Source organism: Bradyrhizobium viridifuturi (genome assembly GCF_001238275.1).
In the GTDB taxonomy this organism is placed as follows: Bacteria; Pseudomonadota; Alphaproteobacteria; order Rhizobiales; family Xanthobacteraceae; genus Bradyrhizobium; species Bradyrhizobium viridifuturi.
Genome location: NZ_LGTB01000059.1, coordinates 1 through 49,126 on the forward strand (window position 1 = coordinate 1; position 49,126 = coordinate 49,126).

Sequence of the window (49,126 nt, forward strand, 5' to 3'; positions counted from 1 at the left end):
GGTGGCGGCGGCTTGGCGCCGGCGGTACCGTCTTCGTTCAGGAAGGCGGCTCGCTGACCATCAAGGGCGGCTCGCTCTCCGACGATTCCGGCTTCAACGCCGTTGCCGGTGGCACCAATGGCAGCGGCCAGGCCAGCGGCTCGGGCTTCGGCTCCGGCATCTTCATCCAGGGCAACAACAATCTCAACTTCACGCCGGCCAGCGGCCAGACGCTGACGGTCGGCAACGACATCGCGGACCAGAGCGGCAATGGCGGCACTGGCGCCAATGCGGGCGTCGGTGGGCTCGCGATCAGCGGCGGCGGCACCGTCATCCTCGGCGGCAACAACAGCTACACTGGCAACACCACGCTCAGCGGCGCCGGCACACGGGTCTCGATCTCCGCCAACGTCAATCTCGGCGCTGTCACCAATGTGCTGAAGCTCGGCGACGGCACCGGCATCAGCTTCACCGATGGCTTCACCCAAACCCGCAACATCACCGTCGCCGGCGATCCGGTGTTCAATGTTGCGGCCGGCGAGACCGTCACCCAGAGCGGCGTCATCTCCGACGGCGCGACGCCGGGCGATGTCGAGGTCACCGGCGGCGGCCGGCTCATCCTGTCCGCGCACAACACCTATTCGGGCGGCACCGTCATCATTGGCTCCATCCTCGAGCTGGCCGCGAACGGCGCGGCGGGCAGCGGTGCGATCGCCTTCACCGACGGCTCTACCGAGAAGCTCGTGCTCGATGCCGCGGCATTCTCCGGGACCTCGTTCGGCACGGCGATCACCGGCTTTGCCGGCGGCGATACCATCGACTTCGGCAACATCGCCTATGACGCAACGGCGACGCTGTCCTATGCGAATGGCGTGTTGCTGGTGAAGAGCAGCGGCGGCACGACGCTCGCATCGCTGACCCTGAGCTTCGGATCAGGCGCCTCGCTCGGCTCGCTGATGCTGGCGTCCGACGGCTCGGCCTCGCCGCATCTCGAGCTCAGGTCGCAGGCGAGCATCGCCTCGGTCACGGCCGACACCACCGGCCACCTCACGACGCTGAACGCCGGCAAGGTCGTCACGATATCAGTCGATTTCAGCAACGTCGTGAGCGTGACCGGTGCACCGCAGCTGCTGCTCAACGACGGCAAGGCCGCGATCTATGTCAGCGGCAGCGGCTCGCATACGCTGGTGTTCAGTTACACCGTGCAGGACGGCGACAGCACGTCCGACCTGCAAGTGCAGAGCCTTGCGCTCAATGGCGGCACGATCAAGGATCCCGGCGGCCAGGACGCCGACGTGACCCATGCGGCGACCGATCTGCATCTGGTGATCGATGCGATCGCGCCGACCGTGTCGGTGACCGCAACCCCGGCCTCGCTGCTGGCCGGGCAAACCTCCACCGTCACCTTCACCTTCTCCGAGGCAGTCACCGGCTTCGCGCTTGCTGATACGACCGTGAGCGGCGGTGTGCTGAGCAACCTTGTCCATGTCGGCGTCAACGCCGCGCACCAGGACATCTACACCGCGACGTTCACGCCTGACGTGACCAACTCCGAGGCGGGCTCAGTACAGGTCAACGCATCCAGTTATACCGACGTTGCCGGCAATGCTGGCGCGGGGAGCAGCGCAATCACCTTCACTGGCGACACCAAGGCACCGACGGTGTCGGTCTCGGCCGATCACACCGCGCTGACCGCCGGCGATAGCGCGCTCGTCACCTTCACCTTCTCGGAGGCCGTCACCGGCTTTGGGCTCGGCGATGTCACGGTCCACGGCGGGACGCTGGGCAACCTGACCCATGTCGGCGTCGATGGCTCCGGCCGTGACGTCTACACGGCAACCTTCACGCCCGATGTGACCAACACTGAAGCGGGCTCGGTGCAGGTCAACACGTCGAGCTATACCGACGTCGCGGGCAATTCCGGCTCGTCAAGCAACACGATCAACTTCACCGGCGACACCAGGGCGCCGACGGTGACGGTTTCGGCTGACCACGGCACGCTGCTCGCCGGTCAGACCGCGGTGGTGACCTTCACCTTCTCCGAGGCCGTCGCCGGCTTCGCCCTCGACGGCGTCGACGTCAGTGGCGGCACCCTGGGCAGCCTCGTCCATGTCGGCGTCGATGGCTCCGGCCAGGATATCTACACCGCGACCTTCACCCCCGACGTGACCAACACCGAGGCCGGCTCGGTCCAGGTCAACGCATCCGGCTACAGCGATACGGCCGGCAATGCCGGCGCGGTCAGCAACACGATCAACTTCACCGGCGACACCCGGGCGCGACGGTGTCGGTCACGCTCAACCCGGACACGGTGTTGGCCGGCGACGTCTCAGTCGCGACCTTCACCTTCTCGGAGGCCGTTTCGGGCTTCAGCCTTGCCGGCACCACCGTCCATGGCGGCGTCTTGAGCAATCTCGTGCATGTCGGGCTCAACGGCTCCGGCCACGACGTCTACACCGCGACCTTCCAGCCCGATGTCAGTGACACCGAGACTGGCTCGGTGAAGGTCAATGCGTCGAGCTTCACGGACGTGTCCGGAAATGCCGGCGCTGCGAGCAATATCGCCACGATCGGCGGCGATACGCTGGCGCCGACGGTGTCGATCGCGGCGGATCGCTCTGCACTGCTGGCGGGGCAGACTGCGCTGGTCACGTTCACCTTCTCCGAACAGATTGCGAGCTTCGCGCTCGGCGACGTCACCGTGCATGGCGGCGCGCTGGGCAATCTGGTCCATGTCGGCGTCAACGCATCGGGCCAGGACGTCTACACCGCAACCTTCACGCCGGACGAGAGCAATGCCGAGGCAGGCTCGGTGCAGGTCACGGCGTGGAGCTACACCGACGTCGCCGGTAACGCCGGTGCGGCAAGCAACAGCATCAGTTTCACCGGCGATACCAAGGCTCCGACGGTGTCGGTCGCGGCGAGCCCGAGCACGCTGCTTTCGGGCCAGAGTTCGGTCGTCACCTTCACCTTCTCCGAGCACGTCGCAGGCTTCACGCTCGGCGATACCGTCGTCGCCGGTGGCGTGCTGAGCAATCTGGTCCATGTCGGGCTCAACGGCGCGGGCCAGGACGTCTACACCGCGGCCTTCGCGCCCGACATCAACGATGTGCTGGCGGGCTCGATCCGGGTCACGGCCTCGAGCTACACCGACGACGCCGGCAATGCCGGCGCGGCAGGCAACACCGCCATGATCGGCGGCGACACGCGCTCGCCGACGGTCTCCGTGATCGCCGATCATACGGTTCTGCACGCGGGCGACACGGCGCTGATGACGTTCACCTTCTCCGAGGAGGTCGCGGGCTTCGGGCTCGGCGACATTGCCGTCCATGGCGGCTTGCTCGGCAGTCTCGTCCATGTCGGCGTCAACGGCGCCGGCCATGATATCTACACCGCGGTGTTCACGGCCGACGTCACCGACCATCTCTCCGCCAACCTGTCCGCGACCGCGTCCGGCTACACCGACATCGCCGGCAATGCGGGTGCTGCGAGCAACACGGTCAATTTCACCGGCGACACCAAGCCGCCGTCGGCGCCGCTGCTGGCGCTGCACCAGGACACCGGCTTCTCGGGTGCCGACCACATCACCAGCAATGCGCTGATCGACTACACCAGGTCGGATCCGGCCGATACGTTGCGCTTCAAGGCCGACGGCGCATCGAGTTTCTCGACGTTGGCGCCGGTGTTCACCACGGACGGCGTGCACACCGTGACGGTGCAGGAGGTCGATGCCGCCGGCAATGTCAGCGCGTCGTCGAGCCTGACCTTTACCCTCGATACCACTGCGCCCCATCTCACCGGCATCACGGCGACGCCTTCCGGCGGCGTCGCCGCGACCGGCTCGCTGGTGCAACTGACCGTCGGCTTCAACGAGGCGGTTCGCGTCAGTGGCGGCACACCGGTCCTGACGCTCAACGATGGCGGCAAGGCAATTTACGATGCGGCCGCGACGGCGCTGCTCGGCGATCCCTCGAAGCTGGTGTTCGATCACATCGTGTCGTCGACCGACCGCGCAGGCTCGCTGGCCGTGACCGGCTTCGTCGCGAATGGCGCTGGTGTCGCCGACCTGGCCGGCAATGCGGCGTCGCTGTCGGCCGTCTCCGCCGCCTTCGATGCGCTGCACATCAACGAGACCGTCGTGCCGGCCTACACGATCGGGCCGATCACCCGGCCGGAGCTGCATCTGGATCTGGGCGGTCACGTCATCATGGATACCGTGGCGTCGGCGTTCGCCGGACAATATGGCCTGCAGTATTTGTTCCTCGGCCTGCCGGCGGGAACGCCCTATCAGACCGTTTCCGACTTTCATCTCTGATCGCATCGCGGTTGCGGGCGATCGGCTGGCGCGTCGCGTCATTCCGCTCAACGGAAAACAGATTGCTGCCACTGCAGCTTGCTGCAGTGCAGGCCATGCGGCATGATCCGGCCCTCGAAACGGACCTGATGGAAGCAGGTCCGCATCTCAAGGGGGAGGATCTGAATGAGACGGGTTTTGGCCGGCGTGTTGGCCTGTGTGTTTGCGATCTCGGCGAATGCGTCGCTGGCGCAGGACAAGCCTCCGCTGAAGCTCGGCGGCATCCTCGACATGTCGAGCCTCTATGCCGACATCACCGGTACGGGCAGCGAAACCGCGGCAAAGATGGCGGCGGAGGATTTCGGCGGCACGGTGCTCGGCCGCAAGATCGAGATCGTGGTCGGCGACCATCTCAACAAGGCCGACCTTGCCGCCAACATCGCCCGCGACATGATCGACAATCAGGGCGTCGAGATGATCTTCGATGTCGCGGCCTCCGCGACCGCGCTTGCCGCCGGCGAGATCGCCAAGGCGCGCGGCAAGATCATCATGTTCAACGGCCCGGGTTCGATCCGCCTCTCCAACGAGCCTGCGGCCCCTATACCGTGCACTATGTGTTCGACACCTTCGCGCAGGCCAATGTGACCGGCCTTGCCGCGGTGAAATCCGGTCTCGACACCTGGTTCTTCCTGACCGCGGACTATGCGTTCGGTCAGGACCTGGAGAAGGACACCAGCAATGTCGTGGTGAAGTCTGGCGGCAAGGTGCTCGGCAGCGTGCGGCATCCGATCAACACCTCGGACTTCTCCTCCTTCCTGCTGCAGGCGCAGGCCTCGAAGGCCAAGGTGATCGGGCTCGCCAATGCCGGCGGCGACACCATCAACGCGATCAAGCAGGGCGCCGAGTTCGGCATCACCAAGGGCGGCCAGAAGATTTCGCCGCTGCTCGCTTTCGTGACCGACATCGACAGCGTCGGGCTCGAGACCGCACAGGGGCTTCTGCTCGCTGAGGCGTTCTACTGGGACCTCAATGACGACACCCGCGCGTTCTCAAAACGCTTCATGGAACGCACCAAGCGGGTGCCGACCTCGGCGCAGGCCGGCGTCTACTCCTCCGTGATGCATTATCTGCAGGCGGTGAAGACCGCGGGCACCACGGATGCCGCCGCGGTCATGAAGGTGATGAAGGAGACCCCGATCAACGACATGTTCGCCAAGAACGGCCGGATTCGCGAGGACGGCCGCATGGTGCACGACATGTATCTGTTCGAGGTCAAGAAGCCTTCGGAGTCGAAGGGACGCTGGGACGACTACAAGCTGCTCGCGACCGTGCCGGGCGATCAGGCGTTCCAACCGCTCTCGGAGTCGCGCTGCCCGCTGGTGAAGAAGTGACGGACTGGCGAAGTCATGCAGTCATCCCGGGGCGATGCGTCAGCGCCGAACCCGGGATCTCGAGGTTCCGGGTCTGGTGCTCGCGCACCATCCCGGAACGACGGAGCAACAACCAATAACAACGAAAGGCAAAACGCCATGAGCGACAATCAGATGGTTCTTCAATCCCTCGACAAGGGCCTGCTCACCATCACCATGAATCGCCCGGATCGGCGCAATGCGCTCAATCCCGACATGACGCGCGGCCTTGTCGAGGCGGCGCGGCGGGCGCAGGACGATACCGAGGTGCGCGCGGTGCTGATCCGGGGCGCCGGCGGCACGTTCTGCGTCGGCGGCGACGTCAAGTCGATGGCCGAAGGCCGCGCGCCGCTGCCGTTCGAGGCCAAGATGGCGAACCTGCGCCGCGGCATGGAGGTCTCGCGCATTCTGCACACGATGCCGAAGCCCGTGGTGGCACAGCTTGATGGCGCAGCGGCCGGCGCCGGGCTCTCGATCGCGCTGTCCTGTGACCTCCGCGTCGCCAGCGCCTCCTGCAAGATCACGACCGCCTTCGCCAAGGTCGGCTTCTCCGGCGACTACGGCGGAACGTATTTTCTGACCAAGATGCTCGGCAGCGCCAAGGCCCGCGAGCTCTATATGATGTCGCCGGTGCTGTCGGCGCAGGAAGCCTATAACCTCGGCATGGTCTCCAAGGTGGTGCCCGATGCCGACGTCGAGGCCGAGACGCTGGAGCTTGCACGTTCGCTAGCGCAGGGGCCGTCGGTGGCGCTCGGCTACATCAAGCGCAACATCAACAATGCCGAGACCATGACGCTGGAGGCCTGCTTCGACGGCGAGGCGATCCACCACACCCGCGCCGGCGAGACCATCGACCACAAGGAAGCGGCCAAGGCCTTCGTCGAGAAGCGCAAGCCCACCTTCCAGGGTCAGTAAGCCGTGACCAATCACATGGCCGAATACATGCGGCTGCGGCAGATCTGCCTGGTGGCGCCGCAGCTGAAGCCCGTGATCGCTGATATCTCCGCGATCATGGGCCTCGACGTCTGCTACCGCGACGGTAATGTCGCCAAATACGGCCTGGAGAACGCGCTGCTGCCGGTCGATACCATCCTGCTGGAAGTGGTCGCGCCGTTCCAGCCGGGACCGGGCACCGCGGCCGGTCGCTTCATCGAGAAGACCGGCGGTCGCGGCGGCTACATGGCGATCTTCTGCTGCGAGGATCCCGACGCGCGCGGCGCGAAAGCCAATGCGATGGGCGTGCGGACCGCGAACGTGATCACGCACGCGCCGTATCACGGCGTGCAGCTGCATCCGCGCGACTGCCGCGCGGCCTTCATCGAGTTCAACCACACCGATGGCAGCGACGACATCCTGGGGCCGTATCCGCCGGCCGGCCCGGACTGGCAGAAGTCGATCCGCAAGGACACGACTTTGGCGCTGACCGAGGTCGAGATGCAGAGTCCCGATCCCGAGGCGTTGGCGGCGCATTGGGGAAAGATCGTCGGCATTGCCGCCGACGGTACCGTGGTGAAGCTGCCGAACAGCGCTTTCCGCTTCGTCAAGGGCAGTAGCGAGATCATGAGCGGCTTGACGTTCAAGGTCGCCGACAAGGCCAAGGTGCTGGAGGCCGCGAAGGCGAGGGGCTGCGCGGTTGATGGCGATCAGTTCCAGCTTTGCGGCGTGACGTTCAAGCTGGCGGCGTAACTATCGTCATTGCGAGCAGTGAAGCGACGAAGCAATCCATCCCGCGCGCCCAAGCGGCGAGGTGGATTGCTTCGCTTCGCTCGCAATGACGAGGAGACGGGTTGAGCCGACCGCTGTCATCCAATATCGTCGAGCGCAATAACAACAATGAGGCGCCCCCCATGCCGCATCCGCTCGATACCTTCTTTGCCCCAAAGAGCATCGCGCTGATCGGCGCCTCGCGCGACCACGAGAAGATTCCCGGGCGGCTGCTCGCGATGCTGCGCAAGAACGATTTTCCGGGCGCGCTCTACCCGATCAATCCGAACTATGACGAGATCGACGGCTTGAAATGCTCCAAGTCGATCTCCGAGATCGGCGCGCCGATCGATCTTGCCGTCATCGTCATTCCCGCCCGCGCGGTGCTGCCGGCGCTGGAGCAATGCGCCGCGGCCGGCGTCAAGAATGCGGTCATCATCTCCTCAGGCTTTGCCGAGGAAGGCGGCGACAGCGCAGCGATGCAGGATGCGATCGTGGCGCTGGCGAAGCGAACGGGCATGCGGATCAGTGGCCCGAACGCGGAAGGCTTCTACAGCCAGGTGCAGAAGGTCGCCGCGACCTTCAGCCCGACCGTCGACGTCAAGCCGGATGCGCCCGTTCTGATCGCGAGCCGGCGGCGGATCGGCATCGTCGCGCAGAGCGGCGGCATCGGCTTTGCGATCTATCATCGCGCCAAGGCGCTCGGCGTTGCGCTGAGCTATGTCGTCAGCGCCGGCAATGAGAGCGATCTCGGCGCCGGCGAATTCCTCGACTACATGGTGCAGGATGCCTCGACCGACGTGATCCTGCTGTTCATCGAGGGCATTCGCGACGTCGACAAGTTCCTCACCGCGGCGAAGCGCGCGGCAGAGCTCAGGAAACCGGTCATCGTCACCAAGGTCGGCCGCTCCGGCGCCGGAGAGCGAGCGGCGGCGTCGCACACCGCGAGCATGGCCGGCTGGTCGGCGGCTTATGACGCGGTGTTCGCGAAATACGGTTTCATCGTCTCCAATGATCTCGACGAGGCGGTCACGATAGCTGCCGTTCTCGCAACCAATCCGCTGCCGAAGGGTGATCGCGTCGCGGTGCTGACGGTGTCGGGCGGCGCCGGCATCTGGGGCGCCGACACGGTGTCGATGCAGGGCCTGCGCGTGCCGGAGCTTTCGGCCACAATCCAGAGCCAGATCAAGCAATGGATGCCGTCCTATGGCGCGGCGGGCAATCCGGTCGACGTGACCGCGCAGGGCGTCTCCTCCGGCGGCCTGCAGAAGAGCATCGAGCTGTTCGACGCGTCAGATGAAGTAGACGCGACGCTGGTCGTGCTGTCGCTGTCGAGCGAGACGCGGATGCCGTTCAAGGAGGCCGAGCTGAAGCCGATGATCTCGGCGCAGCGCAAGCCGGTGGTGTTCTATTCCTACACGTTGCCGTCGCACTTCGCACGGCAGGAGCTGGCGAAGTCTGGCGTGGTGGTGCTGTCGGGGCTCACCCATGTCGGCGTCGCGATGCGGCGGCTGGCGGACTATGCGGGCTTCAAGTCAGCGCCGGAGATCGCGGCAACGTCACCGGCGCACGATCTCTCGGCGCAGCTGAAGGCGAAGACGCTCTCCGAATATGACAGCAAGTCGCTGCTGCGCGCCGCCAGCATCGCGTTGCCGGAAGAAGTGCTGGTGACCGATCGCGACGGGCTCGATGCGGCGATCGAGCGCGCCGGATTTCCACTTGTCATGAAAATCCAGTCGCCTGACATCGCGCATAAGAGCGAGGTCGGCGGCGTCCGCGTCAACATATCAGCCAAGGGCGCGGCGTTCACCGCCTATCGCGACATGCTGGAGACGGTGCAGAAGGCGCGGCCGGACGCCGCGATCCAGGGCGTGCTGGTCGGGCCGATGGCGAAGAAGGGCGTCGAGATCATCGTCGGCACCATGACGGATGCGACGTTCGGACCGATGGTGATGGTGGGGCTCGGCGGCATCACGACCGAACTGTTCAAGGACGTGATCTACCGTCCGGCGCCGGTCAGCGCGGCGGAAGCAACCACGATGCTGGAGACGCTGAAGGCCGCGCCGCTGCTGCATGGCTTCCGCGGCGCGCCAAAGGCGGATGTCGCAACGCTCGCGCGGTTGATTTCGCAGATATCAGTGCTGGCCGCGCAGCACCGAAGCGAGATCGCCGAGATCGAGGTCAATCCGGTGCTGGTGCATCCCGAGGGGCAGGGCGTGACGATCGTCGACGCGCTGGTGGTGCCGAAATAGCGAGAGACGACGCTGCCGAACAGAGTCTTGGGCAGCACGAAACATCGATGCCGCCGCGCAGCGTGCGCGGCGGCTGGAGGATTGCGAACAGGCTTGCCCGGAAATCGGAGCTATTTTCCGAGAGCGATCCGGACGAGGTCTTTCAGCGCGAAATTGGGGCCGGATCCGGGGAACCAGTTCTTGTTCATGTTGAGGATCGAGCTGTTGTCACCGAACATCAGCCCGACGAAGACTTCTGCGACGATACGTCCGCCGACTGGTCCGAGCCGCGGCGTGGTCACCTCGACATCCGACTTGACCGGAATTTTCACCTTCACTGTGTGGTGCATTGCTTCGGCGAGAATGTAAGTCCACAACGGGCAATTCTTGCGGAATACCGGTGCCACCGAGAGGATGTTGGGCAGTGGAGAGTCGGGCTTGTCCACGCCCTGACCGATCAGGATATCCTCGTCGTTGAGCGGCTGAACGCCCATCGCGTATGCGATGTCCTGGCCCGACGGCAAGCCGAGCCGCCAGCCACGGAGCAGATTGCGCTCCGCAAGCACCGACGGGTTGGAGGCGACCGCGGGCGGGAGGTTCGCCAGCGGATTGACCAGCGCAGTATCGATTCGATAAGCGAACTGCAGACGCTTGGCCTTGACGGCGTCGTCGCCGTCATACTCGCGTGTGTCGATGTCGATGAAGCGACCCCAGTCGATGGCCCAGGCCGGGTTCATCTCGCGGAAGCCGGTCAACCCCTCCCTGTTCTGGCCGTTCGGAAAGATCGGAAGCAGGATGCTGTCATTCAGACGGTATCCCGGCCGGATCATCGAATGGCCGAGCCGATAGGCCGCAACGGAGAACTCCACCGGCATGAAGGGCTCGTTCTTCCAGTGGAAGAATTTCAGCTTCGACTGGTCATACCGTCCGCCGGTCTTGAGCTGGTCGAGCACTCCATGGTCGACGATTCGCGGCAGGAAATCGTACAGCACGATGTACTGATAGTAGTGCCGCACGATCCGCTGGAGGTCGGAGAATTCGGCATCGGGGTGCCGTTTCAGCATCGCATTGTGAAAGCGATGGAACAGACCCTGCAACTGCGAGACGATCGAATTCTCGTCGTTGCGTGGATCGCCGATCAGAGCCCGTTTCACTGACGCTCCGTTCCTCGGGAGGTCATGGGCGTCCGGGTCGTCGGCGCCGTGTATCGGATTGCCGAGCAGGAAGCCGTTGCCGCCATCATACAGATAGGGCTGGTCGTCCGGACCGCGGCCGTAGATGCAGTCGAGGTCGAATGCTGGCGTCCGGTAGTCGGTCAACGCATCCGGGTCGTTGCGCTTTTGCAGTGAGCTGTTGGGGTCGAATGTCAGATCGTGGTCGATGAACTGACCGAAATAAGTATAGAGCGCGGGAATCCCGCTCTCCTCGTCGTCGCGGCCGTCTTTCGGATCGTCGGCGGACGAGGTCATGGCTTTCGCAAGCTTGGCAAGCGCGTTCTGCGCGTCGGTGTCGGTCTTTCCGAAGGTCGCCGGCTCCATGCGGAACATGCGACCGAAGCGACCCTGGAAAAGCGGCGAACTGGCCGTTGTGGACAGCCCGCGAACGGGAACGGAATGCTTGGCAGTCATTGCGTTGCTCCATGCTGTGATGAATACGGAGCGCCCAATGACGGAGTGTATGACCGGTGGCGGTCTTCGAATGTGAAGTATCTCTCAAGAGTCGTATGAATGCATAATACCACCCACGAGGGTGTAGCGAATTCGGTCAGGTTGGTCAGGCGTGACGATCGTCGATGCGCTGGTGGTGCTGAAATAGGCTCGGGGTCGTCCCGGCGAAAGCCGAGACCCATACGCCGCGGCCCGCGGAATGGGCACACGCGGCGTCGGCTTCCCTCACAACCCAGTTCAGTGATTATGGGTGCCGGCTTTCGCCGGGACGACGTGTTGAGAGAGCCGTGCTAACAATGGCGAGAATGTAGGGTGGGCAAAGACACGTAGCGCCGTGCCCACCATTGCTTCGTGCGTGTGATGGTGGGCAAGCTTCGCTTTGCCCACTCTGCGCAGAGCGGTCTCACCGCCCCTTGAAGTTGGCGACGCGGCGCTCGGCGGTGGCCTTGACGCCTTCCTTGAAGTCCTCGGTCGCGCGCAGCTTGGTCTGCTCCTCCAACTCATGGTTGGTCGCGGCGAGCACGCGGTCGGCGAGGCCGGCGCGCATGGTGGCGCGGGTCGAGACCAGGCCGAGCGGCGAGCATTCGGCGATCTCCTGCGCGAGCTTCATCGCTTCCGCACGCACCTGGTCCTGCGGCACCAGCACGTTGGCGAGACCCCAGCGATAGGCCTCTTCGCCGGTGACGCGGCGGCTGGTGTAGAACATCAGCTCGGCATTGTTCTTGCCGATCAGCTCCGGCAGCGTCGTGGTCAGGCCGAAGCCCGGATGGAAGCCGAGCTTGGTGAAGTTCGCGGCGAAGCGGGCTTCGGGGCAGGCGACGCGGAAGTCGGCCGAGACCGCAAGGCCGAGACCGCCGCCAATCGCGGCGCCATGGATCGCCGCGACGATCGGCTTCTTGTTGCGGAAGATGCGGACCGCCTGAACGTAGAGATGGTTGATCGGCAGGTTTGAGGCCGGATCGCTCTTGGCGCGCTCCTCCTGCTCCTGGCGAGCCGGGTCGCCGAAATTGGCGCCGGCGCAGAACGCCTTGCCCTGCGCGGCCAGCACCGAGGCGCGGATCTCGATATTGTTGTCGAACTCCTCCAGCGCGTCGGCGATCTGGTTGATCAGCGCGACGTCGAAGAAGTTCAGCGGCGGCTTGCGGATCTCGATCAGGCCGACATGGCCGTGGATCTCGACGCCGATATCAGTGTATTTGGTCATGTTCTGTCCTCGTTGAATTAGCGCAAACCGAGCCCGCGGGCGATGATGCCGCGCAGCACCTCGGTGGTGCCGCCCTGGATCGTCAGCTTGGGTGCGGTCTTGATGGCAAAATCGAGCTGCTTTTCCAGCGTCTCGCGGTTGGTCGCGGTCTCTTCGACGAAGGCCGCGAGATCACGCACGCGATGCGGCAGCTGCTGCTCCCACACCGTGCCGATGTCCTTGACGATGGAGGCCTCCACCACCGGCTCCTTGCCGGCCTGCAGCATGCCGGCGACCGACACCGACATGCGGCGCATGGTGTGCACCTGCGCCACCAGGCGGCCGATGCCCTCGGCGCTGCGGGTGTCCGGATTCTTGCCGACCGCGCGCACCAGCTCGGTGAGCACGTAGTAGGTCTCGAGGAAGCGCTCGGGGCCGCTGCGCTCATAGGCGAGCTCTGACGTCGCCTGCTTCCAGGCGCCGTCGACCTCGCCCAGCACGTGATCGTCGGGCACGAAGTAGTCGGTGAATACGACCTCGTTGAACTCGAACTGGCCGGTGATCTGGCCGATCGGATTCACCTGGATGCCCGGCTGCTTCATCTTGACCAGGAACTGGGTCAGGCCGTGGCGGCGGTTTTCCTTGGTCGGGGCCGAGGTGCGGAAGATCGCGATCATGTAGTCGGCGATGTGCGCCGACGAGGTCCAGATCTTGGTGCCGTTGACCAGATAGCCGCCGTCGGTCTTGGTCGCGCGGGTCTTCGCCGCGAACAGATCGGAGCCGGAGTTCGGCTCGCTCATGCCGATCGCGAAGCAGACCTCGCCGCGGCAGATCCGCGGCAGGATGTCCATCTTGATGTGCTCGGGCGCGTATTTCAAAAGCACCGGCCCGCTCTGGCGGTCGGCGACGAAGAAGCGGCGGGTCGGCGCGTTCGCTACCCGCATCTCCTCGGTGACCACGTATCGCTCGAGGAATGAGCGCTCCTGGCCGCCATATTTCTTCGGCCAGGTCATGCCGAGCCAGCCCTTGGCGCCGACGCGGCGGGAGAATTCCGGCGCGTCGTTGTCCTCGCGGTTCGGCGCGTGGGGATCGAAGGTGCCGGCGGCGATTTCCTCGGCGAGGAAGGCGCGCACTTCCTTACGGAGCTGCTCGCACTTTTCCGGAAGGCGGATCGGATCGAAACGAAGGGCTGCAGTCATGATGTCCAGTCCTGATTGTTCTGCCTGATCTCAGCGCGAAGCCACCAGCGGCCACAATTCATCGGCGCCACGGTCGGCGACGAGCTTGCCGAGCTCGACCGCCCAGTGGCTCTCCGAGCCGAAATCGTCGCGCCATGCCAGCGCGCGCAGCGAATAGCGATGCAGGATGTGCTCGATGGTGAAGCCGATCGCGCCGTGCACCTGGTGCGCGATGCCGCTGCCGTTCTCGGCCGCTTCCGAACAGCGGATTTTTGCTGCCGCGGCCTCGAGGAATACCGCGTCATTGTCCAGCGACTTGGCGTTGACGATGGTGTCGGCCGCGGAGGTCGCGGCAGCCAGCGCCGCGGCGTTCTCGCCGGCGAGGCGGGCGAGGTTGTGCTGCACGGCCTGGAACTTGGAGATCTTCTTCTCGAAGGCGACGCGCTCATTGGAATAGCGCACGGAGATGTCGAGCATCGCTTCCAGCGCGCCCGCGATCTGCAGGCTGCGCACCACGCCGCCCATCAGCATCAGCGTGGTCTGGTCAAAGCCCTTCGGCGCCGGCTTGGTGGTGACGGGCTGCACCTTGTCGAGCGTGACGGTGTCGTTGTGATCGCCGCCAAGCCCGATGCCGGATTCGATCCGACACTTCGCGGCATCGACCAGCGCGATCGAGATGCCGTCCTTGCCGCTTGCAAGCACTGCAAAATGCTTCGCATCCTTTGCGAACGGCACGCCGCGGGCGCGGCCGGTGAGCGAGCCGTCGGCGTTCAGCGTGACGCGGTCCTTCGGGCTCGCAGGGACAATCGTCATCTCGCCCTCCGGCGAGGCGATCTTGCCTTGGGTCAGCAGCCAGCCGGCCAGCATTGTTTCGGCCAGCGGAACAGCGATCGCGTGCCGCCCGGCAACGTTGAGGACGCTAAAACCTTCGGCGAGGCTGGCACCGGAACCGCCGAGATCGTCGGGCACCCAGGACAGCGGCAGGCCGGCTTCGGTCAACGCCTGCCACAGCGGCGCCTTCCATGCGCCCTTCTTGTCGTGATTGATGGTCTGGGCATCCGCGAGATCGGCGAAAATCTTTTCCGCGGTCTCGGCGACGATGTTTTCACTCTCCGCCACAGCGTTCCTCGTGTTGATTGGCTTGGGTCCGGCTGTCAGGCAGGCCCTGCTTGCGGTGTTGTCTTGCGCTCAATGATGCGGAAAAGCCATAGCCGTGACAAGCGTTGCCCGCAGGGCCACTTGCGCAGATGGCATGAAGCCGGACCGGCCGCATGAATTCCGCAGAGTGAACTTTCGGGCGCTTCGGTTTGTATGCCAAGCGGTTTGCCAAGTGCGGCAGCAGACTGGCTGGCGGCACCGGTTCAGTCCGCCAGATGAAACCGGGCCGCCGTCCGCATGAGGCGGCAGGTTCATGGCTCGGCAACCCGGCGAGACCAGTCGGCGCGAGGGGCATTATGAGTTTCCATCAACCCATGTTTAGCTTGAGGCTGAAATCAGAGGTGACGTGATGAAGATGCATATGCTGTCGGGTGGACGGCTGCGGATGTCGAAGCGGACCTATCTGCCTGATGCGCCGCGCGGCGAGACGATCGAGCTACCGGTGTCCTGCGTGCTGCTGCGGCACACGCAAGGCAATGTGCTGTTCGACACCGGATGCCATCCCGATGTCGCGACCGATCCGGAAGGGCGGCTCGGCACGCTCGCCAAATACATGCAGCCGATCATGCCGGCCGACGACCACGTGCTGACCAGCCTGAAGGCCGTTGGCCTCGGTCCCGACGATATCGACGTGGTGATCTGCTCTCACCTGCATACCGATCATTGCGGCTGCAATGCCTTCTTCAAGAAGGCGACGGTCTTCATCCACGCGCTCGAGCTCGAGGCGGCGAAGGCCGATAACGCGTCCGATCGCGGATACATCGAGGCCGATTGGGATCATCCGCTGAAGACGGAAATCTTCGACAAGCAGATGGATGTGTTCGGCGACGGCAAACTGACGCTGATCCCGCTGCCGGGACATTCGAAGGGGACGACCGGTGCGCTGGTCAAGCTGGATCAGAGCGGCGAATACCTGCTCGCGTCAGATTCGCTCAGCGTACGCGCCAATCTCGATCAGCGGGTCTCGCCGCGAAACAGCCTCGATGTCGAGCAGTTCATGAATTCGCTCGACGAGATCGCCAGGCTCGAGGCGACAGGCGTCAAGATCATCTGCGGCCATGACGAGGCGCAGTGGGCCAGCCTGCAGAAGGGCCCACACGCCTATTTGTAATGGACCGGCGCGGTTTGCAGGTGTATTTCCGCGCGGTATGGTATGCCACCGCCGGAGATCATCTGGCTCACAACAACAAGGAAAATGCAGATGTCCAAGGATGGCTTGTGCGCGATCGTGACCGGGTCGGCATCGGGGCTCGGCGCCGCCACCGCGCAAATCCTCGCCACGCAAGGCGCGCGCCTCATCATCAACTATTCCAACAGCAAGGCGGAGGCCGAAGCGACGGCCGAGCTCTGCCGCAAGCAGGGTGCCGAGGTGCTGGTGGTGCAGGGCGACGTCTCGCGCGATGAGGACTGCAAGAAGATTGCGGCCGCGGCGCAGGGCTGGGGCCGCGTCGACGTGCTCGTCAACAATGCCGGCACCACCAAGCATGTGCCGCATCACGATCTCGACGGCCTGACCGCGGAAGACTTCCAACGCATCTATGCGGTCAACACCATCGGCCCGTTCCAGATGGTCCGTGCCGCGCGTGCGCTGCTCGAGGCCGGGGCGAAGGCCTCGGGCCGTCCCTCCGCCGTGGTCAACGTCTCCTCGGTCGCCGGCATTTCCGGTGGCGGTTCGTCGGTGGCCTATGCCGCGAGCAAGGGCGCGCTCAACACCATGACGCAGTCGCTGGCGCGCGCGCTGGCGCCGCTGATCCGCGTCAACACCGTGTGCCCGGGTTATATCGATACGCCGTGGTTCACCAAGGGCCGCGGCGAGGCGGGCGCGAAGCAGGTGCGCGATGCCGTCGTCGCGCGGGTGCCGCTGAAGGTCGCGTCAACCGCCGAAGATATCGCCAATCTGGTCTGCTTCCTGGCGAGTCCGGCGTCCAGCAACATGACCGGCGAGTTCGTCCGCATGGACGCCGGCATGCATCTCATTCAGTGACGCAGTGCCACTGCAGAAATGAAAATGCCCGGGGCAGCCCGGGCATTTTTTATTTTGAGCCAGTGTTTGGCTTGCGGTCACTTGTTTCCAATGTCCGGGATCACGCGCGCCGCGACCAGCCGGTTCCAGATGAACAGCACCACCAGCGCGCCGATCGTGGCGGTGATGAAGCCCGCACCCTGTTCGGGACCGTAATGGCCGATGGCCTGGCCGATGAAGGTCGCGAGGAAGGCACCGGCGATGCCAAGCACGGTGGTGAGAATGAAGCCGCTTGGATTGTTCGGTCCCGGAGACAGGAACCGCGCGATGATCCCCGCGACAAAGCCGACGATGATGACCCAGATGATGCCGCCCATGACTGTCGTCCTCCTCAGATGGAATCAACGCTGCCGCTAAAGCCTGCCGCGCAGCTCGTCGCCGCTCGGCAGCCGCCCGTCCGGCGTCAGATGATTGATCGCGTCGGGCAGGTATTGGCTCAAGCCCTGCAGCAATTGGTCGCGCGACATGCCGCTCTGCGACGCCAGGGAGTCGATCTGGTCGGCGCCGAGCGCGTTGGCGAGGTCGCCGGGCGAGATCTGCTTGTTGGGGCCATTGCTGACCCAGGAATTGGCCGCGTCGCCATGGCCCTTCTGCTGCAACTGGTTGAGCAGATCGCCGAGGCCGCCGCTGAGCACGGTGCCGGCAGCGCCGCCGGTGAGAAGGCCGCCAAGCCCGCCCTTGAGCAGATCACCGAGTCCGCCACCACCAGCGCCGCCGGGCAGACCAGCGGTGACATTGCCGGGGAGCTGCGGCGCCTGCGCCGGGGTCGACTGGGGAGCGGTTGCGCCCGGCTGGCCGCCGGTGAAATGCTTGACCGCCTTCCAGGCGAGCAGTGCCAGGATGGCCATCGTCATCGGCGACATTCCGCCGCCGCTCGAACTGTCGGATGATGTGCTTGGCGCGCTGGGACCGCGGGGGCCGTTCTGCATGCCGTTGAGTACGTCGAGTAAACCCATGATCGTCTCCTGCCGCAACCGTGCCCCGTGCGCGAAACATAGCTTCGGCCCATGACGGTTACAAGGCGGGCCACCCGGGCGGCGGCGCATCGAAATAGGCAGGCAACCAAAGGTCTGCTATCGAGCCCTTGATGAATGGATGTTTAGCCAGATGAATGACGACCGGCCGATCGGGATTGCGGGCGCCGGAAGCATCGGCTGCTTCGTCGGCGGCATGCTGGCTGCGTCAGGCCGCCGCGTCGCCTGCTGGCGCGGCCGCGGCTGATCCAGGAGATCGCGGGCAACGGTTTGCGGGTCAGCAGTTTCGACGGCTCGGAGCGTATGGTACCGGCCGACCGGCTCATTCTGTCCGACGATCCGTCGATCCTGCGCGATGCCCAGGCGGTTCTGGTGACGGTGAAGAGCGCCGATACCGGCGAGATCGCCGAATTGATCGCGCGCCATGCACCCGCCGATGCCGTAGTGGTCAGCCTGCAAAATGGCGTCGGCAACGTGCCGCTGCTGCGCGACCGCTTGCCGGACCGCAAGGTGCTCGGCGGCATGGTGCCGTTCAACGTTGTCGCGCTCGGCGACGGTCGCTTCCATCGCTCGACCTCGGGCGACATCGTGATCGCAGAGGATGATGCCGGCACCGCGGCGCGGCTGTCGGTGCTGGGTCTTGCGATCAAGGCCACCGCCAATATCGATGGCGTGCAGTGGGGCAAGCTGATCGTCAATCTCAACAACGCGCTCAATGCGCTGTCCAACATTCCGTTGCGGCAGCAGCTCGCGCAGCGCGGCTGGCGGCAATTGTTCGCGGACCAGATGGCGGAGGGCCTTGCCGCGGTGCGCGCCGAGGGCATCGCGCCGGTGTCGCCGACGCCGCTGCCGTCGGGCTGGATGCCGCATCTGCTGCGGCTGCCCGATGCGCTGTTCGGCATGCTGCTCGGCCGCACCATGAAGATCGACCCCGAAGCGCGCTCCTCGATGTGGGAAGATCTGCAGCGCGGCCGCCGTACCGAGATCGACTATCTGCAAGGTGTGATCACCGCGATCGCGGATCGCCGCGGGCTTAAGGCTCCGCTGTCGCGCCGCATCATCGCGCTGATCCGGAAGGCCGAGGCAGACGGCAAGGGCTCGCCGGGGCTGACGCCGGAACAGATCCGCGCGACAGTGTGATGAGCGCCGACGAGCATCTGCGATATCGTTCGCACAACCGAGGAGGTGACATCATGAGACGATCCTGCGTCATGCTACTCGCGCTTGTTGCGCTCGCCGCCAGCCCGCTGCGCGCTGCGCCGCCGACCGTGGTGCCCTCGCCAGGCTATGATGCGCGTCTGCAGGAGCAGCGCGCGGCAGCGAGCCAATCGGCAGCAGCAGCGCACAAACCGGCCACGCACCGACGTTACAAGCGCGGTCGCGCGCATTGACCCATTGCAGGGAAGGCCTCGGATGAAGCTGCTGTTGCTCGCACTCACCCTCGTACTCGGCATCGCAACGGCCGCTGATGCCGCCGACTATGCCGGCTCGATCAGTGCCTACCGGCGCGCCAACCGCATGCCCGCGGTGAAGCTCGACGCGAAGCTGAATGCGATGGCGCTGAAGCAGGCGCAGGCGATGTCGGCGACCGGATCGGTCAGCCATTCCGCCGGCGGCAGCTTCTTCACGCGCATCGCACCGCTCAAGAAGCAGCGCGCCGCGGAAAATATCGGAGCCGGCTTCATCGCCTTCGCCGAGATGCTGAAGCAGTGGGAGGATTCGCCGGGCCATCGCGAGAACCTGCTGATGCCGGGCGCCAAGCGCGTCGGCGTCGCCTACGTCGACAATCCGAAGTCGCCGTACCGCAGGTTCTGGGCGATGGTGATTACCGATTAGTTGCGCTTCGCGAGCTTGGTCGGCTGTGGCGTTGCCGGCGTGAACAGCTTCTTCAGGTCGTTCAGTCCGTCGGACAGCCGCGGCCAGTCACAGGAGAACGTACCCTTTACGCAGCTGCGCACCCGCGGTCGCGGCTCGGGAATCGGCACGGCTGCGACCCGCGGCTTGACTGGCTTTGCGGCAGGGACGGGGACTTTCGCCGGCTCGCTGTGCAGCGAGGCCTGCTGGAGCTCCGGCGGCCGCTCCTGCGGCTTTTCCTGCCGCTCGAGCTGCTTGGCATTGAACGCCGCGGCGATGCTGGAGCGGCGCTCCTTCTCGAGATAGCCGGTATATTCCTGGTCGATCTTCTTCTGCTCGTCCGGCGTCGGATTGGGACCGGCGATGTCGAAGCTGCGGTCCTGCATGAAGTCGTAATAGGTGTAGCCGCCGCCGGGCTTGCGGCGTCCGGCAAACTTGGCGTTGCAGTCGGCGAGTTGCGCGGTCTTGTCCTGCTTGGTCTTCGCCTTCTCGGCGAGATCGGCACAATCTTCAAAATCCTTCGGAGCGCTGCGCCACCATTGCGCATACGCGCTGATCGGCACCAGCGCGAACGCGGCGGCGAAAATGGCGACAGCCAACGTCGATGATCGTGACGGCATCACGGACATTGCAAGCAAACCCGAACGACACAGAGTGAGCAGATTGTCGCCATTTTAGTGACCCTTGTCACCCGGGAACCCGAAGTTTTTCCCGATCTGTGGAATGACGCTCATGCTGCTGTGTCTGATGGAACACAGCCGTGCGGTATTGGAATATCTAAAGAATTCTCATCTGAAGCCAACCGGAACATCGGAACAATTCGTCTCGAATTGCTCACTTCACCCTGTGCAGCAACGCGACCAGTTCCGCCTGCCGATGCGTGCCGGTCTTCTGGAAGATCGTCTTGAGCTGGTTGCGCGCGGTGGCAAGGGCAATGCCGGCCTCCTGCGCCGCCGCTTCGACTGAATCACCGCGCGCAAGCCGCGTGGCGAGGCGCGCCTGCGCCGGCGTCAACTCGAAGGTCGTCGCCAGCAGCGCAGAATCGAATGCGGCGCTGCCCTCGAGATCGCGGATCAACAGGATCGCGCGCGCGCCCAGGAACGGCGAGCGCGCGGCGGGCGGCACCGGCTGCATCTGGATCACGATCGGCCGCTTGTCGATCCTGCGCACCACGATCGGCGCTGTCGGCAGCGGTTGCAGGTCCGAACTGTGGGCCAGCAGATCGATCAGCCTGGTCAGATCGGCATTGGCCTGCCGGTCGAGCAGCGTGAGGCGGTTGTTGCGGATCGCGAGGTCGTGGCCGAGGCAACTCTCAGCATGGCCGTTCATGCCGATGACGGCGCCGAAGCGGCCGACGGCAATCGCTGCGACCTGGATCAGGTCGAGCGCGCTGGTGATGCCCGAGATCGCGGAGCGGCCGACGACGGTAGACAGGGTCGCGGCTTCGGTGAGCCGCGCCGACACCCGCGAGAGCGCCTTGACCTCGTCGGCGTCGAACATGCCTTCCTTCGGCGAACGCTGGATGCTCAGTGCCCACAATGCCGGGCCGGCGCGAAAGCCGATCCCCGCGAACCATTTCAGCCCGAACTCGCCGAGCGTCGCATAAAGCGGGTCGCGCAACATCTCCGCCTCGCTTCCGAACAGGTCGGCATCGGTGATGACGTTGGTGCCAGCCAGCATCAGCGGTACGCCGCGTGCCGCGCGGATGTCGGTGAGATGCAGATTGTGCGGGAAATAGGTCTTGGTGAAATAGTCGCTGATCGATTCCGAGCGCGGAATGTCTTCGGTGCGGATGTCGCTCTGAAGCATCGCAGCTCCGGTCGCGCCGACGGCCGCGCAGACCTCGTCCATGAAGGACGGCCAGGTCGCGGGATCGAGAACCACATCGCCTAGGCGCGCGGTTACGTCGTCCAGCCTGTGCACGTCGACCAAAGGCTTAAGCTCCGCCTGATGCAGTTTTTTCGTTGTTTCGCAAGGTGAAACAGGAAAAGCCTGGTTGCACCCGGTACCGTGCATAAGACAACCCGCGCCGCCTGTCGTGCAAGTTAAATCGGCGGTGCGGCTTCGGGGCAGGCCGGAAACCTCGGCGAAACATGATCGAAAATCGGCGAGCGGTGCGGGTCCACCGCTACCGCAGGTGCAGGTTCCGGCGGCGATCAGCCTCGGTCAATGCGACGCGGCAGAAGCTGGCGGCAATCGCGACCACGTCCGCGACGGTTTGCGGATATTGCTTGGAAACCCAGCGCAGCGCGATCGAGATCACCGCGCCGACCATGCCGGTCGAGAGCAGCGTCGCAGCTGCCCCCCTGTCGCCGTGCTTCGCATCGCGCGTCGGCGGCACCAGGATGTCGCTGAACACGCGCCCGGCGTCGAGCTTGACGGCATCGACCGCCGGGCTGATGCCGGAGATTTCCAGCAGGAAGACCCGCGCGGGCTTCGGATGCTCCTTCAGCCGGGTAAAATACAGCGTCAGCGCGGCGTGCAGCCGTGCTTCGGCATCGTCGCCGGCGGCCGCGGCGGCAGCCGTCATTTCCTCGTGCAGACGGCCGACGACATGGTTGTAGGCGGCGATCAACAGGGCTTCGCTGTTGGCGAAGGACTCGTAGAAATAGCGCTCGGTGAGCTCGGCGGCCTCGCAGATCGCCTTCACCGTCGCGCTGCGATAGCCGACCTCGCCATAGACCTCGATCGCCGCGTCGATCAGCTTCAGCCGCCGCTCGGTGCGGCGCTCGTCGGCGTCCATACCGCCATAGAGGCGGGCTTTTCGGCTGCTTGCCATGAAAGGCTATTGACATGAGCCATTGTCAGATGTCAAGTTATCTGACAACATATATTGTCAGTTATGACGCGGGAGGGTCAGTGCATGTCTGCTCATTTCGACGTGTTGATCGTGGGTGCCGGGTTGTCAGGCATCGGCGCCGGCTATCATCTGCAGACCAATTGTCCGGACCGCAGCTACGCCATTCTCGAAGGCCGCGATTGCATCGGCGGGACTTGGGACCTGTTCCGCTATCCCGGCATCCGCTCCGACTCCGATATGTACACGCTCGGCTATTCGTTCCGGCCGTGGACCGAGCCGAAGGCAATCGCCGACGGGCCGTCGATCCTGAACTATGTGCGCGAGACTGCGCGCGTCTACGGCATCGACAAGAAGATCCGCTTCAACCACCGCGTCGTGCGCGCCGACTGGTCGTCGGCCGATTCGCAATGGACGGTCGAAGTCGAGCGCGGACCGGAGAAGACGATCGAGCGCCTCACCTGCAACTTCCTGTTCATGTGCAGCGGCTACTACAAATATGAGCACGGCTACACGCCTGATTTCCCCGGCATCGCCGATTTCGCCGGCCGCGTCGTCCATCCGCAGAAATGGACCGACGACATCGACTATGCCGGCAAGAAGGTGGTGGTGATCGGCAGCGGCGCGACCGCGGTGACGCTGGTGCCGGAAATGGCCAAGACCGCCGCCCATGTCACGATGCTGCAGCGTTCGCCGACCTATGTCGTGGCGCGTCCGGACGAGGACAAGGTCGCCAACTGGCTGCGGGCGCGGCTGCCGGCGAAGCTCGCCTACGGCCTCACGCGCTGGAAGAACGTGCTGTTCGGGATGTATTTCTACCGGCTCTGCAAGCGCGATCCGGAGCGCGTGAAGAAGCTGATCCTCGGCGGCGTGCGCCACGCGCTCGGCCCCGACTACGACGTCGCGACGCATTTTACCCCGAGCTACAATCCGTGGGACCAAAGGCTTTGCCTGGTGCCGAACGGCGATCTGTTTCAATCCTTGCGCAACGGCGGATCATCCGTCGTCACCGACCAGATCGAGACCTTCACTCCCGGCGGCATCAAGCTCAAGAGGGGCAAAGTGCTCGACGCCGATGTCGTGGTGACCGCGACCGGCCTCGATCTGCAGGTGCTCGGCGGGCTCGAGATCAAGGTCGACGGTGCACCGGTCGATCTGTCGAAGACCATGAACTACAAGGGGCTGATGTATTCGGGCGTGCCGAACCTTGCCGCCGCCTTCGGCTACACCAACGCATCCTGGACGCTGAAATGCGACCTGACCTGCGAATATGTCTGCCGCATGCTCAATCACATGAAGGCGAACGGCTATGCGCAGGTGACGCCGCGGCGGAACGACCCAACCGTGACCGAACTGCCCTGGGTGGATTTCTCCTCAGGCTATATCCAGCGCGCCGCAGCCAGGTTCCCCAAGCAGGGCTCGCGCCGGCCGTGGCGACTTTACCAGAACTATGCGCTCGATATCATGACGCTGCGCTTCGGCTCGCTGCAGGATGAGGCGATCGAGTTTCTGCCGGCGCGCCGGGCTGGCGCGGCGGATGCTGCCGCGAATCCGGCGCGGCAGGTCGCATAACGCGCGACGTGGCGAACCAGGCACAACTTCGCGCGCGCCCGTTGGGGCGCGGGCTGGCGATCATTCGGCACCTCTGCTATGGGAGGGCTGCGCCCGCATGCTTGAGCCGCGGGCCGTGCGGTCCCGTAGCTCAGCCGGATAGAGCGACGGTTTCCTAAACCGTAGGTCGGAAGTTCGAGTCTTCCCGGGATCGCCACTTTCCGCCTGGTTGCGCGCAGCGCACGCCGCCGGCGACCGCTTCCTTCCCCCATCGAAGCCGCAACGGCCTTCGCGCGCTGCCTTCCAGCGCGGTGCGGCGGGCGTTTGCCCCCAAATTCACCCCAAATTAGGGAACGCTGCGGACAATGGGGAGGGGGCCACCGGAAGTCCGCGCGCATGCGATCGAGCGTTCCAGAACGGGTTGAGCAGGGCGGCAGCGACGCCCTTCGTGATCCGTTGCGCTCAAGCGGCCGGCCGCTCGTTGTCGATGTCGACGAGGTGATGGTGCCGGGAAGCGCCTTTCCGGCGGGGATCGCTTCCGAATTGAGCCGTCGCGTTCTCGCGGTCGCCGCCGCGATTGCCACAGCGTTCGGACCGGATGCGCGATCGACGCACGTTGCCGTTTCGTCGGGTTTCGATTCATCCCGCGCGCAGTTCGACCGCGATACCGTGACCTTCTTGTTGCAGGTGCTGGGCGAAGGCCGCCCGGTCTATCTCTGTTCGGAAATCCATCCCGAGCCGTTCGTCAGCGCTGTTGCCCAGCATCTCGGTGTCTTCACGGCCTGGGCCGCCGCACCGGCTGGCCGGTCGCCGGCGGTGCGGAGCGAAGACCTGCCGCCCGTGCTGCGCCAGGGCTTTGACTATATCGGCGGTGCAACGGTCGCATTGCCGGAATTCGCATCGCGCGTCGGGCGTCCCGGTCGATCCGAACCGGCGGCGCCTGTGCGGGCCGGTGTGCAGAGCTGGTTGAAGCTGCTCCGGGTGCATCAATACGCCAAGAACGCCCTCGTGCTGGTGCCGCTGCTGACCGCGCATAAATTTGCGCCGGGATCGGCGGCGACGTCGCTGTTCGCGGTGATCGCATTCTCGCTCTGCGCGTCGGCCGCCTACATCCTGAACGACATTCTCGACATCAGGGCCGACCGCGCGCATCCGGCCAAGCGCAGCCGTCCGATCGCAAGCGGAGTCATCGCGGCGCCGCGAGCCGCCGGCGCGATGGCTCTGGCGCTAACAGCCGCATTCGCGATCGCACTGTCCATATCGACCGCGTTCGCCGGTGTCCTGCTGGGCTATTTCGCGCTGACCACGTCCTATTCGCTGTGGCTCAAGCGCATCGCGATCGTCGATGTCGTCGTGCTGGCGACGCTGTACACCGTCCGTGTGATCGGCGGCGCGGTCGCGATCAGCGTGCCGATGTCGGAATGGCTGCTTGCGTTCTCGCTGTTCATCTTCATGTCGCTGGCGCTGGTGAAGCGCCACGTCGAACTCGCCGGCCAGCCCGATGGCGCGGTGCTGGCGGCGCGCGGCTACCGGGTCGAAGACAAGTCGATGATCGCGATCCTCGCCGCGGCATCGGGCTTCAACGCCGTCGTGATCTTCACGCTCTACATCTCGTCCGATACGGTTCGCGCGCTCTACAGTCATCCGCAGCTGCTCTGGGCCTGCTGCCCGATCCTGATGTACTGGATTGGTCGCGTGATGCTGTTTGCACAGCGCGGATTGATCGACGACGATCCGGTGATGTTCGCGCTCCGCGATCGCGCCAGCTGGATCGCGCTTGGCGCGATCGGCGTCATCATGCTCGCCGCCATCTAGCGATGCCGGCGGCTGCATTGCCAGGACGCGCGACGGCGACCTCCAATCCGGACGAGAGCCTGTCCGGCTGGGGCAACTATCCGAAGGTGTCGACTGAACTGCTGGCGCCACGGACGCCCGTGGGCGCACGGGATGTTCTGCTCGGGCGGTCCGGCGTCGTCGCGCGCGGGGCGGGTCGCGCCTATGGCGACGCGGCGATCGGCACCCACACCACGATTTCAACGCGCGGTCTGAACCGGATGCGGAGCTTCGATCCGGCAACTGCCGAATTGACGGTCGAAGCCGGCGTGACCATCGCCGACATCCTTGCCGCGTTCGAGCCGCGCGGCTTCTTCCTGAAGGTCGTGCCCGGGACCAAATTCGTCACCGTCGGCGGCGCGATCGCGGCCGACGTGCACGGCAAGAACCACCATCGCGACGGCGGCTTCGGCAACATCGTCGGGTCATTCCGCCTCGCGCTGCCGGGCGGCGAGATCGTGTCGTGCTCGCGCTCGGAAAACGCTGCACTGTTCATGGCGACCCTCGGAGGCATGGGCCTGACCGGCATGATCCTCGAGGCGACGTTGCGGCTGCTCCCGATCGAGACGGCCTGGTTGCGGCAGGACACCCGCGTCGCCGGCAATCTTGAGGCGGCGATCGATCTGCTCGAACGCAGCGCATCGGCCACCTATTCGGTCGCCTGGATCGACTGCCTTGCGCGCGGCGCGGCGCTCGGGCGGTCGCTGGTCTATCTCGCCGAGCACGCGACGCGCCGCGACAAGGAGCTGCTGGCGCCCGAGCTCGCGCCGTTCCCCAGCCCTCGCATGTCGCGATTGTCGGTGCCGAAGCTGTTTCCCGGGTGGCTGCTCAACCGCACATCGATGCGAGCGTTCAACGAGCTGTACTTCCGTCGCGGTGCTGCGCAGCAGGGCGAACAACGGCTCGTCCATTGGGATCCCTACTTCTTCCCGCTCGATGCGATCGCCGACTGGAACAGGATCTACGGCCGGCGCGGCTTCGTGCAGTATCAATGCGTGATTCCGCAGGCGCACGCACGCCGCGTGCTTGCCGACATCCTGGATCGGGTCTCCCGGCGCGGCGATGCGTCGTTTCTTGCCGTGCTCAAGCAACTCGGCGATGGCGGCGGGCCGATGTCGTTTCCGCTGCGCGGCTATACGTTGACGATGGACTTTCCGGTCACCGAGACGCTGTTCGCCTTTCTCGACCAGCTCGACGCATTGGTGGTCGATGCCGGCGGCCGGCTCTACCTCGCCAAGGATGCGCGGCAGTCCCGCGCGACATTCGAATCCGGATATCCCGGCCTTGCGGCCTTGCGAGACATCCGCCAGCAGACCGGCGCGAATGCGCGCCTCATCTCCCATCTTTCAGCTCGGCTTGGAATTTGATGATCGGCACAAAATCAATTCTGGTGATCGGCGGCAGCTCGGATATCGGGCACGCAACCGCGCTGCGCTACGCAAAAGAGGGCTGGCGCGTGACGCTCGCCGCCCGCGACATCGAGGCCGCGCAGCGTAACGCGGACGACATCAGGACGCGAAGCGGCGTCGAAACGACGGTTCAAGCGCTTGACGTGTTGCAGACCGCGCAGCTGGCCGGCTTCGTCGCCGGCCTGTCCGTGCTCCCCGACACCGTGGTGTGCGTCGTCGGAGAACTCGGCGACCAGCTGCGTGCGCAGACCGATCCCGAGCTTGCGACGTCGATCATGCGCACCAACTTCGAGGCGCCGAGCTTGCTGCTCGAACTGTTCGCGCAGGCCTTCGAGGCGCGCGGTTCGGGAACCATCGTCGGGGTCAGCTCGGTCGCCGGCGATCGCGGGCGGGCGTCGAACTACTACTATGGCGCGGCCAAGGCCGGTTTCTCGCAATTCCTGTCCGGGCTGCGCAACCGCCTGGCGCTCGCGGGCAAGGTTCGCGTCGTCACCGTCAAGCCCGGCTTCGTGCGCACCAGGATGACCGCGCATATGAAGCTGCCGGCGCCGTTGACGGTCGATCCGGATCGGGTTGCCGAGGATATCTACCTCGCCGATGTGACGAGGCCGCGCGACGTGATCTATGTGGCCAGGCGGTTCCGGCTGGTGATGGCCATCATCTGCGCGCTGCCGGAGACGATCTTCAAGCGGATGCGCATCTGACGGTCGGTCCTCCGACTGCTTCCGTCCCTGAGCTGCGCAGCAGCACGATGCCGACGATGAGCGCGATCAGCGGAATGATCGCAAAACCGCCGATCGAGAACGTGCTGAGCGCCCGTTCGCCATTGTGGGAAGACGCCATCTGCGTCGCTTGCAAATAGCCGAATGCGCCGATCGGGATCGGCAGAGCGTAGATGATCCCGCGTTCCCACTCGCGCGCGCTCGCCAGCAGCGCCGGCAACAGCAGCGCCAGGCCGACGCTGAAGATCAGGAAGTCGTAGTCGTAAGCATAGGGGCTGATGCAGACCGACACGATCGCGACGAGGCCGAAGCGCTCGCGTGCCGGCATCGGCCGGTAGGCTGCAATGAGGACCACGGCAAGCGCCAGCACCGCGACGACGCCCTGGGCGACAAACGCTGTCGACGCGGACAAGCCTGCCGTCCGCAGCGCCGCGTAGATCGAGATCATGCGATGCATCGGGTAATTGCCGTGCTCCAGGAACACCGACGAATCGCGCACGCTTTGCAGGAACGCGCTCCAGATCTCGACGCCAAAGACCGCCGTGCAGAACGCCGAGCTGATCAGCACGACGGCGGCGGCCGTCACCACCACGATCCAGGACCGCCGCAGCACGGCATAGACCGCGAACGCGATGGCGAGATGCGGCTTGATGATCATCAGCCCGAGCGCAGCCCCGGCCAGCGCTGGCCGTTCCTCGAAGAACAGGCAGACCATTCCGATCAGCGCGGCCGTCAGCAGGCCGTTCTGCCCGCAGGCCAGCGTGATCCCGATCGTCGGAAAGAAGATCATGAGCACGAGCACGAAGTTGTCGCCTGCAAGACGGCGCAGCACGGCGAGGTAAAGCGTCAGCGTCGAGGCCGCGAACAGCAGATAGGCAATCCCGACCGGGATCAGCGCGAACGGCGCCAGCAGCAGGCTGAACTGCGGCGGATAGGTCCACGACATGAAACCGTCGTGCCCGCCTGACGCCTCCTTCTGGATGACGATGAGCTTCGCGAACTGATAGGCCTGATCCACCGTGCCGAGCCACACCAGCTTCGCGGTGATGTAGAAGGCGGCAAAATCGACGAGTTCGCGGCCATGCCCGAGTCCCACTTGAGCAAGCCACACGGCCTTGAAGACGATTGCGATGGCCAGAAGCGCGAGGATGCCCCTGACGTAAGCGGTTCGCTTCGAGGAGGTCGACCGAATTGCTTCAAGGGTAGTCGCGAACATCAAGCTGGGCCCTGTTTTCGGCAATTCAGGCTAGGTCGAATAGGTTAAGCAGTCGAAAAATCGGGCCGGAGAGGGTGGTTCGATGTCTGTCGCGTGACAGCCGCGGGCTGCGCCGGAACCGGCGGTATCTCAGTGTCCGGATGCGAGTTTCGCTGGACGCTCCGTCGGCGGCGGTGATAACGGCTGGGAAGAACCATCTTCGACGGACCGCATGCCGAAACCTCCGCCCCCTTCCGCCAATCGCGGGCCCGGCCCATCCCCGCTCCTGCAACGCGCCGTGGTCGCCTTGCAGACGGGACAGGTCGTCGAAGCCGAACGGCTGGCGGCCGAGGTCTTGAAGGCAAACCGGACCGATGTCGGCGCCGCCTCGATCCTGGCGCGGGCGCTGATGATCCAGAACCGCAACGAGGAGGCGATCGCGCCGCTCGAGCGAGCCACCCGCCGTGTCGAGGATCCCGGCCTCGAGACCCTGCTCGGCGCGGCGCTCGGCGGCGCCGGTCGCCGCAGCGAGGCGATCGATGTGTTGCGGCGAACCAGCGCGCGGCGGCCGCCATACCTCCCCGCGTTTCAGGCGCTGGCAGGGCAATTGCACGCGGACGGCCGCATCGACGAGGCGGTAGCCGTGCTTGAGAGCGCGCTTGTTCTCGCGCCCGGCAGCCTCGAATTTCAGCTCCTGCTCGCGCAGTTGCTGCCCCAGCGCAATGAGCGTGGCCGCGCGCGAGAGATTCTGGAGAAGCTGCGCAGTGCGGCGCGGGACATCCGGATGTTCTGGCCGCGCTCGCGCGTGTGCTGCTGCTCGACGGCGAATACGCGGCCGCGGCGGATCTCTACCGTCAGGTGCTGGCGCAGCGCCCCGACGATCCCCTGACCCGCACCAGCTTCTCCGCCTGTCTTCTGGAAATGGGCGACCGCGCTGCCGGCGAAGCCAATCTGCGCCTGGCGTTGCGCGGCCGGCCGCAAATGATCGGCCGCACCACGGCCGCGCTTGCCATGGCATCGCACGGCCGCTTCTTCTTGCGTCCCAGCGGGTTCAAGAAATTCCTGAGCTAGGCGACTTAGCCGCTGCCTCACGCTCGTCATCGCCCGGCTTGACCGGGCGATCCAGTACGCCGCGGCTTCTCGGTCAAACTCCTCCGTCTCTGGAATGCTGGATCACTCGCCTTCGCGGGTGATGACACCGAACCTGTTCTAGATCGCCCCACAAACTCGATGTCGTCCCTGCGAAAGCAGGGACCCATAACCACCAGTGCGAATAGTTGCATGATGCCGGAACGACGAGTCGCTTTCGCAACACGGGCCGCGGCGTATGGGTCCCTGCTTTCGCAGGGACGACAAGAGGAAAGGGTCTTGTCCCACTTACACCCGTCGTCGCCCTCGCGCGCTCGATCTACGACCGGAACTGGCGGCGATAGAGTCCGGGCTCGCGGGCCATCCTGTTGGACAGCTCCTGTGCGCGCGCTGTTTCATCCGGCGTCATCGCCGCGGTCTGCGCGACCCAGTTTTCGCGCTTCACAGGGAAGCATTGCGCAACTGGCGTGCCCTTGGGCAACACGCCGCTGAAATTGGTGTCGTGCCAGCGCGCCGGGAAATGAACCCAGCCGTCGCGAAACAGGTCGCAATCGACGAGGCCGGTAAGCGTGGTGAACGGCAGATCGAACCGGTTGACCGGATGCGTGAAGAACAGCGAGTAGCCCGCCGGCGCCTCGATGGTCCACAGATTGACGAACTTGATCAGGAAACGGTCGGGCTCGAACAGCGGCGAGCCGGCCACCTGGCTTTCGTCGTGGAATCCGACCGGCGAGCGCGGGAATTCGAGCGCGCCCCCGGCCGGAAGATCGTTGTCCCACGTCATCTCGCCATTCTCGACCTTGAGATCGCAGACCAGCGGAAGCAGGAAGCCTGACGTCATCGCATCGACGAATGGCGGGCAGCGCTTGACGGTATCCTCTTCGCGATTGCTCATCGCATTGAAGGCCTGCGTCGGCATCGCCCTGAGCCATCCGGGAAGACCCAATGACGCAGGCACCGGCTCTGGAATCTTGCCCTCGAGCTCCGCCGGGCAGCGGAATCTGATGGTTATCGCTTCGTTGTTGTCGGACACGGTTCTGGTCCTTGGTTCGTTCAAAATCGGCAGCGCCATTGCGCCTGTCGATGCTGATCTAGCACGCGATGACGGGGCGGAGAAAGCAACCGCATCTGTCGCGAAACGAACCGCGGTATCGAGCTATAAGTTGTTGTTATCATGACAGATAAGGTAAGCCCTCGATTCCCGCTGCGACGCGCATTCCGATCCGGCTTTTCCGCGGCTTCCGGTTAGCCGGTGTGCAAGACTTTGCCGATAGGCATTGGCTTTCGATGTCCGTCGGGCGCATCATGGTGCGGTCGCCGACGACGCGATGTTCAGCAGGTAACGGAGGGACCAATGGCCGAATCGAAGGTTGAGACCGCCACCACTGCAGGCGCTACGCCGCCCTCCGGCGACGGCGGCGGTGTGAGCGAGCTCGCGATCGCAACCGTCCGCACCGTGCCGATCGAGCAGGCGCAGTCCCGCACCGAGCACGATCTGCTCGGCGAGGACGATGTGCCGGCCAATGCACTGTGGGGCATCCACACCAAGCGCGCGGTGATGAACTTTCCGATCACCGGCGTGCCGGTCGGCCATTTTCCGGAATTCGTCCGCGCGCTGGCGCTGGTGAAGCAAGCTGCTGCCCGCGCCAACAAGCGCCTGGGCTATCTCTCGCCTGAAAAGGCCGATGCGATCGACCGGGCCTGCACCCAGGTCGCGACCGACAAGGTCTATGCCGAGTCCTTTGTCGTCGACGCGATCCAGGGCGGCGCCGGCACCTCGACCAACATGAACGCCAACGAGGTGATCGCCAACGTCGCGCTCAAGCTGATGGGCAAGAAGCCCGGCGATTATAATACGCTGCATCCGAACGACGACGTCAACATGGCGCAATCGACCAACGATGCCTATCCGACCGCGCTGCGCCTCGCGGTGATCTTCGCCACCCAGCCGCTGGTGCGCGCACTGGATGATCTCGCCTATGCCTTCAAGGGCAAGGCGGTGGAATTCGCCGACGTTCTCAAGATGGGCCGCACCCAGTTGCAGGACGCGGTGCCGATGACGCTCGGCCAGGAGTTCGACGCCTTCCACGCCACCGTGAAGGAGGACGTCGCGCGGCTGAACGAGATTTCGAGCCTGTTCCGCGAGGTCAATCTCGGCGCCACCGCGATTGGCACCGGCATCAATGCCGATCCGCGCTATGCAGCGCTGGCGGTCGAGGAACTGTCGCGACTCTCAGGCCAGCCGATGGTGCTGGCCTCGAACCTGATCGAGGCGACCTCGGACCTCGGTGCCTTCGTGCTGTTCTCCGGCGTGTTGAAGCGCGTCGCGGTCAAGGTATCGAAGATCTGCAACGACCTTCGCCTGTTGTCGTCGGGGCCGCGTACCGGCATCGGCGAGATCCGGCTGCCTGCGGTGCAGGCCGGCTCGTCGATCATGCCCGGCAAGGTCAACCCGGTGATTCCGGAAGTGGTCAACCAGGTCGCGTTCCTCGTGATCGGGCACGATCTCACGGTGACGATGTGCGCCGAAGGCGGCCAGCTCCAGCTCAATGCATTCGAGCCGACCATCGGCTACTGCGTGCTGAGCTCGCTGCGCATGCTGACGGCGGCGATCGATACGCTGACCAAGCGTTGCGTCGACGGCATCGAGGCCGATCGCGAGCGCTGCCGCAGCCTGGTGCAGGGCTCGATCGGCCTGATCACGGCGCTGGCGCCGGCGCTCGGCTACGAGGCCTCGTCGCGCGTGGCACGCCGCGCGCTGAAGGAGAACCGCTCCGTCGCCGACATCGTGCTTGAGGAGAGGCTGCTGACGGAGGAGCAGCTCAACCAGCTGCTCGAGCTCGAGGCCATGACTCGCCCGGCGCGCCGCAACCCGTGCCCAAGTTGAAGGAGAGTTGAGAGCAGGCGTTACAGAGCGCGGGGCCGGATACACGAACCCGCCACTCGTCGCGCTCGGCCTTGTCGGGGGGGCGTCCACGCCTTCAATGTCGACTGCGCAACAGATGTGGATGGCCGGGCCAAGGCCCGGCCATGACGGCAGTAGTGTTGACCCGCGACGGCTACAGCGTCTTGATGAATTCGATCAGGGCGCGGCGCTCGTCTTCCTTCAGCTCCGGGCCGATCACGCCGAGGCGCTTCTCGTTCGAAAATTCGTGGCCGGAATTGCTGTTGCCGCGCTTGCTGGTGTCGAGCAGGAAGGCGTTCTTGATCTTGTCCTTCCAGACATAGCCGAGATCCTTGGGATCATACTCCCGGTTGCCGAGATAGAAGGTCGGGGGGCGATCCTTCACCGGCGACAGCAGCGCGAAGATGCTCGGGACCGACCCGTTGTGCAGGTAGGGCGGGGTCGCCCAGATGCCATTGAGCGGCCGGACCTTGTAGGCGAGCGGCGCCTGGATCTCGTTCGGTCGGTAGCCGTTGATGCGCTTGCGATCCTCCGGCGGGGTCTTGTTCTGGTCGTACCAGTAGTCGACGGTCTTCTCGACCAGTTCGCCGAGCGCGGGGCCGAAGCTGCCGTCCTTGATGTTCAGGTTGGCCGGCGTCTCGACGGTGCGGTTCTGCAGGCCCTCGGCTTGTGCGCTGTCGGTGCCGATATGGCTGATTGGAATCATCTCGACGTCGAGCAGCGGCTGGCCGGCGTCGTTCTTGATCCAGCGCTTCTTGTCCTTGAACAGCGCGAAGGCTTCGCTCTCCGGCAGCGCTTTGCTGTCGATCGCGGGTCCATGGCAGCCCTGGCAGTGCGTCTTGTAGAGCTCGCCGCCCTTCTTCGCGAGATCCATGTTGATCTGCCCGAGGATGTTCTCCGGCCATTTCGGCGATGCCAGGCCGCCGAAGCCCTTGTCCTCGCTGGGCGGCTCGCCGGCGATCATCCGTTCCATCTCGTGCAGCACGTCGACCCGCGCGCTCGATTTGAACAGGCCCCGGGATTCATCGAGCAGATTGAGCTCGGCGCTGACGCCGAGCGCCTCGCCGGCATTGCGCACCATCGGCTGCATGATCGAGCCGTCATACTGGACCCAGCTGAACCACGGCGCGTTCCAGATCCGCGGGAAATGCACCGGCGCGGAATGCGAGGCGTAGTTGTTCGGATTGTTCAGGTCGATCGAGAACACCTGGTTGCCGATCCGGTTGAGCGCATCGAGCCGCGCATAGCCTTCCTCGACGCTGTTGGCGGCGACCTTGGTCTCCAGTGCATTGATGTTGGCATATTGCTTGAGCACGAGATCGAGCTGGCCGCGCAGCGCCATGCGCTCGTCGAGGCTGGCCGCTTTGCCGAGGATCTCGTCGGCAAACGCGCGAAGCGGCCCGGCCAGAACCGGGTCAACAGCAACGAGACGCCGACGCTCTTCTGGAATTCGAACAGATTGGTGTTGGCCGGTCCACCGTCGATCACGATCTCGGTGCCGCGATAGCTGAAGCTTCCAGTGTGGCAGGCGGAGCAGGTCAGTCCGACGCCGTTCATCCCGGCTTTGCTGTGCGGGTTGCGCCACGGCGCACCGTTGGCATCGGTCATCGGGCCGCCCGGCGCGAAGCCGATCGGCAGCGCATCGGGCTTGCCGGGAATCACGGTGTCGGGAATAAAGCCGAAGCGGCCGAGGTAATTGGTGTCACTCAGCCGCGGCGCCGCGGTGAACAGCGGCCACACCGTCGGCTGCTCCAGCGCCATGAACCATTCGAGCGGAATGCCGAAGGTCCGCGTGCCCTGGTCGGCATGGTAGAACCAGCGCAGCCGCTCGGCGCTGACATTCTGATCCAGCCATACGGTCTTTGCCGGCGGTTGGTAGTCGACGACCTTGACGTGGAAGCCGCTCGCCACCGTCTCGATATCGTCCTTGAAGTAGAGGACGCCGGCGACAATCAACAACCCTATGAAAAAGATCGTCTTGCGAGGCATGCCCCGTCCCCCGATTCGCGGTACCCGCGCGTCATATTGATGAGATGTTAAAAATCGCCGAAACAGGTTCGCGTTAAGCGTGTAGTGCGTCGTGCAATATCCTATAGTGACGCCGCTTGGTCTACCAACGGAAATGTTGCAAGGGAAATGTTGCAAAGGAAATTTTGATTGGCTGTGAGCCAGTTCACTTGCGGCGCGCGCTCCTCGGCGGCATTTGCGCGCATCGGCGGCTGCGGCTAGAAGTGCCGGAGCAGCAATTCATCGAGATGTCATCTTGAACGCGCCAGGCGCACAACTGCTCACGATCATGGTCTCGGGCGACAGCACGGTGTCCGCGCTGCTGCTGCGCCCGGAAGTAGCCCGTGCGGCCTATGTGTTCGCTCACGGCGCCGGTGCCGGCATGACGCATCCGTCGATGCAAGTGATCGCTGAAGGATTGGCCGAGCGCGGCATCGCCACCTTGCGCTATCAGTTTCCCTACATGGAGAAGGGCAGCAAGCGGCCCGACCCGCCCGCCGTCGCGCAGGCCACGGTGCGTGCCGCGGCGGCGGAGGCCGCGCGGCATTGCGGCGAACTGCCGCTGTTCGCCGGCGGCAAGTCGTTTGGCGGCCGCATGACATCGCAGGCACAGGCCAAGGCGCCGCTCGAAGGCGTCCGCGGGCTGGTGTTCCTCGGCTTTCCGCTGCACCCCGCCGGCAAGCCGTCGCGCGAGCGAGCCAAGCATCTCGCCGAGGTCAAGATTCCAATGCTGTTCCTGCAGGGCACGCGCGACGCGCTGGCTGAGCTCGAGCTGCTCGAGCCTGTCGTGAAGGAGTTGGGCAGCCGGGCGAATCTGCATCTCGTGCAGGAGGCCGACCATTCCTTCCATGTCCTGAAGCGCTCCGGCCGCGACGACCGCGAGGTGATAGCCGAGGTGCTGGATGCGTTCGCGGCCTGGGTTGCGAAGCATTCGTAAGCAGGCACGGCCTTCGCCTGTGACACCATCCCGGTTTGCGCTGTGCTGCATCCGGGCTACTCTGTGCCCATGACCAGGATCCTGATCGTCAATCCCAACACCACAGCGTCGATGACCGCGACCATCGCCACGGCGGCCCGGGCGGTTGCCGCCGATGGCACCGAGATCGTGGCCGTCACGTCATCGATGGGGCCCGCCTCGATCGAAGGCTTCTACGACGAGGCGTTTGCCGTTCCCGGATTGATCGAAGCCTTGCTGAAGACGCCGGATGCCGACGCCGGCATCATCGCCTGCTTCGACGACACCGGCCTCGATGCTGCGCGGTCGGCCGCGCGCTATCCGGTGGTCGGCATCTGCGAGGCGGCGCTGGTCACGGCGGGCCAGATCGCCAGGCGCATCGGCATCGTGACCACGCTGCCGCGCTCGATCGTGCCGCTGGAGGAACTGGTCCGCCGCTACGGCTTCGCCGATCGCGCGGCGGTCACCGCCTGCGACGTCGCGGTGCTCGATCTGGAGAAACCGGGCTCGGGCGCGAGGGAGAAGCTGCAGGCGGAAATCGCGCGGGCGCTGGAGAAGGGGGCCGATGCCGTCGTGCTCGGCTGCGCCGGGATGGCCGACCTGGCCCATGCGCTGTCGGTGCAGTTCGGCGTGCCGGTGGTCGACGGTGTGGCTGCCGCGGTGAAGCAGGCGGAAGCGCTGGCCGCCCTCAAGCTGACCACATCGCGCCGTGGCGCCTACGCTTCGCCTGTCGCGAAGAGATACTCGGGTTTGCTCGAAGGATTCGCACCGGTATCCGAGGACTAGGCATCGTCATTGCGAGCGAAGCGAAGCAATCCATCTCGCCGCATGTGGAAGAATGGATTGCTTCGTCGCTGTCGCTCCTCGCAATGACGATAGAGGCGTCACGACGCCGCGCCGCCATAGATCCGATCGCGCAGGCGGCGCATGCCGGACAGCCAGCGTTCGCGGTTGGTGGCCTTGCGCTGCATGTATTCCTGCACCTGCGGGTGCGAGAGGATCAGGAAACGCTCTTCGGCCATGGCCTCGATCACCATCCGCGCCACTTCGCCTGGCTGCAGCACGCCGTCGACGCGGGCCGCACTCGGGCCGGGCGTCGTCATGCCTGTCTGCACTGACTGCGGACAGAGCACGGAGACGCGGATACCGCGATCGCCATACTGGATCGCCAGATGCTCCGCGAGCGCGACCGCGGCGTTCTTGGTCACGCCGTAGGGCATCGAGTTCAGCGACGCCAGCAGCCCCGCGGCCGATGCCGTGTTGAGCAGATAGCCGGAGCCGCGCGCGAGCATGCCGGGCACCAGCGCGCGCGCCGCGAACACGTGGCTCATCACATGCACCCGCCAGCTGACATCCCAGTCGGCATCGGACGCGGTTTCCTGCCCCTTGCGCGACAGCCCGGCATTGGAGAAGAACACGTCGACCGGGCCATACTTGTCCTCCGCGGCGGCGATCAGCGCCTTGACGTCTTCCTCGAGCCCGACATCGGCCGTGACGGCGAGGCCGTCGATGTCGCCGGCGACGCTGGCGAGCCGGTCGCGCGAGGTCTTGAGATCGGCGACCACGACGCCGCGCGCGCCGGCCTCCGCATAGGCCCGCGCCACCGCTTCGCCGATCCCGCTCGCGCCGCCGGTGACGACACAGACCTTGTCCTTGACGTGCATGGTTCGATGTCCCTGCTTGTTATCGTGAGATCCGGATTGTCAGCCCTGATACAGGCCCTTGTCACGCGCCTTCTGAATGGCGAGCGCGGCCATCAGATCGAGCATCGGTGTCGGAATGTCGGCCGCGCGGGCAAATGCCGCCGGTGCGCGCACCAGCACGTCGATCTCCATGGTGCGGCCGAGCTCGTAGTCTTGCAGGATCGACGGCTTGTGGTCCGGCGCGGGCCCTGAGCGCGTGACGCGCTTGACCTCGGGGATATAGCGTGTCGCCACCGCATTGGCCTCGTCGAGCAGGCGCGGGATCACGTCCTGCATGTCGGGATCGTCGCGGACGCCGCGTGCGGTCAGCCCGGTCAGCAGGCAGAGCACCGACATCGACATGTTGGTGAGCAGCTTCGACCAGATTGTTTCGCGGATCTCCTTGACCTCAGGCGATTCGATCGCGGCCTCGTGCAGCGCCGCGCGCAGCCGGGCGATGCGCTCGCTCCGGCGATCGTCGCATTCGCCGATCAGGAGTCGGTTGCGATCCGGCGACAGGTTCGCCACCACGCCGGGCGCGATCACCTCGTTGGAGGAGAAGATCACGCCGCCGATGATCCGCTCTTTCGGGATGGCGCCGCGCAGATGCCCGCCGGGATCGAGGAAGCCGAGGTCGGGAATCGCGGGATGCTGCGGCGGCAGGCCGAGACCGTACCACCAGGGAATGCCGTTCTGCGCGAACACGATTGCCGTGTCCCGCTCAAGCAGCGGCAACAGTCCGGTTGCGAGCGTACTGACGCCGGTGGCCTTCAGCGTGCTGATGACGACGTCCTGCGGCCCCAGTTCGGCAGGATCGGCCGACGCCTTTACCTTGGCAGTGACGCTGCTGTCGCCGACCCTTAGCGTCAGCCCGTTGGCCCTGACCGCGTCGAGATGCGGCCCGCGCATCACGCAGGACACTTCGTGACCGGCGCGTGCCAGCCGGACCGCAAAGTGGCTGCCGACGCGCCCGCGCCGAAAATGCAAATGCGCATCAGTGGAACTTGTCCTCGCAACGTGCCGCGTCAGTTTCCACAAGCGCAGGGCATCGCGCAACCCATCATGCACGTGGCGCGGCCACGCGCGCTCGAAAGTGATGGATCAAGGCGACAGCTCTCGTCATAGTGCCGTGCAAGAGCAATGCCGAGCCAGGGAGAAACGTCATGTCGGCCAGCCCAGTCCTGTGGAGCCTCGATGCGCGCGGGGTCGCGACCGTCACGCTGAACAGGCCCGAGGTCAACAATGCCTATGACGGCGCGCTGATTGCCGGCGTGCTGGCCGCGATCGACGACCTCTCGACCAAGCCGGTCCGCGTCGTCGTGCTCAAGGGCAACGGCAAGCATTTCCAGGCCGGCGCCGACCTGAAATGGATCAATGGCGTGCGGCCGAAATCGCCGGAGGAGAACGAAGCCGCGTCGCGCGCCACCTTCGAGGCGGTGCAGCGTCTCAACACGCTGCCGGTCCCGACCGTGGCGCTGGTGCAGGGCGGCTGCTTCGGCGGCGGCACCGGCGTGATCTCGGCCTGCGATATCGTGATCGCGGCCGACAACGCGTTGTTCTCGATCACCGAGGTGCGCTGGGGCCTCACCGCGGCGATCATCATCCCGCAGCTCTGCGACGCCATCGGTGTCCGCCAGGTGCGGCGCTACGCGCTGACCGGCGAACGTTTCGGCGCCGAGGATGCCCGCCGCATCGGCCTCGTCCACGAGGTGGTGCCGCTTGCCGATCTCGAAAGCGCGGGCAGCAAGGTCGTGGAGCAATTGCTCGGCAATGCGCCGGAAGCACTGGCCGAGACCAAGAAGCTCGCGATGGAGAGTTCGTTCGGCGGGATGGGGGTCGACGATGCGGCCTACAAGCGCCTCGTCCATTTGCACTCGGCCAAGCGGCAGACCGCCGAGGCCGCCGAAGGGCTGGCGTCCTTTGCCGAGAAGCGCGCCGGACGATGGGGTGGCGCGGCCTAGGCGCGCCGCTCAACAGCCGTTGCAGATGCCGCGGATGCTGCGATAGACCTCTTCGTCGTCGCGCCGCATCTGCTGCAGCTGTTCGAATGTCTTCGCTTCGCTCGACTGCGTGACCGTCGGCGCAGGCTTGCGCTTGGCCGCCAGCTCCTGCTCCTGGCGATGGTAGCAGGCTTCGCGTTCCGCCTTGGGCTCGATGAAGCGGCAGGTCTCGATCGCCGCGGCTGGAGTCGCGATGATGATGAGGCCAAGCGAGGCTGATAGCAGGAGTTTCAAGCCGGCGATCCTTTCACGTCCTTGTCTCAGGTCGGCGTGCGCGGGGCAAGGCTGCCGTCGCATCACAGCGATTGCGACAGTGACTTCTTCAATGTCTTCAGCAGCGCCTGTACCGCGGCGGCGTCGACGCGGCGTTCGGGAACCGCGGCCTTGACCCACAGTTCGGGAATCGGAAACTCGGTGAGGATCGGCTGCAGCGTGCCCGCGCGCAGCGCGTCAGCGACCAGATAATGCGACAGCAGCGCGATGCCGTTGCCGGCAATAGCGCTTTGCGTCAGCACGCGGCCCTCGTTCGAAGAGAGGATCGGGCGGACCTGGATGTTGATGCGGCCGCGCGGTCCCTCGAACGGCCATTCCGGCCCGGTGGGCAGAAAGCTGAGGCAGCGATGATCGACCAGATCGCGCGGATGCTTCGGCGTGCCGTGCTTCTTCAGATACGCCGGCGCGGCGCATACCAGCCGCGGCAGCCGGCATAGCGGCTCGTCGACCACGCCGCCGAAGGAATGCGGGAAGGCGCCGATTGCGATGTCGAAGCCTTCGGTCACCGGATCGACGGGGCGGTCGATCATCACGATCTCGAGCTTCACGCTGCTGTTCTGCTTCTGGAACACCGTGAAGGCATCGGTGAGCCGCGCCACAGTCAGCGAGGTCGGCGCCTTGATGCGCAGGTGATCGGTGAGATCGCGCTGCTTCTCGCCCATCCGCGACAGGAGATCGCCGACATCGGCAACGACGCCGCGGGCGCGATGCACATATTGCTGCCCGGCCTCGGTCAGCCGCAACTGGCGGGTCGAGCGGTGGAACAGCGCGGTGCCGATCCGCTCCTCGAGCTGGGTGACGCGCTTGGCGATGACCGATGTCGCGACCTTGAGCTTGCGCGCCGCGGCGGAGAAGCCGCCGGCATCCGCGGTGGCGAGGAAGGCTTCGAGATTGACCAGCGTATCCATTTGCGCTTCTCGGCGGTTTTCACGATTCGCGAAAGCTGATTACATAATTTGGTGGATTGTACTGCAATCCGCATCAATTCATAGTCGGCCCAATCAAACTTGTTCAGGGCGGAAATGATGCGAGCGAGCACGATCGAAGAACCTGCGCGGCAGGTCCCGGTCTATGGCGAATATGACGTGGTGGTGCTCGGCGGCGGACCGGCCGGCATCGCGGCCGCGGTCGGCGCGGCACGCGCCGGGCGGCGAACGCTCTTGATCGAGCGTTACGGATTTCTCGGCGGCATGGGCACCGCGGCCGGCGTGACCAACTTCTGCGGGCTGCACGCCAACATCTTCGGCGAGGTGCGCCGGGTCGTGCAGGGCATTGCCTCCGACCTCTTGGCGCGGATCGACCGGCTCGGCGGGCTGAACGCGCCGCATCTGATCCTCGGCAAGATCCTCGCGCAGGCTTACGACAGCGCGGCCTACAAGATCGCGGCGGACGACCTGCTGGCGCATCACAAGATCGATATCCTGTTCCACGCGCTCGGTGCCGGCGTCGTGATGGACGGCGCGCACATTCGTGCGCTGATGGTGGAAACCAAGGCCGGCCGTCAGGCGGTGCGCGGTGGCATCTTCATCGATTGCTCCGGCGACGGCGATCTCGCGGTTTGGGCCGGTGCGCCCTACGAGGTCGGCGACAACCAGGGCGGCATGCTCTACCCCTCGATGATGTTCCGCCTCAACGGCATCGATCCGGCGAAGGCGGGCGATGCGTGGCGGACGATTCCGGAACGGATGGCGCAGGCCGAGGCCGCCGGCACCCACAAATTCCCGCGCAAATCCGCGATCGTAAGGCCGCAGAAATCGCAGATCGAATGGCGGGTGAATTTCACCCAGGTGACGCGAAGCGACGGCGGCGCCATTTCCGGGATTGATCCCGACGACATGACGCGCGGCGAGATCGAGGGGCGACGTCAGGCGGTCGAAGCGTTCAAGTTCCTGCGCACGGTGCCGGGCTTCGAGAACTCCTACATCGTCGATCTGCCGCCGCAGCTCGGCATCCGCGAGACGCGGCGCGTGATCGGCGGCTACATGCTATCAGGCGAGGACGTGCTGGGCTGCGCCTCATTCGAGGATTCGATCGGCGTCAATGGTTGGCCGATGGAAAAGCACGTGCCGGGCGATGTGACCTTCGAGTTTCCGCCGATCCCGGAAAGCCGCGGCTACAACGAATTGCCGTACCGCATGCTGGTGCCCGACGGCGTCGACAATCTGCTGGTCGCCGGGCGCTGCGCTTCGATGACCCATGAAGGGCAATCGGCGGCGCGCGTCTCCGGTGCCTGTTTTGTGATGGGCGAGGCGGCGGGAACCGCGGCAGCGCTCGCACTTTCGGGTAATACGATTCCGCGCGACATTTCCGTCGAAAAGTTGCAACAACAGCTTGGCAGACAGGGCGCGTTCATCGGCCGCGATCAGGCCGTGCCTGAAGGAATCTAGAGCGTTTTCAAGCGAAGTGGATCCCGGTTCGCGTGAAGAAAACGCGTCAAAACAGGAATCGAGAGCCGTTCCGATTTGATCGGAACGGGCTCCAAGTGGAGACGGCAATGAAGGGTTGGGCGCGGCTCGCACTCGCGGGTCTGCTGATATGGGCCGCGAGCGGCATCGCGCGGGCCGATGATCTCCTGAAGGCGAAGATCGGCGTGCTGCGGCTGTCGTCCTCGGCGCCGGTGTTCATCGCGCAGGACAAGGGCTATTTCCGCGACGCCGGCCTCGATGTCGAGCTCAAGTTCTTCGACGCGGCACAGCCGATCGCGGTGGCGACCGCGTCAGGCGATGTCGATTTCGGCATCACCGCCGTCACCGCTGGTCTCTACAATCTCGCCGGCAAGGGCACGCTGAAGGTGATCGGCGGCATGAGCCGCGAGAAGGCCGGCTATCCCCTGATCGGCTATTTCGCCAGCAACAACGCCTATGCCGCCGGCCTCAAGACGCCGAAGGATCTGGCCGGCAAGCGCGTCGCGGTGACCCAGGTCGGCTCCAGCTTCCATTATTCGCTCGGCCTGCTCGCCGACAAATACGGCTTCAAGCTCTCGGACGTGAAGATCGTTCCGCTGCAGTCGCTTTCGAATGCGGCTGCGGCGCTGAAGGGCGAAACCGTCGATGCCGCGCTGCTGCCGGTCTCGACCGCGCGGACGCTGATGGATTCCAACGGCGCGAAGTTTCTGGGCTGGGTCGGCGACGAGACGCCGTGGCAGCTGGGCGCCATCTTCGCGTCGCCGAAGACGCTGACCAACCCGCAATTGGTGAAGCGGCTGCTCACCGCGCTCACCCGCGCCGACCACGAGTATCACGACGTGATCCTGACCGCGATCAAGGACGGCGTGGCGCCGATCAACGACAAGACCAAGCCGCTACTCGAGATCATTGCCAAATACACCAACCTGCCGGTCGCGCAGGTGGTCGGCAATTGCGCCTATATCGATCCGGACGGCAAGCTCGACGTGAAGAACCTCGACAACCAGATCAAATGGCTGCAGGAGCAGGGTTTTGTCGACAAGGGTTTTGATGCGGATGCAATTGTCGCCAAGGATTATGTGAAGGCGGATTGATGATGCAGCGCCACGCGCACCACGCTATCCCCGTCATCCTGAGGAGCCGCGCAGCGGCGTCTCGAAGGGTCGACGGCCCGGATGCAGCAGCTCGGCCGTTCACCCTTCGAGACGCGCGCGACTGCGCGCTCCTCAGGATGACGGGACTGGAAGCGGGGTCGCGGTGAGATGGACCTGATCGCCGACCATATCAGCCATCGCTTCGGCGCGCTCGACGTGCTCGACGATGTCTCCTTCCAAGTCGCCGCCGGCGAGATCGTCGCGATCGTCGGTCCGTCCGGTTGCGGCAAGAGCACGCTGCTGTCCATTCTCGGCGGCCTGCTGCGGCCGAGCAAGGGTGCTGCCGAGCTGCGCGGCGCGCCGCCGGCCGGCAGCCTCAATCCGTTGACCTTCGTGTTCCAGGATTTTGCGTTGCTGCCATGGAATACGGTCGAGGAGAACGTCGCGTTTCCGCTGCTGCATACAGGCTTGAGCGTCGGCGAGCGCCGCGCCGTGATCGACGACGCGCTACGCCGCACCGGGCTGTCGGATTTTCGCGCTGCCTATCCGAAGCAGCTGTCCGGCGGCATGCGCCAGCGCGTCGGCATTGCGCGTGCGCTGGCGGTTCGTCCGGCGATCCTGCTGATGGACGAGCCGCTGTCGGCGCTGGATTCGCAGACCCGCGAGCTGCTGATGGAGGATTTCGTGCGCCTGCTCGCCGACGGCGCGATGGGCGCGGTCTATGTCACGCATAACCTCGAGGAAGCGGTGCGGCTTGCCGACCGTGTCGTGGTGCTGTCGCGTCGCCCCGGCCGCATCCGGGAGATCGTGACCATCCCGATGACGCGCGCCGAGCGCGGCACGGCGGACGCGCGCGGACGGATGGCCGCATTGCAGGGCGAGTTGTGGTCGCTGATCCGCACAGAGGCGATCGATGCCGAGCGCGAGGTCCAGCATGCTTGACCGCTCCCCGCAGGAGGCGAAGGACCGATCGGCGGAAGCGACGCGGCCGGTCGCATTTCGCGGCGCCGGCTTCACGCCCGGCGGCAGCCGCTCTGCCGGCTGGATCGCGCTCGCGCTGGTCATCGCGGTCTGGCAGCTTGCCGGCAGTGCCGGCTGGGTCAATCCGCTGTTCCTGCCGGCGCCGTCGGCGATCGCGGTCGCGATCACCAAGCTCGCGATGTCGGGCGCGCTATGGCAGCACCTCTCCTGGTCGATCATGCGGATCGGCACCGGTTGGATCATCGGCACCGCCGCCGGCGTCATCGTCGGCTTCGCGATCGGGCTGTCGACCATGGCGCGCGGCGTCGGCATCACCTTCATCTCGGCGCTGTTCCCGATCCCGAAGATCGCGCTGCTGCCGCTCTTGATCCTCTGGCTCGGGATCGGTGAGGAGCCGAAGATCGCGACCATTGCGCTCGGCGTATTCTTCTCGACCGCGATCTCGGTCTATAGCGGCGTCGACGCGGTGCCGCGCAATCTGATCCGGATGGCACAGAGCTTCAACGTTCCTTTCCACGCCATCGTACGCCGCGTGATCTGGCCGGGCGCGTTGCCCTCGATCCTCGCCGGCTTCCGCATCACCGCATCCGTTGCGCTGTTGCTCGTCGTCAGCGCCGAGATGATCGGCGCGCAATACGGCATCGGCGCCTTCGTGCTGCAGGCCGGCAATCTGATGCAGACCGACCAGCTGCTCGCCGGCGTCGTGATCCTGTCGCTGTTCGGGCTTGCGGTCGGCAAGCTGATCAACTTGCTGGAAACGCGGCTGCTGCACTGGCGGTAGGGAGCGTCAGCCGCAATTGCAAATGTCGTCCCTGCGAAAGCAGGGACCCATAACCACAGGGCCTAGTTGTTAGAACACGCTGGGGCCTCAGCAACTCCAACAACGAGACCCTGTGGTTATGGATCCCGGCTTTCGCCGGGACGACAGCGAGTACACGTTTCCGGCTACGCGTTGCCCCGATCCTCGCGGAACAGATCGAGCTTCTGCTGCACCGGACGGTCGGAGAACGAGAACAGCACGGAATCGGCATCGGCCTCGTGGGTGACCCAGTGCCAGCTCGGCACCACGAACAGATCGCGCGGCCCCCATTCGAAGGTCTGGTCGCCGACCCGGGTGCGGCCCTTGCCCTCGATCGCAGCAAACACGGTCGCATCAGTGGAACGATAGCGCGCGGTCTTGAAACCCTTCGGCAGCAGCTGGATGAAGGTGCCGATGGTCGGCATCGCGAAATCGCCGGTCTCGGGGTTGGAGAATTTCAGCTTGAGGCCATGGCAGGCGTCCCACTCGTCGCTGGTCCTGGCCTTCTCCAGCGCCTCGCGGGTGTACTCATAGGGGTAGTTGAAGATCGGCGAGGTCCTCGATGTTCGCTTCTGATCGATCGGCAAGAGATTGTGACCGTAGCGAGCGAAGCTGGCGCCGGCCGGCTTGGAGATCGACTGCTGGTCTTCCATGGCGCCTTCGGCAAACGAGCAATCGAAGAACTGCACCATCGGGATGTCGAGCCCGTCGAGCCAGAACATCGGCTCATTGGTTTCGTTGGAATGGTCGTGCCAGGTCATCGACGGCGTGATGACGAAATCGCCCGGCGACATCGCGGTGCGCTCGCCGTCGACAGCGGTGAAGGCGCCCTTGCCCTCGAGCACGAAGCGCAGCGCCGACTGGGCGTGACGATGGGCGGGGGCGATGTCGCCCGGCACCACCATCTGTACGCCGGCGAAAAGTGAGGTCGTGATCTTGGACTGACCGCGCAGGCCGGGATTTTCCAGCACCAGCACGCGGCGCTCGGCTTCCTTGGCCGTGATCAGCTTTCCGGCCTCGTTCATGTAGTCGCGGATCTGGTCGAACTTCCACAAGTGCGGGCGGCAGGCGCTCTTCGGCTCCGGCGTGATCAGATCGTTCATCACGTTCCACAACGCCGAGAGGTTTTGACCGTCGATCTTCTTGTAGAACGCCTCGCGCTCCGGGGTCTTCTGCACGGCTTCCATGGCAAGCCTCCCATCGTTCTTGTTTGGTGCAATTTAATTGACAGTATACTGACAATATGGCTAGCGTCAACGAAACAAGCCAATGACGAAATGCAAGGGAGGTTCCGATGAAGCTGCATGGCTATTTCCGGAGCAGCGCGTCCTACCGGGTCCGGATCGCCCTGAATCTGAAGGGGCTGACTTCTGAACACCTGCCGCATCATCTGCGCAAGGGCGAGCAATGCGCGCCGGCCTATCTCGCGATCAATCCGCAGGGGCTGGTGCCGACGCTGGAGAGCGACGCCGGCGCGATCCTCACCCAGTCGCTCGCGATCATCGAATGGCTCGACGAGACCAATCCCAATCCGCCGCTGCTGCCGAAAGACCCGCTGCGGCGCGCCAAGGTGCGGGCGTTCGCGCAGGCGATCGCCTGCGACACTCACCCGGTGCAGAATTTGAAGGTGCTGGCACGGTTGCGCAAGCTCGGCCTGCCCGAGGAGCAGGTGACCGAATGGGCGGCCTGGGCCAATCGCGAGGGCCTTTCGGCCTGCGAGACCCTGATCGCTGACGAGGCCGGGCCGTTCTGCTTCGGCGATGCGCCGACGCTTGCCGATCTCTGCCTGGTCCCGCAGCTCGCCAATGCGCGGCGGTTCGGCGTCGACGTCTCGGCCTATCCGCGCCTGCTCAAGGCCGAGGCCGCGGCAAAGCAAGTGAAGGCGTTCGCCGACGCCGCCCCGGACAAGCAGCCCGATGCCGAGTAGCAAGCCAACGCCCGTCACCATGGACGCGGTCTACACCGCGCCCGGCTATCTGTTCCGGCGGATGCAGCAGATCGCGGTCGCGCTGTTCATCGAGGAGTGCAAGGCGTTCGATCTGACGCCCGTGCAATACGCCGCGCTGGTCACGATCTCGACCCATCCCGGGATCGACGCCACTCGGCTCTCGGCGGTGATCGCGTTCGACCGCTCCACGCTCGGCAATGTGATCGAGCGGCTGCAGGCCAAGGAATACATCGTGCGCAAGCCGGCGCCCGAGGACAAGCGCGTCAAGCTGCTTTACCTCACCAAGGCCGGTGCGGCCGTGCTCGGCGACATCATGCCCTCGGTCGACAAGGCGCAGGCGCGGATGCTGCAGCCGCTGAAGCCGGCCGACCGCAAGACGCTTCTCTCGCTCTTGACCCAACTGGTCGACCTCAACAACGAGTCCTCGCGCGTGCCGTTGCGTGCCGAAGACGCGCTCGAACATTTGGGGAGGTCGGGCTGATGGCGGATAGCAAACCGGTCCTGATCGCGGGCGGCGGCATCGGCGGCCTAGCCGTGGCGCTGGGGCTCGCCCAGAAGGGCATTCGCTCGATCCTGCTGGAGAAGGCGGCCGCGCTCGGCGAGATCGGCGCCGGCATCCAGCTCGGGCCGAACGCATTCCACGCCTTCGACTATCTCGGCGTCGGCGAGGCCGCGCGCAACATGGCCGTCTATATCGATCAGCTCCGGCTGATGGATGCGCTGACCGCCGATGAGATCACCCACATCGATCTCGGCGAGACGTTTCGCGCGCGGTTCGGCAACCCCTATGCCGTGGTGCATCGCGGCGACCTGCATGGCGTGTTCCTGCGCGCCTGCCAGAACCACGAACTGATCGAGCTGCGCGTGTCCAGCGAGGTCATCGGCTACGAGCAGGATGGCTCGTCGGTGACCGTAAAGCTCGCCAATGGCGAGCGCGTCACCGGACGCCTGCTGATCGGTGCCGACGGGTTGTGGTCGAACATCCGCAAGCAGGTCACGGCGGATGGCCCGCCGCGCGTCTCCGGCCACACCACCTACCGCTCAGTGATTCCGACCGAGCAGATGCCGGAGGATCTGCGCTGGAACGCGGCGACGCTGTGGGCCGGCCCGAAATGCCACATCGTGCATTACCCGCTGTCGGGCTGGAAGGTGTTCAACCTGGTCGTCACCTATCACAACGATGCGCCGGAGCCGGTCGCTGGCAAGCCGGTTTCCGAAGCCGAGGTGATGAAGGGCTTCACCCACGTTCACGAGCGGGCGCAGAACATCATCCGCCACGGCACCAACTGGAAGCTCTGGGTGTTGTGCGATCGCGATCCCACCGAGCGCTGGATCGACGGACGCGTCGCGCTGCTCGGCGACGCCGCGCATCCGATGCTGCAGTATTTCGCGCAAGGCGCCTGCCAGGCGATGGAAGATGCGGTCTGCCTGTCGCACATGCTTGCCAATCACGATGATCAGGCGGCGGCACTCGACGCCTATCGCGCCCAACGCTTCCCGCGCACAGCGCGCGTGCAGCTGATGTCCCGCGCGATCGGCGAGCACGTCTATCACCCCGCGGGCGAGCACGCCCGCATCCGCAACGCGATCATGAGCGCGAAGTCGCAGAACGAATGGTGCGACGATATCGCGTGGCTGTATGGCGGGACGGGGTTGGGCGGTTAGCTGTCACAAACTCAGCCGTCGTCCCGGACAAGCGAGCGGAGCGAGCGCGATCCGGGACCATAACCACGAATGGGTCTGTGGCGCGACGCTGGGGCCCCAGCGTCGATGTAGCGGCAGAGGCCGGTCGTTATAGGTCCCGGCCTTCGCCGGGACGACACTGAA

At 65.1% G+C, this 49,126-nt stretch carries 43 protein-coding genes, 1 tRNA gene and 2 pseudogenes; 29 read left to right on the plus strand and 17 right to left on the minus strand.

From position 1 onward, the window contains the following. From ALC15_RS37030 to ALC15_RS37050, 6 genes and pseudogenes are all read left to right on the plus strand, one after another. Positions 1–2,387: Ig-like domain-containing protein (locus tag ALC15_RS37030; RefSeq protein ID WP_157860971.1), on the plus strand; the 2,387-nt coding region annotated here is incomplete at its 5' end. Then, on the plus strand, positions 2,291–4,294 hold the full coding sequence (locus ALC15_RS46830; protein WP_244486432.1) for an Ig-like domain-containing protein: 2,004 nt from the start codon (positions 2,291–2,293) through the stop codon (positions 4,292–4,294). The genes ALC15_RS37030 and ALC15_RS46830, both read left to right, overlap by 97 nt. Positions 4,295–4,459: 165 nt before the next feature. Then, positions 4,460–5,664, plus strand: a pseudogene (locus tag ALC15_RS37035) (ABC transporter substrate-binding protein). A 138-nt stretch (positions 5,665–5,802) separates the two neighbouring features. Beyond that, positions 5,803–6,597, plus strand: a complete 795-nt coding sequence (locus ALC15_RS37040) for an enoyl-CoA hydratase (RefSeq protein WP_050631548.1) — start codon at positions 5,803–5,805, stop codon at positions 6,595–6,597. A gap of 15 nt (positions 6,598–6,612) precedes the next feature. Further along, positions 6,613–7,368 (plus strand): VOC family protein, encoded by a 756-nt coding sequence (locus ALC15_RS37045; protein WP_050631549.1) that lies wholly within the window; start codon positions 6,613–6,615, stop codon positions 7,366–7,368. Between the two features lie 161 nt (positions 7,369–7,529). Then, a complete protein-coding gene (locus ALC15_RS37050; protein ID WP_050631575.1) occupies positions 7,530–9,638 on the plus strand; it encodes an acetate--CoA ligase family protein in 2,109 nt (702 codons plus the stop codon). 110 nt (positions 9,639–9,748) lie between these two features. Here the strand turns inward: ALC15_RS37050 and ALC15_RS37055 are convergent, their stop codons facing one another. The 4 genes from ALC15_RS37055 to ALC15_RS37070 form a co-directional block, all read right to left on the minus strand. After that, positions 9,749–11,245, minus strand: a complete 1,497-nt coding sequence (locus ALC15_RS37055; RefSeq protein WP_050631550.1) for a peroxidase family protein — start codon at positions 11,243–11,245, stop codon at positions 9,749–9,751. A 442-nt stretch (positions 11,246–11,687) separates the two neighbouring features. Further along, complete coding sequence (locus ALC15_RS37060) at positions 11,688–12,488, minus strand: enoyl-CoA hydratase/isomerase family protein (protein WP_021080195.1); 801 nt, start codon at positions 12,486–12,488, stop codon at positions 11,688–11,690. 17 nt (positions 12,489–12,505) lie between these two features. Further along, a complete protein-coding gene (locus ALC15_RS37065) occupies positions 12,506–13,666 on the minus strand; it encodes an acyl-CoA dehydrogenase family protein (protein WP_050631551.1) in 1,161 nt (386 codons plus the stop codon). A 30-nt stretch (positions 13,667–13,696) separates the two neighbouring features. After that, on the minus strand, positions 13,697–14,764 hold the full coding sequence (locus ALC15_RS37070; RefSeq protein ID WP_050631552.1) for an acyl-CoA dehydrogenase family protein: 1,068 nt from the start codon (positions 14,762–14,764) through the stop codon (positions 13,697–13,699). A 388-nt stretch (positions 14,765–15,152) separates the two neighbouring features. Between ALC15_RS37070 and ALC15_RS37075 the strand changes: the two genes are divergently transcribed. Together ALC15_RS37075 and ALC15_RS37080 are read left to right on the plus strand one after the other, a co-directional pair. Beyond that, positions 15,153–15,914: an N-acyl homoserine lactonase family protein gene (locus ALC15_RS37075; protein ID WP_050631553.1), complete on the plus strand. Its 762-nt coding sequence runs from the start codon at positions 15,153–15,155 to the stop codon at positions 15,912–15,914. Between the two features lie 90 nt (positions 15,915–16,004). Next, the gene (locus tag ALC15_RS37080) at positions 16,005–16,787 is read left to right on the plus strand and encodes an SDR family NAD(P)-dependent oxidoreductase (RefSeq protein WP_050631576.1); all 783 of its coding nucleotides are present in this window, start codon (positions 16,005–16,007) and stop codon (positions 16,785–16,787) included. Between the two features lie 77 nt (positions 16,788–16,864). Here ALC15_RS37080 and ALC15_RS37085 read toward each other — a convergent pair whose 3' ends face one another. Next, positions 16,865–17,143 (minus strand): GlsB/YeaQ/YmgE family stress response membrane protein, encoded by a 279-nt coding sequence (locus ALC15_RS37085; protein WP_021080200.1) that lies wholly within the window; start codon positions 17,141–17,143, stop codon positions 16,865–16,867. A gap of 36 nt (positions 17,144–17,179) precedes the next feature. Beyond that, positions 17,180–17,782: a YidB family protein gene (locus ALC15_RS37090; RefSeq protein ID WP_050631554.1), complete on the minus strand. Its 603-nt coding sequence runs from the start codon at positions 17,780–17,782 to the stop codon at positions 17,180–17,182. Between the two features lie 151 nt (positions 17,783–17,933). On the opposite strand from ALC15_RS37090, the pseudogene ALC15_RS37095 reads away from it, so the two are divergent. From ALC15_RS37095 to ALC15_RS37105, 3 genes and pseudogenes are all read left to right on the plus strand, one after another. Then, positions 17,934–18,940 (plus strand): annotated as a pseudogene (locus ALC15_RS37095) (2-dehydropantoate 2-reductase). A gap of 53 nt (positions 18,941–18,993) precedes the next feature. After that, positions 18,994–19,191 (plus strand): hypothetical protein, encoded by a 198-nt coding sequence (locus ALC15_RS45655; protein WP_050631577.1) that lies wholly within the window; start codon positions 18,994–18,996, stop codon positions 19,189–19,191. Between the two features lie 22 nt (positions 19,192–19,213). Next, positions 19,214–19,636 carry a CAP domain-containing protein gene (locus ALC15_RS37105; protein WP_050631555.1) on the plus strand — a complete coding sequence of 141 codons (423 nt, stop codon included), beginning with the start codon at positions 19,214–19,216 and terminating at the stop codon, positions 19,634–19,636. On the opposite strand, the gene ALC15_RS37110 is transcribed toward ALC15_RS37105, so the two are convergent. From ALC15_RS37110 to ALC15_RS37120, 3 genes are all read right to left on the minus strand, one after another. After that, on the minus strand, positions 19,633–20,274 hold the full coding sequence (locus ALC15_RS37110) for a hypothetical protein (RefSeq protein ID WP_430649223.1): 642 nt from the start codon (positions 20,272–20,274) through the stop codon (positions 19,633–19,635). The genes ALC15_RS37105 and ALC15_RS37110 overlap by 4 nt on opposite strands. 214 nt (positions 20,275–20,488) lie before the next feature. Beyond that, a complete protein-coding gene (locus ALC15_RS37115) occupies positions 20,489–21,538 on the minus strand; it encodes a helix-turn-helix transcriptional regulator (protein ID WP_128089693.1) in 1,050 nt (349 codons plus the stop codon). A 244-nt stretch (positions 21,539–21,782) separates the two neighbouring features. Then, positions 21,783–22,433, minus strand: a complete 651-nt coding sequence (locus tag ALC15_RS37120) for a TetR/AcrR family transcriptional regulator (RefSeq protein WP_063781921.1) — start codon at positions 22,431–22,433, stop codon at positions 21,783–21,785. A gap of 84 nt (positions 22,434–22,517) precedes the next feature. Here ALC15_RS37120 and ALC15_RS37125 point away from each other — a divergent pair, with 84 nt between their 5' ends. The 5 genes from ALC15_RS37125 (at position 22,518) to ALC15_RS37145 (ending at position 27,948) form a co-directional block, all read left to right on the plus strand. Then, positions 22,518–24,023, plus strand: a complete 1,506-nt coding sequence (locus tag ALC15_RS37125; RefSeq protein WP_094194356.1) for a flavin-containing monooxygenase — start codon at positions 22,518–22,520, stop codon at positions 24,021–24,023. 119 nt (positions 24,024–24,142) lie between these two features. Then, a tRNA-Arg gene (locus tag ALC15_RS37130) sits at positions 24,143–24,219 on the plus strand. A 179-nt stretch (positions 24,220–24,398) separates the two neighbouring features. Beyond that, positions 24,399–25,817, plus strand: a complete 1,419-nt coding sequence (locus ALC15_RS37135; RefSeq protein ID WP_050631560.1) for a UbiA family prenyltransferase — start codon at positions 24,399–24,401, stop codon at positions 25,815–25,817. Between the two features lie 2 nt (positions 25,818–25,819). After that, positions 25,820–27,202 carry an FAD-binding oxidoreductase gene (locus ALC15_RS37140; RefSeq protein ID WP_094194357.1) on the plus strand — a complete coding sequence of 461 codons (1,383 nt, stop codon included), beginning with the start codon at positions 25,820–25,822 and terminating at the stop codon, positions 27,200–27,202. Further along, positions 27,202–27,948: an SDR family oxidoreductase gene (locus tag ALC15_RS37145; protein ID WP_050631561.1), complete on the plus strand. Its 747-nt coding sequence runs from the start codon at positions 27,202–27,204 to the stop codon at positions 27,946–27,948. The genes ALC15_RS37140 and ALC15_RS37145 overlap by 1 nt, the downstream gene beginning before the upstream one ends. Here the strand turns inward: ALC15_RS37145 and ALC15_RS37150 are convergent. After that, a complete protein-coding gene (locus tag ALC15_RS37150) occupies positions 27,929–29,182 on the minus strand; it encodes a glycosyltransferase family 87 protein (protein ID WP_050631562.1) in 1,254 nt (417 codons plus the stop codon). The two genes, ALC15_RS37145 and ALC15_RS37150, sit on opposite strands and share 20 nt — an antisense overlap. 286 nt (positions 29,183–29,468) lie before the next feature. Here ALC15_RS37150 and ALC15_RS37155 point away from each other — a divergent pair, with 286 nt between their 5' ends. Beyond that, positions 29,469–30,050, plus strand: a complete 582-nt coding sequence (locus ALC15_RS37155) for a tetratricopeptide repeat protein (RefSeq protein WP_347336350.1) — start codon at positions 29,469–29,471, stop codon at positions 30,048–30,050. Further along, positions 29,969–30,232, plus strand: coding sequence for a tetratricopeptide repeat protein (locus tag ALC15_RS47745; RefSeq protein ID WP_347336351.1), 264 nt, complete (start codon positions 29,969–29,971; stop codon positions 30,230–30,232). Before ALC15_RS37155 ends, ALC15_RS47745 begins: the two co-directional genes overlap by 82 nt. A 337-nt stretch (positions 30,233–30,569) precedes the next feature. Here the strand turns inward: ALC15_RS47745 and ALC15_RS37160 are convergent, their stop codons facing one another. After that, positions 30,570–31,283 carry a hypothetical protein gene (locus ALC15_RS37160; protein WP_094194361.1) on the minus strand — a complete coding sequence of 238 codons (714 nt, stop codon included), beginning with the start codon at positions 31,281–31,283 and terminating at the stop codon, positions 30,570–30,572. A 321-nt stretch (positions 31,284–31,604) separates the two neighbouring features. Here ALC15_RS37160 and ALC15_RS37165 point away from each other — a divergent pair, with 321 nt between their 5' ends. Further along, entirely contained in the window at positions 31,605–33,137 is a 1,533-nt protein-coding gene (locus ALC15_RS37165; protein ID WP_094194358.1) for an aspartate ammonia-lyase, read from the plus strand. Between the two features lie 172 nt (positions 33,138–33,309). Here the strand turns inward: ALC15_RS37165 and ALC15_RS46835 are convergent, their stop codons facing one another. Then, a complete protein-coding gene (locus tag ALC15_RS46835) occupies positions 33,310–34,497 on the minus strand; it encodes a c-type cytochrome (RefSeq protein ID WP_244486430.1) in 1,188 nt (395 codons plus the stop codon). A gap of 921 nt (positions 34,498–35,418) precedes the next feature. On the opposite strand from ALC15_RS46835, the gene ALC15_RS37175 reads away from it, so the two are divergent. Together ALC15_RS37175 and ALC15_RS37180 are read left to right on the plus strand one after the other, a co-directional pair. Further along, positions 35,419–36,099, plus strand: a complete 681-nt coding sequence (locus ALC15_RS37175; RefSeq protein WP_050631564.1) for an alpha/beta hydrolase family protein — start codon at positions 35,419–35,421, stop codon at positions 36,097–36,099. Positions 36,100–36,168: 69 nt separating this feature from the next. Further along, on the plus strand, positions 36,169–36,903 hold the full coding sequence (locus tag ALC15_RS37180; RefSeq protein ID WP_050631565.1) for an aspartate/glutamate racemase family protein: 735 nt from the start codon (positions 36,169–36,171) through the stop codon (positions 36,901–36,903). 98 nt (positions 36,904–37,001) lie between these two features. On the opposite strand, the gene ALC15_RS37185 is transcribed toward ALC15_RS37180, so the two are convergent. Both ALC15_RS37185 and ALC15_RS37190 read right to left on the minus strand, forming a co-directional pair. Beyond that, positions 37,002–37,781 (minus strand): SDR family oxidoreductase, encoded by a 780-nt coding sequence (locus ALC15_RS37185; protein WP_050631566.1) that lies wholly within the window; start codon positions 37,779–37,781, stop codon positions 37,002–37,004. A 39-nt stretch (positions 37,782–37,820) separates the two neighbouring features. Further along, on the minus strand, positions 37,821–38,786 hold the full coding sequence (locus ALC15_RS37190; protein WP_128089694.1) for a 2-dehydropantoate 2-reductase: 966 nt from the start codon (positions 38,784–38,786) through the stop codon (positions 37,821–37,823). 176 nt (positions 38,787–38,962) lie between these two features. Here ALC15_RS37190 and ALC15_RS37195 point away from each other — a divergent pair, with 176 nt between their 5' ends. Then, positions 38,963–39,760: an enoyl-CoA hydratase-related protein gene (locus tag ALC15_RS37195; protein WP_050631567.1), complete on the plus strand. Its 798-nt coding sequence runs from the start codon at positions 38,963–38,965 to the stop codon at positions 39,758–39,760. Positions 39,761–39,769: 9 nt separating this feature from the next. Here the strand turns inward: ALC15_RS37195 and ALC15_RS37200 are convergent, their stop codons facing one another. Next, a complete protein-coding gene (locus tag ALC15_RS37200; protein ID WP_244486431.1) occupies positions 39,770–40,033 on the minus strand; it encodes a hypothetical protein in 264 nt (87 codons plus the stop codon). Positions 40,034–40,095: 62 nt separating this feature from the next. Next, the gene (locus ALC15_RS37205; RefSeq protein ID WP_050631568.1) at positions 40,096–40,980 is read right to left on the minus strand and encodes a LysR family transcriptional regulator; all 885 of its coding nucleotides are present in this window, start codon (positions 40,978–40,980) and stop codon (positions 40,096–40,098) included. 117 nt (positions 40,981–41,097) lie between these two features. Here ALC15_RS37205 and ALC15_RS37210 point away from each other — a divergent pair, with 117 nt between their 5' ends. The 4 genes from ALC15_RS37210 (at position 41,098) to ALC15_RS37225 (ending at position 45,333) form a co-directional block, all read left to right on the plus strand. Then, entirely contained in the window at positions 41,098–42,459 is a 1,362-nt protein-coding gene (locus ALC15_RS37210) for an FAD-dependent oxidoreductase (RefSeq protein ID WP_050631582.1), read from the plus strand. Positions 42,460–42,566: 107 nt separating this feature from the next. Beyond that, positions 42,567–43,571, plus strand: a complete 1,005-nt coding sequence (locus tag ALC15_RS37215; protein WP_050631583.1) for an ABC transporter substrate-binding protein — start codon at positions 42,567–42,569, stop codon at positions 43,569–43,571. 168 nt (positions 43,572–43,739) lie between these two features. Then, positions 43,740–44,513, plus strand: a complete 774-nt coding sequence (locus ALC15_RS37220) for an ABC transporter ATP-binding protein (RefSeq protein WP_050631569.1) — start codon at positions 43,740–43,742, stop codon at positions 44,511–44,513. Further along, complete coding sequence (locus ALC15_RS37225; protein WP_050631570.1) at positions 44,506–45,333, plus strand: ABC transporter permease; 828 nt, start codon at positions 44,506–44,508, stop codon at positions 45,331–45,333. The genes ALC15_RS37220 and ALC15_RS37225 overlap by 8 nt, the downstream gene beginning before the upstream one ends. Positions 45,334–45,497: 164 nt before the next feature. On the opposite strand, the gene gtdA is transcribed toward ALC15_RS37225, so the two are convergent. Next, the gene (gene gtdA / locus ALC15_RS37230) at positions 45,498–46,538 is read right to left on the minus strand and encodes a gentisate 1,2-dioxygenase (RefSeq protein WP_050631571.1); all 1,041 of its coding nucleotides are present in this window, start codon (positions 46,536–46,538) and stop codon (positions 45,498–45,500) included. A gap of 107 nt (positions 46,539–46,645) precedes the next feature. On the opposite strand from gtdA, the gene maiA reads away from it, so the two are divergent. From maiA to ALC15_RS37245, 3 genes are read left to right on the plus strand one after another with little or no spacing between them, the layout of a single operon-like run. After that, positions 46,646–47,278 carry a maleylacetoacetate isomerase gene (gene maiA / locus ALC15_RS37235; protein WP_050631572.1) on the plus strand — a complete coding sequence of 211 codons (633 nt, stop codon included), beginning with the start codon at positions 46,646–46,648 and terminating at the stop codon, positions 47,276–47,278. Further along, entirely contained in the window at positions 47,268–47,780 is a 513-nt protein-coding gene (locus ALC15_RS37240; RefSeq protein WP_050631573.1) for a MarR family winged helix-turn-helix transcriptional regulator, read from the plus strand. The genes maiA and ALC15_RS37240 overlap by 11 nt, the downstream gene beginning before the upstream one ends. Continuing rightward, positions 47,780–48,964 (plus strand): 3-hydroxybenzoate 6-monooxygenase, encoded by a 1,185-nt coding sequence (locus ALC15_RS37245; protein WP_050631574.1) that lies wholly within the window; start codon positions 47,780–47,782, stop codon positions 48,962–48,964. Before ALC15_RS37240 ends, ALC15_RS37245 begins: the two co-directional genes overlap by 1 nt. Positions 48,965–49,126: the final 162 nt, after the last annotated feature.

Coding starts and splice junctions, on each gene's coding strand:
- ALC15_RS37040 (WP_050631548.1), top strand. CDS start 5,803: ATGAGCGACAATCAGATGGTTCTTCAATCCCTCGACAAGGGCCTGCTC.
- ALC15_RS37045 (WP_050631549.1), top strand. CDS start 6,613: ATGGCCGAATACATGCGGCTGCGGCAGATCTGCCTGGTGGCGCCGCAG.
- ALC15_RS37050 (WP_050631575.1), top strand. CDS start 7,530: ATGCCGCATCCGCTCGATACCTTCTTTGCCCCAAAGAGCATCGCGCTG.
- ALC15_RS37055 (WP_050631550.1), bottom strand. CDS start 11,245: ATGACTGCCAAGCATTCCGTTCCCGTTCGCGGGCTGTCCACAACGGCC.
- ALC15_RS37060 (WP_021080195.1), bottom strand. CDS start 12,488: ATGACCAAATACACTGATATCGGCGTCGAGATCCACGGCCATGTCGGC.
- ALC15_RS37065 (WP_050631551.1), bottom strand. CDS start 13,666: ATGACTGCAGCCCTTCGTTTCGATCCGATCCGCCTTCCGGAAAAGTGC.
- ALC15_RS37075 (WP_050631553.1), top strand. CDS start 15,153: ATGAAGATGCATATGCTGTCGGGTGGACGGCTGCGGATGTCGAAGCGG.
- ALC15_RS37080 (WP_050631576.1), top strand. CDS start 16,005: ATGTCCAAGGATGGCTTGTGCGCGATCGTGACCGGGTCGGCATCGGGG.
- ALC15_RS37085 (WP_021080200.1), bottom strand. CDS start 17,143: ATGGGCGGCATCATCTGGGTCATCATCGTCGGCTTTGTCGCGGGGATC.
- ALC15_RS37090 (WP_050631554.1), bottom strand. CDS start 17,782: ATGGGTTTACTCGACGTACTCAACGGCATGCAGAACGGCCCCCGCGGT.
- ALC15_RS45655 (WP_050631577.1), top strand. CDS start 18,994: ATGAGACGATCCTGCGTCATGCTACTCGCGCTTGTTGCGCTCGCCGCC.
- ALC15_RS37105 (WP_050631555.1), top strand. CDS start 19,214: ATGAAGCTGCTGTTGCTCGCACTCACCCTCGTACTCGGCATCGCAACG.
- ALC15_RS37110 (WP_430649223.1), bottom strand. CDS start 20,274: ATGCCGTCACGATCATCGACGTTGGCTGTCGCCATTTTCGCCGCCGCG.
- ALC15_RS37120 (WP_063781921.1), bottom strand. CDS start 22,433: ATGGCAAGCAGCCGAAAAGCCCGCCTCTATGGCGGTATGGACGCCGAC.
- ALC15_RS37125 (WP_094194356.1), top strand. CDS start 22,518: ATGTCTGCTCATTTCGACGTGTTGATCGTGGGTGCCGGGTTGTCAGGC.
- ALC15_RS37135 (WP_050631560.1), top strand. CDS start 24,399: ATGCGATCGAGCGTTCCAGAACGGGTTGAGCAGGGCGGCAGCGACGCC.
- ALC15_RS37140 (WP_094194357.1), top strand. CDS start 25,820: ATGCCGGCGGCTGCATTGCCAGGACGCGCGACGGCGACCTCCAATCCG.
- ALC15_RS37145 (WP_050631561.1), top strand. CDS start 27,202: ATGATCGGCACAAAATCAATTCTGGTGATCGGCGGCAGCTCGGATATC.
- ALC15_RS37150 (WP_050631562.1), bottom strand. CDS start 29,182: ATGTTCGCGACTACCCTTGAAGCAATTCGGTCGACCTCCTCGAAGCGA.
- ALC15_RS37165 (WP_094194358.1), top strand. CDS start 31,605: ATGGCCGAATCGAAGGTTGAGACCGCCACCACTGCAGGCGCTACGCCG.
- ALC15_RS46835 (WP_244486430.1), bottom strand. CDS start 34,497: ATGGCGCTGCGCGGCCAGCTCGATCTCGTGCTCAAGCAATATGCCAAC.
- ALC15_RS37180 (WP_050631565.1), top strand. CDS start 36,169: ATGACCAGGATCCTGATCGTCAATCCCAACACCACAGCGTCGATGACC.
- ALC15_RS37185 (WP_050631566.1), bottom strand. CDS start 37,781: ATGCACGTCAAGGACAAGGTCTGTGTCGTCACCGGCGGCGCGAGCGGG.
- ALC15_RS37195 (WP_050631567.1), top strand. CDS start 38,963: ATGTCGGCCAGCCCAGTCCTGTGGAGCCTCGATGCGCGCGGGGTCGCG.
- ALC15_RS37205 (WP_050631568.1), bottom strand. CDS start 40,980: ATGGATACGCTGGTCAATCTCGAAGCCTTCCTCGCCACCGCGGATGCC.
- ALC15_RS37210 (WP_050631582.1), top strand. CDS start 41,098: ATGCGAGCGAGCACGATCGAAGAACCTGCGCGGCAGGTCCCGGTCTAT.
- ALC15_RS37215 (WP_050631583.1), top strand. CDS start 42,567: ATGAAGGGTTGGGCGCGGCTCGCACTCGCGGGTCTGCTGATATGGGCC.
- ALC15_RS37220 (WP_050631569.1), top strand. CDS start 43,740: ATGGACCTGATCGCCGACCATATCAGCCATCGCTTCGGCGCGCTCGAC.
- ALC15_RS37225 (WP_050631570.1), top strand. CDS start 44,506: ATGCTTGACCGCTCCCCGCAGGAGGCGAAGGACCGATCGGCGGAAGCG.
- gtdA (WP_050631571.1), bottom strand. CDS start 46,538: ATGGAAGCCGTGCAGAAGACCCCGGAGCGCGAGGCGTTCTACAAGAAG.
- maiA (WP_050631572.1), top strand. CDS start 46,646: ATGAAGCTGCATGGCTATTTCCGGAGCAGCGCGTCCTACCGGGTCCGG.
- ALC15_RS37240 (WP_050631573.1), top strand. CDS start 47,268: ATGCCGAGTAGCAAGCCAACGCCCGTCACCATGGACGCGGTCTACACC.
- ALC15_RS37245 (WP_050631574.1), top strand. CDS start 47,780: ATGGCGGATAGCAAACCGGTCCTGATCGCGGGCGGCGGCATCGGCGGC.